Source organism: Streptomyces sp. GESEQ-35 (assembly GCF_017948485.1).
Lineage (GTDB): Bacteria > Actinomycetota > Actinomycetes > Streptomycetales > Streptomycetaceae > Streptomyces.
In genome coordinates, this window is sequence record NZ_JAFFSX010000020.1 from 113,043 (window position 1) to 170,713 (window position 57,671).

Genomic DNA, 57,671 nt, shown 5'->3' on the forward strand with positions numbered 1-57,671 from the left:
CGGGCTTCATCGGACGAGCGGACACGGACTCAGGCTGTCCGGGCGCAGTCGACTGCCACACGCAGGCTCTCGTCGACCGCCCGCGGGATGTCGACGACCGGGAACAGGGTGTGCCGTACGGTCCGTTCGGCGTCGACGACGAGGATCAGGCGTTTGTGCCGCAGCCGGCCCGCGCCGCGGAACGTCGGCAGTCGCAGGGCCGCGGCCAGTTGGTGCGCGGCATCGGAGAGGAGCGGGTACGGTACCTCCTCGACGCGCGCGAACTCCGCCTGCTCGTGGACGAGTTGGGTGCTCACTCCGCGCACGTCCACGCCCGCCCGCCGGAATTCGGGCCAGGCGTCCCGGAAGAGCCGGTTCTCCAGCGTGCAGCCGACGGCACCGGGGATGGACTCGCCCCATTCGACGCCCGTGCCGGGGTAGGTGAACAGCACGGTGGCGGGTGCGTCCGGTGAGACGAGGGGCAGATCGGCGCCCTGTGCGCCGGGCAGTTGGAGGTCGTCGGGGATGCGGGTGCCGACCAGGGCGTGCACGCGGGCGTGCTCGGCACCGTCCTCGGCGGCCGTTGCGGTGAGGCTGCCGTCGCCGAGCACCCAGCGGTCGCCCCAGTCCTGCATGGCGACGAGCAGGGGCAGCAGCGCGGCGCCGGCGTCGGTGAGCAGGTACTCGTAGCGCACCGGACGCCGTTGGTAGAGGCTGCGCCGCAGAACCCCCTGAGCGACAAGCCGCCCGAGCCGCTCGGTGAGCACCTTCCGGGACAGGCCGATCTCGGCGGCCAGCGCGTCGAAGCGGACGTGCCCGCGAGCGACCTCCCGCAGCACCAGAACGTTCCACCAGTCCCCCAGGACCAGGGCGGCCTGGGCGATGCCGCAGGTCTCGTCGGCGTTGTGCATCCTCATGCACCCATAGTAGGTTCCCTTTCGGGACTCACTTTGTTTCTTGATGGAACTTATCGCCCGCCGCCACGCGGGCCCAGCGTGAGGAGATGCGCCGTGACCGCCATCAGCCGGGTCGTCGCACGGGAGATCATCGACAGCCGGGGCAACCCGACAGTCGAGGTCGACGTAGAACTCAAGGACGGATCGCTCGGCCGCGCGGCCGTCCCGTCCGGGGCCTCAACCGGCGCCCGGGAGGCGGTGGAACTGCGCGACGGCGACCCGACCCGGTTCCACGGCAAGGGAGTTCGGCGCGCCGTCGACGCGGTGAACGAAAGCATCGCGGACGCCGTGACCGGGCTCCACGCCGAGAACCAGGCGACCGTCGACCACGCCATGATCGAACTCGACGGCACGGACACCAAGTCGCGGCTCGGCGCCAACGCCCTCCTCGGTGTCTCCCTGGCCACCGCCAAGGCCGCCGCAGCCGCCCACCGGCTGCCGCTGTACCGCTACGTCGGCGGGGTCGACGCCCGCGTGCTGCCGGTGCCGATGATGAACATCGTCAACGGCGGCGCCCACGCCGACAATCCGCTGGACTTCCAGGAGTTCATGATCGCCCCGATCGGCGCGGCGACTTTCGCCGAGGCCGTCCGGATGGGCTCGGAGATCTTCCACACCCTGCGCGGCAACCTGCTCGCCGCCGGCCACAGCGTGAACGTCGGCGACGAGGGCGGCTTCGCCCCCGACCTGCGCACCGCCGACGAGGCCCTCGACTTCGTCGTACGCGCCATCGAACAGACCGGCTACAAGCCCGGCACCGACATCACCCTCGTGATGGACCCGGCCACCTCTGAGTTCTTCCGCGACGGCGTGTACGACTACACGGGCGAGGGAGTCCGCCGCACTCCCGGCGAACACGCCGACTACCTCGCCACGCTCGTCGACCGCTACCCCGTCGCCTCCATCGAGGACCCGATGGCCGAGGACGACCACGACGGCTGGCGCGACCTGACGGCCCGGCTGGGCGAGCGCTGCCAGCTCACCGGAGACGACGTCTTCTGCACCAACGAAACACTGCTCCGGGCAGGGATCCGTGACGGCATCGCCAACTCGATCCTGGTGAAGGTCAACCAGATCGGTACCCTCACCGAGACCCTGGCCACCGTCGCCACGGCACACCGCGCCGGCTACACCGTCGTCATGTCCCACCGCTCCGGCGAGACCGAGGACACCACCATCGCCGACCTCGCCGTTGCCACCGGCTGCGGTCAGATCAAGACCGGTTCGCTCTCCCGCGCCGACCGCACCGCCAAGTACAACCAACTCGTCCGCATCGAGGAGGAACTGGGCGCCCAGGCCCGCTACGCAGGCCGCGAAGCGCTGGGCCTGCGCCGTTGACCTGGTGACGTGGCCCGGACCGGCAATCAGAGCTTCAGGCACCCGGCCTCGGCCAGGACCTTCACCTTGTTCCCGGCCCCTTCACGTCGGGCTCTTCTCAAGGATTTCCGGACCACGCATCGGATGATCCGACGCCACCATCACACCTGCGGCCGAGCCCTCACACGGCCTCGCTCACCTCACACAATGCCGTCAGGGCGTGTGCGTGGGGCGTGACCCCGTCTGCTCCTGAGGTGTGACGGGCCGGAAATTCGATCTTCATACGGTGCTGGTTGTGGGCTGCCCCATGGGCGGGACCGTCACGGCTCGGGAAGGCACGCACCGCGAAGTGGGGTCTCGGTGGCATCTGGCGCGAAGGGCGACAGCGTCCGTACGGTCTGCTCGTACTGCGGGGTCGGCTGCGGGATCGTACTGGACCTGATGCGGGACCCTGCCGACGGCCGACGCCGTGCGACGGAGGCATCAGGCGACAAGGCGCACCCCGCCAACTTCCGCCGCCTGTACACCAAGGGGGCGACCAGCCCGGACATGATGGCCGCGCCCGGACGAACAGCGAAGGCACTGGTGCGCGCCGAGCGAGGCGCCCAGCCCGCCGAGACGGACGTGGACGAGGCGATCACCTCGGTCGCGGCCCGGCTGCGGGCGGTCCTGGACGAGCACGGGCCGGACGCCCTGTCCTTCTACGTCGGCGGGCAGATGTCCCTGGGTTGACCCGTCGATTGGCCGGCAGCGAGCGCACGACATGCTCCATCCCGGAGGCTGGATGGCGCTGCTCGGCCACGTCGTTGTCCGCCGGCCGGGAGAACCGGAGGTGTATGCCGAGACCGCCGATCTCCACGAGCGGTTCTGCCCAGGGAACCCTGATTGAGGGCATCCGCCACTCGAAGAAGACGTGCGCGGAGCCGATGAGGGTTGGGGCCTGGTCGACGATCCCGGAGAATTGTTTGGCCCAACGATCCTGGCTCAGCGAAGTTGGTGGGGTCGGGTCGGCACAGCGCTCCACTTGGCCATTCGGAGACACGGCCGTCTCGGCCGACCCCACGGCCGGGTCAGCCCGGCTTGACCGCCAGCGTCGCAAAATAGTTCGACATGTATTGAGCGGATGCGTTGGATTGGTGCGGCGCTTCCGCGAAGCCGGTGAGGACGAACCCCGCGGCGAGTTGCCCGCCGATCTGGTCGGTGAGGGTGTGGCTGTATTCAAGAGGGGCATCCGCGCCGAACCTCGTGGCACGTTCCTCGGCGGAGTACTGCGTGACATCGCTGTAGGGCAGCTTGTGCACGACGATCAGTTCGCCGCGCTCGTCGAGCGCCTCGTGGTCGAACAAGTACGCATCAGGGTTGAGGAAGCCCACGAGCAGAGTTCCGCCCGGTCGCAGGACACGGAAGCACTCACGCCACACCGGTGCCAAGTCTGGTACGAAGAGGTTAGAGACCGGATGGAATACGACGTCGAATGTTGCGTCGCCGAAGGCGCTGAGGTCGCGCATGTCGCCCAGGACAGTGCGCAGCTCAAGTCCGTCGCGCGCCGCCACCATCTGGTCCTGGCCGAGTTGGCGGGGTGAGTTGTCGAATACGGTGACCCGCGCCCCTGCGGCAGCGAGGATCGGACCCTGCTGGCCACCGCCGGAGGCCAGGCACAACACGTCCTTGCCGGTCAGGTCCGTCGGCAGCCAGGAGCGGTCGACTGGCTCACGCCCGATGAGAACAATCGACCAGTCGCCCATGCGGGCGCGCTCGACATCCTCAGCACTCACCGGCCTCGACCACTCGTTGCCCTCATGGACATACTTGTCCCAGGCTGCCCGATTGTGGGCAACGGGGTCGACAACAATGTCCTGCACGTTCAACTCCCTGCTACAGCCAAGCGGACACCTGCGGTACTGACAGTTCGGTGCCGCTAGCCAACATGATTGCAGGGTGCGGGCTCAACGAAATTAGCGGGCATCGAGGTGTCCACGGCGAGCCACGCCGGCACGCCAACTCGTCGCAGCGCCAGCGGCGCTTGGCCCACACCAGCCGCGGTCGGCGGCCACCGACCGACAGGCCACGCGGCCGGGTCACCCGCCGGCCCTTCGACCGCCGCCTTGCAGTCGGCGCGGTTGACGGGAAACGGTCGGCCGACCATGACGATCAGGCGGGTGTCGGCGTCGATCACGACCTGGTGGTTGGTGGAGTACCGGTAATTCTTCGACTGCTCGGCGACGGTGTGGTCCCGGGTGGGTACGAGCGTGCCGTCCACGATGAGTACGGCGTCCTTGCGGAATCCCTTGTGTGCCTGGAGCGCGAGCCTGGGGTCGAGGCGGTCGATGACGCGGTCAGCTGCGGACTTTGAGACGCCGAACAGTGGAGCGAGCTGCCGCATCGTCAAGTTTGTGCGCCAATAGGCCGTCACGAGCAGGACTCGGTCCTCCAGCGGAAGGCTCCACGGCCGGCCTCTACGGCCCGCGTCCGCGCCTCGCGCCGCAGTGCGCTCACCAACTTGGTGAAGCATCGCAGGCTCAGCCCCGTGAAGGGGCCTGTCCAAGACGGCTCCGACGCCGTGATCACACCAGCCACGGAAAGATCATCTCTGCCGTGAGCAGCGATACGAGACGACCGTCAGGTGTGCAGAATGCGCACGGCGAGCAGCGTCTGCCAGGTCCAGCCGATCGTGAGTGAGAGGCGCTGGATCAGTCCGCCCAGATCCACCCAGCGTTGATGCTGGGTGAACGCGGCACTGGCCAGCGCCATCGTGGTTGCGAAGAGCACACCGCTGGCGATCGAGTAGAGGGCCCATCCCAGCGAGTTGGACATGGCGAAGACGAAACAGGCCACGGCAAGGGCGAGGAATCCGATGATGGAGAACAGGTCATGCAGAGCCCCGACGCGGGTGGGGCGCTGAAGCTGATCGGGGGTGCCGACTGGGTAACCGCTCACCGGATCCGTGCGGCAGGCACCTGCACCCAGCAGACCGACCGCCCATACGCCGATCAGCAGTGCACCCCAGTGGGAAGGCCCAGTACGCCACAGGCCCACGGCGAAGAGCAGCGACAGCAAGCCCGTGAAGAGGAAGTTGACGGTCTGCGCCCACCCGGCGCGGCCAAGGGCGAGCGAACTGACGGGATGGCGGAACGGCTTGTAGTCCACACGGCTGGCGCCTTCCAGTAGGTACGCGACGGTGAACAGCGGGCCGGCGGCCATCCCGCAGGCAAGCAGCGCTTGATTACCCATCACGTCAACCTATGTTGACAAGGTAGGCGCGTCAACCCACATTGACGTGAGGGTGGGTAGGCATCAGTCATTAACCGAAACGTGTAATCGCCAGCCCGGGCAACAGCTCATGCCTCTACTGCGGAAGATTATTTGCGGGACAACCCTTAACCTTCCCGGCAGCATTGGATCAACTCGAATCATGGCTCAACGACTCGCGTGACACGTACATTCGCTCGCGTAACGAAACGCTCGCTGCAGACTGGTCCACGGAGAACGGCTGCAACGGCCGCCGCCCGCACCACACTTCTGCGCATATGCGCTCGATCCCATCAGGAACCGACCAGGGACGACACTTTCCGCCACTCTCGCGGATCCCGAATGAGGGCGGCCCGATCCCTCCACGGCAGTACGCTCGTCATACGGCCGCCCGTGACCCCGGCCCTCTCCGTGCAGTTTCGTTCCGCGCAACAGAGGCCCTGCGCAAGGCGAAAGCCACTACACCGACAGAGGAGATGGGGCGCATGGGCCCGCATCCCGACCTGTTCGACGAGTTGCGTGTGGTCACGGCCGACGGCGAGTTGGACTTGGCTACCGTGTCAGCCTTCGCGCGTGATCTGAAGGGCGCCCGGCATGGCACCGGCCGACTGTTCCTCATAGTCGACCTGCTCGGCGTGACGTTCATGGACGGCAGCGTTCTGGCCCCGCTGTGCACGGCGTGGGAGGACTGTCATGAGCGGCTCGGATGGGTGCGGGTCGTGCACAATGGGCCAGGCGCAAGTCTGGTGTTCCGGGTCGGCGGTCTGCAGGAGCGTTTCCCGCGGTACGCGAGCGCTCAGGATGCCTGGAACGGTCTACCAGCAGACCGCGCGGCGGCGGGCCGGGCCACGTAATGCACGGCGCAAGTCGGGCAGCGTCTCACCCCGAAGTGCCGCGGCCCCCAGGGATGTGAACGTCGGCGATTTTTCCCAGGCTCAAGGTCACGTAATTCTCAGCAGTTCGGCGAGGCAGGCCACTTGTTCTGTGGAGAGGGCAGTTGGCGGTGGCCCGAAGAGTCGATGTCGTGCGGATGCGTGTTGAGGGAGTCGAGATCTGCCAGGTCGCAGACTCGTTCCAGCAACGCCGCGGCCCAGTCCAGCTCCAGGACGTCCGCCGACGGTGGATCCCAGCGGGGGTCTCCATCGGGCGATGTTCCGGCTGACGTGCGGCAGGCGGCGAGATGCTCTGCGTCGACGCGGGCGAGTTGCTGGGTCACGGCCATGACGGCAGTATCCCGACGACATCCAGCCGTTTTCTACTTCGTACGGCGCTTGCCGTTCTTGTCGGCGGGGTTCTTCGGTCGTTACTGGTGATGATCAAGGAGCGTCCCTGTCGCTCGGAGACCGACTCGTAGAGGTCGTCGGCCTGTGTCGCGTTCAGCTGGCGCATCGTGAAGTCGTCGAGGATGAGGACGTCGGGACGTACCAGTTCGCGGATCCGTTCGTCCCAGGTGCGATCCGCATGCCCGCCGGCGAGGCCCGCGAGGATCCGGCTGGTCTTGGCGAAGCGGACGTGAGCGCCCGGCATGCGGCCAGCGCAGGGCGCCCAGGTCGCGGATCTGGGCCGCGGGGAGCTTGGAGGACGCGTTGAAGTCGAACTCCTCGAGCGTGACCCGGACATGACGGGCGGCGACGGACTCGTCACCGATGCCACCAGCAGGAGTAACGTGAAGGCACCAAGGGCACTTCGCACTCCGGCATCCACGCGGGTCTCGTCCTCGGTGAGCAATGGCATCGGGGCCGACCGCCGCGTCGCCCCGAAGACGGGTTCGCATCATGACCGCGACCACCACGTCCACCCGCACCGCCACTCCACCCTCCGCCGCGCGTGTGGCACTGAAGTCCCCGACGGGCCGCGGCTTGCTCGACGGCGCCTGGTGGCCCCGTTCACGCGACCTGGCCACCGAGCTCCCCGCCCTGGCGGACGTGCTCGATCCGCTGTGGGGCCGCATCACCCGGGTCGCCGTCAATCCGATGCTCTGGCCCGTCGTCCCGCGCAAGGTGACCGTCCGCGACCGTGTACTGAAGGTCGGCTGGTTCACCCCTGAACTCGACCCGCACAAGCTGCTGTTGCTGTCCTACGGGACCGGTCGCTGGGACCTCCTGGTGATCCCGCCCGAGACGGATGCCGCGACCGCCGCCCGGTTCATGACCGCCGCCTGCGACCCGGACGGGCCCCCACTGACCGCCACCGGTCTCGTCGCCGCCGAGTCCGCACGCCACCACGACGCCGCCGTGGGGGACCGACCGCAGACCGTGGAGGAGTCGTGGGAGTACGAGGGCCCCGCGACCTCCACCCACGCCGTCCCCACGGTCGCGGGAACGTGACCGCCATGGACGCCGCGTTCACCGCAGCCGCGTTCCTCGTGCTGATCGCCGTCGCCGCGTATGTGATCCACCGCCTCAACACCCAGCACGCCGAAAGGATCGCCTTGCGTACCTACAGCCCCTCCCTGCCCGGCTACCGCGCCCCCGCCGAGCCGGGAAACGCCGGTACGCCGCCTCCCCAGCCGGTCGCCCCGACCGACCGGCACGACCATCGTGACGGGGGCCGCGGGCGGTTCCCGTCGCGCCGCCGCCGTGACCGCACCACGCACAAGCAGGCCCGCTGAGCCGGGCCGCGTCGAAGGGACCGCGATGGGAATCCGGATGGCCGAGGTGTATCTGCGCAGGCTCACCCGGTGGCAGGCCGAACAGCAGCGGGAGGCCGTCGCCGATGTGTACGTCACGGCGTACCGCGGCGCCGCCGGGGCCGAGTACCGGGACCGGAAGGGGTTCCTGCGCCGCTTCGAGCAGCACGTGCACCACGACGGTTTCGACATGGCCGTCGCCGACGCGACCGGCCTCGTCGGCTGTGCCTACGGGTACCGCCTGGAGCGCGACGGGGCGTGGTGGACCGACTTCCCCGTCGAAGTGACGCCTGAGACGGAGGAACTCACCGCGTCCGGGCGAGTGTTCGCGCTCACCGAGCTGATGGTGCTGCCCGCGCATCGCCGCCGCGGTGTCGCGACCCGCCTCGGGGACCTGCTGCTCTCCCGCCTCCCCAAGGACCTGGTGGTGGCCGGTCTGGACCGGGACAGGGACGCAGCCGGGATCAGGGAACTGCTCCGTACCTGGGGCTGGAAGCAACTGCCCGCCGCGGGGCCGGGCACGGAGACGTCGGGCCGCGAGGTCTGGGCGCGCGGGCCTGTCCGGTGAGCGGGCGCCGGGGCGGGCGGGCTCAGAACTCAGCCGTGTCCAGGTCGAAGCGCTCCGCACTGACTACATCGACACTCTTCGACGCCGAGCCGCGGAAAACCCATGGAACCGCAGACTGGCCACCGCCCGAATGGCTGGTCTCCTTGGGAGCCATCTGAGAGCCAGCACTCTCCGCAAGGCCCTTCGAGACCACCCGAGACCATGACAGTCCGACGCTCCGACCAGGGGAAACGCCATGGGCGCCGGCAAGATCGGCAACCGACCTCATTCGGGACGGAGAGGTCGCGAGTTCAGAACTCGCAGAGGACAGCAGGCGGTTGCGAAGGGTCGCTCGCAGGCCGGCCACACCGTCCAAGCGCTTGGCCGCAGGTTCGAGTCCTGCCGGGGGCGCTTCGCTACTTTGCGTGTTTCCGCAGGTCAGGTGTGGCATCCAAGCTACCGATGACCTTTCCGAAGGCGTCACCCATGCAGTGGCGACCCTGAAGTGGTGTCTGGCTCGATTCGGCATCGCCGCAGATCGACGCCTATGCCGCGCCCTCACCGACGCCACAGAGCCGCCGCAGGTTCGAGTCGTAGGGGTGAACTCCAGCAAGCGTTCCATCACGCACAGTGACGAATGCGTGACCTCCTGCGCGTCGGACTCCCGGTCGGCTTCCCGACGGTGCTCAGCGACCCAGAGCACCACGTCCCGGATCACCGCGGCCTGCTGCCGGGTCAACTCCCTGCCCTCGGGCCCATCCACGACACAGATCTCGAATCGGAAAGCCGGCGGACGCCTCCGCCCGACCCGTCGCCCGGACCCCGCGGACTCACCGGCGCTGCGGTCATCATCCACACCCTTCAGGCTGACGGACCCCGCCCCACCCCTGCACAACGGGACCGCGGACGACTCCTTCCCGTCCCAGCGCGACCGAGTCCGGCCGCCGCCACCCCTCATCCCGCCCGACGAAGTGCGATGTCTTCCGTATCCCCGTCACCGACCGCGCTGCCGTCGACGCTGCCTGCCGAACCGCAGCCGCCTGTCTGCGGACTTCGAACGACCCGTTCGACCGTCCCGTCAGGGTTGCTGCTGTGCGGGTCACTCCTCGGTGAGCCGCTGGGCGAGGCGTTCGGTGTTCAGGGCGCGGATCCCGGCGTCAACGGCTCCCCGGTCGGTGAGGTCGGTGCCCCGGGCTGCCAGGGCGGCGGCTGTCTCCTTGGCCGGCCCCCAGGCCGTGTGGTCGTCGAAGGCCACCTCAAAGTCCGGGAGTTGGGTGTCGACGGCGTCGGCGACGGGGCGATCCAGCGGTCTTCGACGCCTCGCTCGGTGAGCGCGAAGCGGATCCAATCCTTGAGCACGCCGGGCAGGAGGGTGCGGTGCGCCTGGTCGAGGACGCCTTGCCGGGCAGCCAGTCCGTCAAGAACTGCGCGACTTGGGCGGGGCTCCAGCACAGGGGGCCGGTAGTGATGTAGTTCTCTCCGTAGTCGAGGGAGAGGTCGGCCAGGGAGCGGACCGTGGCCGTGTTCTCGCCGGGGGCGGTGGCGCGCCCCGTGGTGAACTCGGCGAGCAGGCGGTCGCGTTCCGTCTCGGACAGCTCCTCCTGGTCGGGCAGGTGGTCGCGGCAGCGCGATCAGGCCAGGGCGCGTAGGGCCACGTCCGTGAACCGGTGCCCCAGCCCGCCGCGTTGAGGCAACTCGGCGATGTCCCCTCCACACCGGTCGTGTGTCCCTCGTCGTCCGGCGCGCGATCCGGACGTCGCGCACCGGTCAGGAGTGGCCGACCTCGATGCCGAAGATGCGGACCTCGCCGTAGTTGTCGTCGGCGCACGGCTCGGAGTTGTCGCAGTTGGCCTGGGTGTAGGCGCCTGCCTTGAAGTAGTTGGTGTCGCCGTCGTGGGAGATCGTGGTCTGCAGATCGCCGTTGTGGTACACGTCGATCTCCCCGTCCTCGGCCACGAACCTGGCCTCGAACGCGGTGCCCAGCTCGTAGTCGTCGGTGACGAGGTGGTGGTGGCGCTCGTCACCGTCGGTGATGTAGAGACTGCTGCCTTCGAGGCGGAAGACCGTGACGTCGTCGTCCCCGCCGTGGACCTGCGCGCCGACCAGCCACGGCCGTTCCTCGGGCAGCGCCGTGAACGCCTCCTTGACCACGAGGGTGTGGGTGCCGTCCGTGGTCGACCATTCGGCCTCGTCCTCGCCGCCGTCGGTCATCTCCCGCAGCTCGGTGCGCGGGTAGCTGGATCCCGACGTCGTCACGCCGTTCACGGCGGCCCGGAATGTGACCGCGTCGCAGTCGTCCTCGGCCCGGAACCAGGGATCGGCGGCGAAGGTCGCCAGCTCGGGCTGAGTGATCTCGGTCGGGTCCTCGTCCTCGCCGGTGGGCAGGGTGAGCTTCCAGTTCGTCAGGTCGAGGACCCCGGAAGGGTACGTGCATCCGGCGGCCGCCGGATGGTGCACGGCCGGGGTGTCGGCGTGCGCGGACAGCGTGAACGTGGTGACAGAGACAGCTGCGGTGATGCCGGCCAGCAGCATGGTCCGAGTTCTGGGCATGGAAGATCTCCTCCTCGTCGACGGTGTTCGGTCCGGGCCGACGCGCACCGTACGCGCCCCGCCGGGGACCCCTCCCGAAACCCCGGTACCGCGTGGCCGGCGGAGCCGCTTTTCGGTCAGCTATGCGATCGCTTCCGGCCGGACTGCGGCTGCGCATGGGTGCGACTGATGAAGGCTCTGGGTAGACACCCCGTACGGTCCGCCGTACGCAGTAGGTTCGATCTGGCGCGCGGCTCGGGCCGTGTGTTCCGGAGTCGACCGAGGGGGAAGATCCGTGCGTTCCGGGGAGGAGTTCGCCCATCGCTATGTCCTCAAGGAGGTCATCGGCGCAGGGCGTGGCGGCGATGTGTGGCTGGCCCACGACACGGTGGTCGGCCAGGACGTCGCGCTGAAGCCGGAGCGGACGGACGGCGAGGGCGAGACCGCGGTGCGGCGGCTGTTGGGCGAGCCGCGCGCCATGGCCAAGTTCCGCGACCATCCCCACGTCGTGACCCTGTTCGACGTCGTCACCGTGGAGCCGGCCGACGGTGGGAGCGGGGCGGACACGTACTGGTTCGTCATGGAGTACGTGCCCGGCGGCGGCCTGGACCGGCAGCCGCCGGTCTCCCCCGAACGGGCGGCCCGCATCGGTGCCCAGCTCGCCGACGCGCTGGCCGCCCTGCACGAGGAGGGCATCGTCCACTGCGACGTCAAGCCCGCCAACATCGGCCTCACCCGGCGCGGTGACGCGAAGTTGCTGGACTTCGGAGCCGCCTACCGGGCCGGCGGCAGCGAGACCATCACGGTCAACGGCCCGTACAGCTACACCCCGGACTACGCCGCTCCCGAACTGGCCCGGGGCAACGTCCCCCGGCCGGCCTCGGACGTGTTCTGCCTGGCGGCCACCCTGCACGCCCTGGTCACCGGTGCACCGCCGCGCGGCAGCGAGCCCGAGGAGAAGGAGCACGACGGCCACCAGGAGGACCCGGACTCCTGGGAGAACACCGAGCGTCTGAGGCACTGGCAGGCCGAGCAGGGTGTCGTCGAGATGGACGCCGACGCCGTGGGACCGCTGTACCCCGTGCTCGCCGCCATGCTCCGACGCGACCCTCGGCAACGCCCCGACGCCACCGAGGCCAGGCGGCTGCTGGAGGACGTCGCCGGAGCCGGTCCCAAAGCCCCTGGGGACATGGCCACACCCCCCGGAGACACGGCCACACCCGACACTGTCACCGGGCGCCGACGCCGGCACCGGCCACTGATCGCGGCCGCGCTCGGCGTCGGCGCCGTACTGGCTCTGGGGCTCGTGGTCATCCCCGGCCACGGCGACGGCGACGACGGGAAGGCCACCTCCGTGTCCGGCCAGAGCCGGCAGGAGGAGGCACAGGCCCTGATCGGCGACCCGCACACGGCGGACGTGTGCGCCCTGGCCGACACCGCCGCTCTCGACCAGTTCGCCGACGGGGACGTCCACAAGGACGTGGACTACGGGAACTTCGACCGCTGCGACGTGCTCGTGGGCATCGACGACAAGACCCGGATCGACGTGTCGATCCGCCTCCTTCAGGGCTCGCCGCCCGAGGGGGCCAAGCCCTCTCGCACGATCGGGAGGATCGGCATCCTGGAGGACGAGGCGGAGAGCGATGAGTGCAACCGGCTGCTGACCGCCGACGGCAACACCGAGGACACCCTGGTCCAGATCCGCGTCAACATGGGCGAGGGCTCGGTGACCGGCGGCAACGCGACGCTGTGCACGGTCGCCGAGAAAGCCGCCACGGGCGCGGCCGAGGTCCTCGACGGGGGTCCGGTCCCGCGCCGCGCACAGGCCTACCCGAAAGCCTCGCTGGCCTGGGCGAACGCCTGCAAGCTGCTCGACGCCGAGGCACTGTCCGTCGTTCCCGGCCTCAAGACCGACGTGCCGGACGTCGGCATCTCGAACTGGGGCTGCGAATGGTCCAGCACCGTCGACGGGCTCGATGCGGAGGTGAGCTTCTTCCGGGACCAGCCCAAGTCCGCTCAGGACGGCACGGTCCTCACGCTCAGTGGACACCGCACGGTCGTCGAGTCGAACGACGACGGGGACACCTGTACGGCCTTCGTCGAGGACCACAGGTACAGCGGCCAGGACGCCGTGACAGCCGCCGAGATGGTGCGCCTCGACGTCGGCGGCGAGCGGCCCACGGACGAGCTCTGCGGGATGGCGAAGGACCTCGCGGCCTCCGCTGCCGCCCGACTCCGCGCGCGATGACGGCAGTCAGCAGGCATGCGTCACCGCCTCCTCAGGGCGCGGAGTCCGGCCAGGCCGCGTCGTCCTCCATCAGGTCGAGGTCCGGTGGTACGAGTGTCGTGGACTCCACCAATCCCTTGAGCAGGTTGTGCAGCAGGCGGTTGTCGCCGGGGCGGCCCTCGGACTTGTCGTGCAGCAGCGGGTACCGGAAGCCGGCGCCGTCCAGGCGGCGGCGTACGGCTTCGATCCGGTGCTCGATCCTGCGCTCGGTCCAGCGCCCGTCCGGGCGGAGGTAGGCGAGCTGCCTGGCGGCGGTGGCGTACGTCAGGGGGCGCGCGTCCTCCTCGTACAGCAGATACCGCTGGCCCAGGACGACCAGTAGCAGCCGTTCGTCGTCGTCGAGCGCCCAGATCTTCGGCGACACGGTCCTGGCGGTCCGTCGCGACACCGGTCCGTGGTCGTCGTGGCCCGACACGTACAGCTCGACCAAGTGTTCGCGGTAGCCGGAGCCCTTCACGAACAGCGGGGTGTACCCGATGTCGAGGGGGATCGCCTCGGTGCTGAGGTGCATCATGCGGCCGCGCGGCAGCCGGACGAGCTGCTGCCCGGTGTTGCGCAGCCACCACAGCCCCTGGCGGTACGACAGTTCGCCGTGCTGTCGGCTCACTCCCAGGTCGTCCACGCCGACCCCCAGGTCCACGTCCGGCTCCTCACCGCGCCCGAAGCGGAGGGTCAGGCCCGGCCTGGGCGGGGCACTGAACTCACCGGTGACGCTACGGGCGTGCAGGGTCCCGGGCGCGGCGGGCGCGACACCCCGCGCGAGGCTGGCGGAGAGGGTCATCGCTGGTCTCCTCGGTTCGTGGGCTTGTCGGTGCGCGGGTCTCTCGGCACGCGTACGGAGTCCTGACCAGTGTCCGCACCCGCTGCGGGACCCCTCCCCAATACTGGCCCGTACAAAGAGGAGTGCCCCGGCTCAGGGGTTCAACGGCATCCGCAGGCACACGAGTTGAGGGGTTGACCGATGAACGCGAGCAGGGGCCGGGTCGGCGCCGCCGTGGCGCCGACCCTGATGGCGGTACCCACCGGCTGCGGGGGGAACGGCAGCCAGGACGACGGCTCCGGTGAGGGGGCGGAGTCGTCGTCCACGAGTACGCCGTCGAAGGCGAGCGGCGGGGGCGAGCCGACGGAGACGAAGCAGCCGTCCTCGCCCTCGTCCCCGTCCCCGTCCTCTTCCACGGCCGTCCCCGCCGACGGCGGCGACGTCGACGCCTGCTTCGACGCTCGCTGCGAGATCGCCCTCACGAAGCCCACAGCTATTGAGGTCGACAGCCGGTTCAACGTCGGCGATCTGCGGGTCACAAAGATCATGGCCGATTCGGTGGTGCTCGATTCCCGGGGGTGATCAGTACGCCGGTTTCAGCGCTCCTGCGGGAAGTTTCTTCTCGTCCTCCCGGGACACGGCGCACAGCACATGGCGGAAGCCTGTTTCCCAGTCCTCGTCGGCAGGGGTCCAGGCCCACATCTCGTGTCCCGCGCCGCGGGCCCAGTTGACGCCGTACTTCTCGTCGCACAGCTCTGACGAGTCCACACTGTCCGACGAGCCGTTGCCCGAGGCCCACGCCCAGCCGACGACCTGCGCATGGTGCGGCTCGTTGCAGCTCGCCAGTGTCTTGGTGTACGAGCCGTCCTCGTCCTCCTCGGCGTCGAAGCAGTCCCCCGTGCCCAGCTGGGTGACGTACACCTCGTCGCCGGACTTCCGGTAGGCGCCGATGGGGCCGCCGAGGGTGGCGTTCTTCAGGAAGACCAGGCAGGCGGAGGCGGGCGGCTCGCTCTGCCCCGTCTCGGGTGTGAGGACGTACAGCACCGGGGCGGCCATGGTCTTGCGCAGTTCCGCGGTGCGTCGGGTGCACTCGCTCCGTGCGGCCTCGGCGCCGGATGCCGATGCGGTGCCGTCGGCGGCCACGGTCGCGATGACCTGCCCCTCGGGTTCGTCGTCGTGGCAGTCGACGAGCTTCAGGCTCGGCCGCCCCTTGTACTCCCCGTCCTTCCAGTCGGCGTCGACGCACTGCCCCGGCGTGAGTCCGTCGCGCAACCCCGCCTGCCTGCCGTACGGGTATGCGCTGCGGGTCACGGTCGGGGACGGCGTCGGGGAGGCAGTCGCGGCGATCTTCGCCCTGGCCTCCGGGCTCCTGGGCGTGGCGCCCTCGTCGTGGTAGGTGACCGCACCCAGCGCGAACCCGCCGCCCCCGACCAGCACGGCGGCGAGCGTCAGCAGCGCGACCGTCAGCCGGCCCGGCACCCGGCGAGCACCGCCCGGGGTGCTCCGGGCGGTGCCGGCGCCGCCGGAGTCCGCCGCGGCTTCGGAGCCGACCGGGCCGTCGGACCGATCGGCGCCTGCGGGCTCGCCGGAGCCCTGCGTCCGCTCCGGCTCCGGTCCGTCACTCACCGAACCGTGCCCCGCACCGCCCGCCGAGACCTCCGACCCGGACGAACCATTCCCCGAACCGCCCTCCGCGATGTCCGCCCCGCCCGGGGTGGCAGCCGGCACCCGTGCCCCGCCCAGGCCCGGGAGCGTGGCCGACGAAGCACCGCGGGTGGTGGCTTCCGTTGCCTCGGCGAGCAGTTCACGGGCTTGTTCCGGCTGCATACGCTCCGCGGGATCCTTGGCCAGCAGCCCCATGACCACGCGGCTCAAGGGATCACTCGCCCTTTGCGGCACGTCGGGGTCGGTGGTCAGTGCCGCCATGAGGGAGGCGTCGAGCGTGTCCCGCTCGAAGGGGGCGGTGCCCTCGACGGCGAAGTAGAGGGTGACGCCGAGCGAGAAGAGGTCGGTCGCGGCTGTCGCCTCGCCGCCGGAGAGCCGCTCCGGCGCCACGAAGCCCGGAGTGCCGACCACCATGCCGCTCTGGGTGACCCGGGTCTCTCGGGGCCACAGGGAGATGCCGTAGTCCGTGAGCAGCACCCGGCGGTCGGCGGTGCCCGAACGGTCCGGCGCCAGCAGGATGTTGGAGGGCTTCACGTCCCGGTGGATGATGCCGAGTCGGTGCCCGGCGCACAGCGCGTCGAGAGCGGCCGCCCCGATCCCGGCCACCTCTCCGCTCGGCAGCGAGCCGCGCTCCGCCACCACGGCGCGCAGGTCCCGTGTACCCGGCAGGTACTCCATCACGATCCACGGGCGGTCGTCGTCCTCCACCACGTCGTACACCGTGATCACGTTCAGGTGCTCGCGCAGCTGCGCAGCCTTCAGCGCCTCCTTGCGCCCCCGGGCGGCGGGGTCACCGCCGGCCGCGTCCGGCTCCGGCGGTACGTCGATCTCCTTGACCGCAACCTGGACCCGGAGCGCCTCGTCCTCGGCCAGCCAGACGTCTCCTCCTCCGCCGGACCCCAGCCGCTGCCGCAGCCGGTACCGCCCGGCGACGACCCGTTCATCCCGTGCCACCAACATCTCCTTCCCCGCCGCGTTTCCCGACCGGCCGCCGCCCAGAGCTCCTTGCGGCCGCCGGCCTCATGCTCACTCGCCTCGCCCGGGAGCCGTCCCGGAACGCCCGTCAGCTGAAGGCATGGTCCGCGCGGCCGCTCACCGGACGACCAGCGACTGGAATGCGGACCGCACATCGGACTTGGATTCCGTCACGTACTCGCTTGCCGCGTTCGCGGCGGCGAAGATGGACCCCGGGCAGCTCTTGCCGTTGATCTGAATCGTGCGCTTGGCGACGAGCTTCCCCGTGCGCAACTCGTACACCTCCACCGGGACCGCGATCTTGTGGAAGGTCACGTTCGAGGCGGCGCCGGAGTACCCGCTCTTGTAGTACGAGCAGGTCTCGACGGAGCTTCCGTAGGTCTCCTCGCCCATGCAGACCACCAGGACCGCGTCGGTGGCGTCGCTCGCCTTCCAGGAGCCGGGGAGCTGCTTCGAGAAGTCGGTGTTGTACTCGTCGTAGGCGTAGAACAGCGCGCGATTGGTGCCCTTGCCCATGGGCTTGGCGCCGCTGTACTGCGCCGGGCTGGAGCAGTACCCGGGCTGTGAGCCGGACCCGCCCGAGAGCAGACCGCTGACGTGGTCCAGCTCGATGCTCAGCGTGGCCTTCCTGGCGCCCTTTTGGGCCTGGTCCGCGAGGTCGTCGTGGGGATACCGGTTGAGCAGCCGCTCGTAGTACTTGCGGGCCGCATCCCAGCTGTCCTCCGCCATGAGGCCGTCGGCACAATCATCGAGCGCGGCGGGCTCGGTCCGTTCGACCGCCTCGGCGGTCCGGTCCACAATGCCCTTGCTGGGCTCGCGGTCGCGGAGCCAGTCGGTGACGGTGACGGTGTCGCAGGGATCCTCGGCGGGCAGGCTTCCGAGGAATCCGTTCAGGGTCGTCTCGACCGTCTTCTCGTTGCCGGGCTCCGCGAGCACCGAGGCGAGTCTGTCGAAGCCGTCCTCCAGAGCGTCGGTGTCCCCGGTCAGCGCGCCGCTCAGCTGGTTCCGGGCCGTCTGCAGCCGCTCGCAGGCCCGTACGGTCTCGTCGCCCCGGGCGGCGAGTGGCGCGTCGGCGACACGGTGCCCGAACCACACCTCGTCCTGGGCGCTCCACACCCCTGCGCAGTCGCCGCGTTCGCGGGCATCGGAGACGCTCTGCCCGATCCTGGAGGCGTCGAACCGCAGCAGCCCCACGGTCAGCAGCACCGGCAGCGTGACGCCGAGCGCGACCAGGCGCTGACGGCGCACCGCGACCCGGTGAGCACCCCTGCCGGCCAGGTACCACCCGTGGATGACGACGGCCGCCCACCACACGAGGACGGCGATCTCGTACGACTCCTGCTCGGTCGAGACGACCTGGGAGAGGAGTATGACGGTGACGGCCACGGCGGCGATGGCCAACCTCCACCGCCGCATCAGCAGGTAGCCGACGCCGAGCAGGGAGGCGTTGCCCAGGGCGACGGCCAGTGGGTCGTGCGCCCCGCCCCGGTCGGGCGCGGGCTCCGGCACGACGGGCTCGGCGTATGTCGGGATGCTCATCCTGTTCTCCCCGGTCGCAGAACGGTCTGGATGACGGCATGGTGCGGCTCCGCTTCCGGGACGGGTCCCGGAAGCCCGGCGGTGGACCGGACTGCGTTGAATCCGCCGCCTCCGGGCCTGTCGCCGAGGCCGCCGCACCGCGGCCACCGGCACACCGCCCGACACGCGCACCACACCCGCCGCTTCCGCTCATCTCTGCGCCCGCGCCGACCGCCTCCGGCGGCGCGCGGCGTGCGCGGTGTCCCTTCGGCAGGCCGTCACGAGGGGCCCTCCGGGAGGGGTCCCGGTGCTTCGGGCGGACGATCACCTGCACGACCCGGCGCGGAAGACCTCGGACCGCCGGACCACAGTGCAGGGAGGACACGATGAGCGGCTCACCGTACGACGACCACCGGCCGGAACAGAATCCGGCCGAGCGACCCGTACAGGTCAGCGCGGCCGCCACGCTGCTGATCCTTTCCGCCTTTCTCGTCTGCACCATCGCCGTGTACGACCCGGCGATGACGCAGACCGTGTACCTGCTGCTCTTCGTCACCATCGGTGCGGCCATCCGCTTCTGCAAGGGCGGACACATTGCCCGCATCACGGCGACGGTGGCGGCCGCGCTGCTCTTTCTCTATCTGGGCCCGTTCGCGATCTGGGGGTTGCTGAACATCGGCAGCGTGTTCCAGGAGGACTTCGGACCTCAGGCGATGCTCGCCTTCATCGCCTCCGCCGCCGGTGTCAGCCTTCTCTACGTGTCGCCCAGCCGCGCGTACTTTCGCGCGCACCGACGCCAGGCCGTCCGGTGACGCCCGGGGACGACACCGCGAGTCACCGCGCGGGAGCGTCAGCCCCGGCGATCCGGAGCGCCGCCCGCCTCCCCCGGGACCCCTCCCGAGTCCCTTCCAGCACAGTGGGCGGAGTCATTTCCCCCGGGCGAAGGGCGAGTTGATGGCGGAGGAGAGCGTCGAGGTCGTGATCGCGGCGGACGGCACCGTGGAGGTGCATGTCCAAGGGGTCGAGGGCACGCGGTGTCTGCAGGACACCGACGAGTTGGTCCGGCTGCTCGGCGGGGATGTGCAGCACCAGATGCTCACCGAGGAGGCGTACCAGCAGGCCGAGGCAGAGGAACAGGACCGGCTGTGGCAGGGGTGAGCGGCCTGGACAGGCCGTGGCGGCTGCATGCCGTCGTGCCCCGAAGTGCCGCCAACGGCCCGGGTGTTCGGTACGTCGTCTGGAGCCAGGGGTGCGCTCTGGGCTGCCCGGGGTGCTTCAATCCCGAGACCCACTCGGCGGCGGGCTCCGCTCTCGTGCGCACGGCCGGCGAGGTGGCCGAGGAGGCGCTGGCCGACGTACCGCACATCGAGGGCGTGACCCTGACCGGCGGCGAGCCGCTGGAGCAGCCCGCCGCGGTCGCCGCGTTCTGCGCCGAACTACGGGCCCGCAGCAGGCTGTCGGTGATCGTGCTGACCGGGTTCACCCGCGCCGAGATCGAGACGGACCCGGCACGGTCGGCGGCCGTCGCCGACGCCGATCTGGTGATCGCCGGACGCTACAACGCGCGGCTGCAGTTGGCCCGGGGGCTGCGCGGCTCGTCGAACAAGGAGTACTGGGCGCGCACCGGGCGCTACACGGCGGACGACCTGGCCGCCGTACCGGAGTTGGAGATCACCGTCGCGGACGACGGGACGCTGACATTCACCGGCATGGTCGCGCCGGAAGGGGAGTTCTGACGTGGGCACGGTGAACATCCAGGACGAGATCCGGCTGTATCTGCGCGCCCGGGTGGCGCTAATCGTGCTGGTCACGGTCGAGGAGCAGCGGGCACTGGAAGTGCTCGACCAGGTACGGCGCGACCGTGATCCGTCGTCCGACCTCGTCACCTGGGACGTCGCCGACGGCCTGGAGTCCGCGTCGGGCCGACAGCTGCCCAAGGCGGCCACCCCGCCGGACGCGTTGGCCAAGATCCAGGAGCTGGCGCAGAAGGATCCGCGCCGCCGTGACCTGTACGTGCTCAAGGACTTCCACTCCTTCTGGGAGCGCGACCCGGCGGTACGACGGCGCCTGCGCAACCTCGCCCACAAGCTCGTCTTCACCGGCTCCTCGCTGATCGTGACCACCCCGGTGCGCACCCTCCCCGTGGAGCTGGGCGACGACGCCGTCGTGGTGGAGATGCCGCTGCCCGAGGCCGACGCCCTGCGCCGCGAGCTCGACCACCTCATCGACAGCACCAAGGGCGTGAAGTCCACGCTCACCCCGGCGGGTCGCAGCCGCCTGGCGCAGGCCGCACTGGGCCTGACCGCCGCCCAGGCCCGCCGGGCCTTCGCCAAGGCCATCGTGCGCGACGAGGTGCTCGACGACCGCGACATCGAGGCCGTGCTGGCCGAGAAGAAGGCCGTCATCCGGGAGAACGAGGCCCTGGAGTTCTACGGCGCCGAGGAGAGCCCCGACGACCTGGGCGGCCTGGACGTGCTCAAGGAGTGGCTGCGGCTGCGCGAGCGCGCCTTCGGCGACGCCGCCCGCGAGTTCCGCCTGCCGGCGCCCAAGGGCATCGCGCTCATCGGCATCCCCGGCACCGGCAAGAGTCTCACCGCGAAGATGATCGGCGGACTGTGGCGGCTGCCGCTGCTGCGCCTGGACGTCGGCGCGCTGTTCGGCTCGCTGGTCGGCGAGTCGGAGGAACGGGTACGGCGGGCGCTGCGGCTGGCGGAGACCGTCTCCCCGTGTGTGCTGTGGATCGACGAGGTGGAGAAGGCGCTGGCGTCCGGCGGCCACGACGGAGGCACCTCGCAGCGCGTGTTCGGCACCGTCCTGACCTGGATGCAGGAGAAGACCGCGCCGGTGTTCGTGGTGGCCACCGCCAACGACGTCAGCGCGCTGCCCCCGGAGACGCTGCGCCGCGGCAGGTTCGACGAGGTGTTCTTCCTCGACCTGCCCACCGAGGAGGAACGCCGCGAGATCATCACCGTCCATCTGCGCAAGCGCGGCCGAAAGCCGGAGATGTTCGACGTGTACCAACTGGCCCGGGACTGCGACGGGTTCGTCGGTGCCGAACTGGAACAGGTCGTCGTGGACGCGATGTATGAGGCGTTCGCCGAGGAACGCGACATCACCACCGACGACATCGCCCGCGCCGCGGCCCGCACCGTGCCACTGAGCAAGTCCCAGCGCGAGGTCATCGAGGACCTGCGCACCTGGCTGCGCGAGGGCCGCGCCCAGTCGGCCTCCCTCACCGGAACTGACGGGGGACCGGAGCAGCAGGCACCGGTGCTGGAGGTGTAGCGGGGTGGCACAGATGACGGAGGACGGCGCGGCCCTGCTGCTGCGGCGGGCCGCGCGGCGGCGCACGGACGGATCGCGCGGGATACAGGCCCGGCGGGCGTGGAGGCGACTGGTGCGGGCGTGCGCCGCCGGGGATCCTGTCGCGCACGAGGCCGTGCGGACCGCTGAGTTGCCGGACACAGACGTACTGGAGCTGCTGGCGGCGGGACCGGTCGAACCCGCTGACCGGGCGGCCTACCTGACGTTGATCGGGCAGCGGGCCCAGCGGCAGGCCCTGGACCCGGACGGGGAGCAGCTGGCGCTGGCGTACTGGGCGGCGACGGTGGAGACCCGCGGGCGGCTGCGCGCGGCCATGGCCGCCGAGGGCGACGGGGAGGCGGTCCGCGTCGTCGTCGGCAGCGAGCAGCGGGACAGCGTCGCCGCCATGTCGTACGAGGATCTGGACCACCTCGGACGCCGACTCGTCGAGCACGGACGGTTCGACGAACTGCGGCGTCTCTCCCTGGATCTGCCGGTGGCCAAGGCCGTCATGGCGGCCCGGCTCCTGCCTGAGGCGGAACGCGGGGCGACGGCGCTCGTCGCGCTGGCCGGGCGATCCGCACGGGAGCTGCAGGAGACGGTCGCCCGGATGCCGCGGGAGCGCGTGATCACGTATCCGGGGGGCGAGGATCGCTTTGACCCCCAGGCGTCGTTCTCCCCCGACTCCGTGGAGCTGGCCGTGCGGTCCTGGCGCCTGGGGACGATGGGCCTCAACGACGTGCGGATCGACACCATACGGATCGGGACGGGCGAGGCGTCACCCTGGGTCCGTCAGAGAGTGCCGGGCGACACCACCTTCGACGTGCTGCACCTCGGCGAGGAGTTCCTGGTCCGTCGGGGACGGCAACAGCGCCTTCAAGTCGTCAGGATGACGCCGGGCAGGGCGGACCTGCTGGGCCCGCCGCACCACGTCTCCCGACCCCGCAGGTCGAGCCGCGGGGCGGTCATGGCCGGCCCGACGGGTCTGGCCTTCGCCGATCACGGCGCGCAGACGCTTCGGCACCGACGGGTGGCCACGCTCGCCCGGCGGAACGGCGGCCGGGGGATCGAGTTGCACGACTCCGGATTCGTCCTGACCACTCTGCCCGGCGCCGGGCTCGTCGCGCTGTACTGCGCGGGGGAGATGCTGGTGCTGGACGAGGAGGGGACCGTGCTCCATGAGATCCCGGACCTCGGCCCCGACGACTACCGCGAAGGGTGCCACCCGGCGCTCTCCTTCCTCTCCCCGACCTCGTTGGCCCTGCACCGGTGCCGGCCCGGGGCCATGGGCTCCCCCGACCGGCAGCGCACCGAGATCTGGGAGTTGCCGCCCGGAGGCACGCCCAGGCGCACCGACCTGCACGAGGAGGGGATCCAGAAGCAGTGGCCGCGCGGGCTGTGGCGCGAGGTCGCCCTCGACGACTGCTTCGCCGTACGCACTTTCCATTCCGACCCGTCGGGTGGCATGTTCCCCGAGGTCGGCAAGGACCTCGCTCCATGGCGGTACGAACAGGTTGATCCGGACATCACGGACCTGGACGCGGCCCGGTCGGCGATCACGGTGTCGCCGTGGGGTGACATGGTCGTCACGGCGAGGACGGGACGCTTCGAGCACGGCCTGAGGGTGCACAGCCCCCGTCTGCCCGAGGCACGCGAGCTCCTGGAACGTCCCCTGCTGCACCATGCCCCACGGGACCTGCAGCGCGTACGGGACGTGCTTCCGCTGATCGGCGACCCCGCCGTACGGGACGCGCTCGACGCTCTGGCAGCCTGCCTCGGGGACCGCTTCGGCGGGGACATCGCCCTGGGGCACGGGCCGGTGTCCCAGGGCGGTCCACAGGACATCACCATCAGCGAGCGCGGTACGGCAGGGTGACGGCGATGCGCCCATGGACCGCCGCCCTGATACTGCGGCTGCCCTTCGTCTTCCCGCCGTCCCGACGGGCCGTGGACACAGTGTGGCGCGCCTGGCTCGACGAGCACCGGTCCGTGTGGTGGTCACTGCTGGAGCGCCGGAACCGCGCCGCGGCAGGCCCCGATCCCGAGGTACGCGCGCTCAGCCGACTGGCACTCGGAAACGAGGAAGTGACCCTGGCTGCGGACCTGCTGGCCGGTGCCGCCGGTCGCTTCGACCACCCCATCGGTGAGCGCGCTCGGGCCCGGCTGCTGGCGCTGAGCGACCCCGAGGCCGTGGGCCTGTTCTGTGCAGCGGCACTGGACTCGCCGGAGGCGGCGGCCTTCTGTGCCGCACACCATGTGGCCCCCGCCGATGAGGTGGAACGGGCTGCCTTCTTCGTACGGACCGGTCAACGGGAGCAGTACCGGGCGCTGGACCCCGAGGGCACACTGCTGGCGCTCGGCTATCGGAGCGCGCCGTCCGACGTACGCCGGGAGTTGCTGGCCGCGATGACCGAGATGGGCGACGTCGATGTCCTGCGGGTGCTGGCGGGACAGCGATCCGATCGTGACGACTTCGCCTCGCTCAGCGGGCCGGAACGCTCCCATCTGGTGAAGCAGCTCAGAGATCAGCACGACTGGGAGCGCCTGTGGCCTCTGGTCGTCCTGATGCCGCTGCCCGAGGCCGTCGACACGGCCCGGGACGCGTTCATCTGTGGCTGGCGGCCGTCGGGTGCGTACCACCGGCGGTTGTTCGAGACGCTGCAGGCCGTCAGTCCGGGCGCCGTGGCGGAATGGCTGCGGGTTGATCTCGGAGTGGATGTCGGTTCCGCAGACGGGTTGCCGTCTCGGCGCATTCCGCGCACCGCGATCGCACTCTCCGGCCTCGACGAGCGGATCACTTACGTCCACGACCTGAATTTTTCGCCGGATGGCACACAGCTCGCCTTCGCCGGCCTGACCAGGCGACAGCTCGGCAGCGACCGTGGCTGTGCCGGGATCATCGGCCTTGGCAGCAATACCCTGTCGCGCTGGTATCCGGACCTCCCCCGCCCGTTGGGCCAGGTGGCGCATGTGGGCTCCGACACCCTCGTCGTCGCCGACGCGGGAGAGGTCGGCGACATGAATCTCCTCAAGCGCGTCCACCGCCTCGCCCCGGACGGCATACGCTCATTGGGCTTCGAAGCCCCCTGGATCGGTGCCCTGGAACGTCTCGCCGGCACCCGCGCCTTCCTCGTGTCCGCATGGCACAGCGACGGGGGGCCGCGCTCGACGGTGTCCGTCGGGGGCGCCGACGGCGCTGTCGCCGACAGCGGAATCCTTGACGGTCTGCCCATTGACCTTCCCCTGGCCACCACGACGGACCCCGAGGGCCGTCTGATCGCCGTGCTCGACCGCCGCATCACCGTGGTCGCCGACCGAACGGGAAGTTCCGTGAACGTTCTCGACAACGGTCCGGACAGAGCGAGCCACGGGCCACTGCACGCGGCCATGTCGGATTCCGTCCTCGTCCGCGTCGATTCCACACGCTTCCTGGACATCTGGCACGAACCGCTCGGGTCGACGCAGACACCGGTGTCACGACATGTCTGGCCGTCGACGACGCGTCTGATCCACCTTGCCTGGTCGCCCGCGCTGAACCGTTTCCTGGCCGTCGGACTTCGGGACTTCACACAATCGTCCCTGTGGGTCCTGGCTGTGCCGGAAACCCGTGACAGCCCGCTGCCCGACGACCTCGTATCCGCTCAGGTGGACCTTGCCGGCCGCAGCCCGCACTGTGCGCGGCTGTCGCCGAAGGGTGACGTACTGGCCGTGGCGAACTGGACGAGTCCGGAGCCGACCATCGACCTGTACTGCCTCCCCCTCCTCGCCCTTCGCCAGGTCCTCGGGCAGCCCATGGGCCTGATGAGCCACCAGGACCTGGCCGATGTGGCAGCGGTGCTGGAGCACCCCGCTCTGGACGAAAAGTCCCGGCAGGCGCTGGGCGTGCTGCGGGCCTGCCTGGAATACCGGTTCCGGCACGACATCGGGATCGGTGACCCGGCAAGCGTGTCCGGCGACGCGATCACTCTCGGGCGGGACGGGGCGGTGTGAGGCCGATGCACCTGCGGACCGCTTCCTTTCTGCTGCTCATCACCACGACGGATGCCCCCCACGGCCGACGCGCTCTTCAGACCGTCCTCGGCGCGGCAGACACCGGTGATCCCACGGCCCTGAAGGTCCTCGCACGAGCCGTCGCGCGCCGTGGCCACGAGGTTGTGTGGCGGGTCTGGCTGCAGCCGGGGAAGTCCGGCGGGCCGGCCCGGCCTTGGGGCTCCCCGGCACTGGCCGGACTGACGGCCGATGTCTCGACGGTTCCCGCCTGGGTCGTCGACACCGCGTGGCGCGCCTGGCTGGCGGACCCCGACCCCGCCCTGTGGTCCCTCCTACGGGAGTGGAACCGTCCCGCCACGGCCCGCGCCGGCTCCCGTACGCGGCTGTTCAGCAGACTGGCGCTCGGCGCCCCGAGCCTGTCCCCGTCGCCGCTGGTGCTCGCCGACACCGCCGCCCGCTTCGACCACCCCCTTGGCGAGTCGGCCCGCGAACGGCTGCTCACCGGGGCCGACCCCATGGCCGTCGCTCTCTTCTGCGCGACAGCGGTCGAATCACCCGACGCGCGGGAGTACTGCGTCGCGCACGGACTGGCCCCGATCGACGAGACCGAGCGCGCGGTGTTCTTCGTACGGTCCGGGCAGCAGGAGCAGTACGAGGCGCTGGACCCCGAGGGCACGCTGCTCGCCCTCGGTTACCGTGCCGCCGGGGCGGCGGAGCGGACGGCGTTGCGGACCGCGATGGCCGCCATGGGCGGCGTCGACATGCTGCGGATCCTGGCCGGACAACGTTCCGACCGGCATGACTTCGCCTCGCTCGCACAGTCCGAACGCGACTTCCTGGTCGCACAGTTGACGCGTCGGGGCGACTGGGCGCGGCTGTGGCGGCTGGTTCCACTGATGTCGTTGCCGGAAGCCGTCGACACGGTCGGCCGGTTCGGGACATGGCGGCCCCCCGTCGAGGCGGATCGCGAGTTGTTCGAGGCACTGGGTGCGGCGGACCCATGGGTGGTCGACGACGCCATCAGGGCCGTGTCCGTCCTGCCGTCGCGCATCGAGCCCGTGACGGTCGACATCAGCGCGCACGTCGGGGGCGCTGTCCGTGCCCTCGACTTCTCCGCGGACGGGCGGCAACTCGCCTTCACCGGAACCCGCGACGCAGGCGTGCTGGATCTGCGCACCCGGGCGGTCTCCCTGTTCCACGCCGGCTTCGCCCACCAGCTGTCCGGGGTGGCCCACCTGGCGACCGACGCCATCGTCGTCGTCGAGGACGATCCGCGGGCCGTCGGACCCGCGCAGGCGAAGAAGAGGCTCCACCACGTCGACCGGCGCGGTGCGCGGCAGCTCGGCTCCGCGACCGGGCACATCCGCGGGCCAGAACGCTTCGCGGGTGACCGGAGGTTCCTGGTGACGGCGGAGCAGGACACCACCGGCGCGTCTGCGCGGTTCAATGTCTTCCTGGGCTCGGGGGACGGCCCCCCGGCCGAGACGGGGTTGCTGCGCGGGAAGAACGGCTTCTCTCCGCGGGGCACCGCCGTGGCTCCGGACGGGCGGCGAGTCGCGGTGCTCGGCGCGGCGGACATCGTGGTCGCCGATCTCGCCACCGGTGCCGTCAACGTGCTCGAGGTCAGTCTCCCGGACGGGTCTCTCTGCCGGGCGCAGGCCGCACTGTCGCCGTCCGCGCTGGTCCGCGTCACCATCGCCGGCGACCTGAACGTCTGGCACGATCCGCTCACCTCCACATCCGCGCCGACCACTGCTCATGTCTGGCCCCGCGAAAACCTCCCGACCGGCCTCACCTGGTCATCCGCCCTACACCGATTCGTGACGTTCAGGGACGGTCACCTGGAACTCCTCTCCGTACCACCGACCCCCGGCCCGCGGCTGCCCGACGACCTCGTGCTCCAGCGGATCCAACTGGTCGGCGCCCCGCGCTGGAGGCCCTGCGTACGGCTGTCGCCCAAGGGCGACAGGCTCGCGGTCGGAGGTGATTCGCCGACCGTCCGTCTCTACAAACTCACGCCGCGTTCATCGGCCCTCACCGGCCCCATGGGCTCCCTGAGCCGAGAGGACCTGGCCGAGGTGGCCGGGCTGCTGCGACGTCAGGGCCTCGGACCCACTGCCCGGCAGGCCCTGCCCCTGCTGCAAGCCTGCGCGGAGTACCGGTACCGGCACGACATCGGGATCGGCGACGCATCCCCCGCGGCGAACGTGGCCGACCACGAGATCGCCCTCGGCCGGGACGGGACGGAGTGAGGCCGATGCGGACACGGATCGCGAGGCTGATGCTGCGACAGCCGCTCGGGCGGCACTCCCGGCTGCGTCGCCGGGCGCTGGAGACCGTGCTGCGCGCCGCCGACTCCGGTGCGCCGGCGGCCCTGCGGGCCACGGCGCGCGCCCTCGACTCCCTCGGTCCCGAGACCGTGTGGCGGACCTGGCTGCGGCCGACGGTGTCCGGGGCGTCCCCGCGGCGCTGGACGTCGCCGCTCGTGGCGGAACTGGCGGGCGGTGAGACGGCCGTACCGGACGTGCTCGTCGACGCCGGCTGGCGCGACTGGCTCGACGAACACCAAGTCGAGTTGTGGGCCTTGCTCAGGCGCTGGAACCGCGCCGCACCGAAGTCCGACCATCGTCTGCGTTTCCTCAGCCGCCTGGCGCTCGACGGCGGCGCAGGACCCGGCCGCGGAGAGGCCGCCGCCGCCTGGACGCTCGCCCACACCGCCGCTCGCTTCGACCACCCCATCGGAGAGCAGGCCCGCGCGAGACTGCTGACCTGCGACGACCCGGGTGTCGTCGATCTGTTCTGCGCGGTGGCGGTGACCTCGGGTTCGCCGGACCCGGTCACGTTCTGCACGGCCCACCGTCTCGCCCCTTCCGACACGGTGGAGCGCGCCGTCTTCTTCGTACGCACCGGGCAGCACGAGCAGTACCGGGTGCTGGATCCCGACGGCGTGCTTCTGGCGGCCCACTACCGGGATGCGCCACCCGAGGCGCGCTCGGCGCTGCGCGAGGCCATGACCCGGCTCGGCGGCATCGATGTGCTGCGGGTGCTGGCCGGACAACGCCGCGGGGACCAGGACATCGCTTCCCTCAGCCGCAAGGAACGCGCTTATCTGACAAGGCAGTTCAGCGAGCAGCGGGACTGGGACCGGCTGTGGCCGTTCGCGGTGCTGCTCCCGCTCGCCGATGCCGTCAAGGTGGTCCACGCGTTCGGCGACTGGCGACCGCCCGGTGAGGACGACCGCCGCGTGTTCGAGGCACTGCTCGCCGCGGGACCGGTGACCCGGCAGCTGAAAGCCCTCTCCACCGCGCCGTCGGCCTGGGGCACCCCGCACTCCCGGATCACGCTCGGGGACCTGGCCGAGCGGGCCTCCGGCGTCGTCGATGTCGACTTCGCACCTGACGGCCGTCGACTCGCCTTCGTGGGTCTCGACAGGTACGCCGGGACGGTCGACCTCGGCAGCGGCACGCTGACCCGGCTGCGTCGCTTCGCGGGCCCTTTGACGGGGGTCGCGCATCTGGGATCCGGCGCCGTCGTCGTCGTGGAGTCCTGCCCCGACCGGGGCGGGCGGGGACGTCACTGTCCGCGGCTCGCCTACTGCGACGACGACGGCCGGCGAACGCTTTCCTTCGGGGGTGCCCACATCACCGGCATCCGGCAGCTGCGGCGCATCGCCGGTGACGGGCGCTTCGTCGTGCTGGCCGCACAACGCCGTGACGGAGTCGGGGGATGGGCGCTGTTCGCCGGGGAGGCCGACGGCACCCTCGCCGACACCGGCGTGTTCAGCAGTGGTCGACCCCACCCGGGACTCACGGCCGCGGTGGCCCCCGAAGGCCGGCTCATCGCCGTACTCGACCCTCGGACCGCCCTGATCGCCGACCTGGCCGCCCCCGTGGTCGCTGCCCTCGACAACGGCAGGTCCACGGCCGAAGACCGCATGCCGTACGCCGCCCTGTCACCGTCCCTCCTCGTCCGGGGGAGTCACGAAGGCCGTGTGCAGGTGTGGCGCGATCCGCTCACCGCCAGGGGAGCACCCGTGTCGGGGGGTCTTTGGCGACAGGACGACAGGAGGCTGATCGGCCTGGCCTGGTCGCCCGCGCTGCGGAGGTTTCTGGCGCTCAGCCTGCAGGAGGGGGAGATCGCCGTGCACCTGCCCCGCCTCAGAATCCTCGACGCTCCGGCATCCCACGGCGGGCCGGTCCCCGGCACCCTGGTGCCGAAGCCGATCGCGCTCGGCCGCACCACGCCCCGAACACACCCCTTCATGCGGCTGTCCCCCCGGGGCGATGTTCTCGCCGTGTGCAACGTCCTGCCGGGTCACATCGATCTCTACGCCCTTTCCCCCCTCATGCTCCGCCCGTTCATCGGCAAGCCGATGGGACTGATGAGCCACAGAGACCTGACGGATGTGGTCACGGTGCTGGAGAACCCGGTTCTGGACGAGGAGGCGCGGACGACGCTCACGCTGCTGCGGACGTGCCTGGAACACCGGTTCCGCCACGACGTGGAGATCGGCGCCGCGCACGGCAGGCCGGCCGGCCGTGGCCGAATACGAGATCGAGCTGGGCGGGTGAGGCGTATGGCAAGGACACTCGGCACACAGGACGCCGTCCGGCTGACCGAACTCGCCGCTCGCCGACGGGCCGACGGCTCCCGCGGGCGGCACGCCCGGCGGGCCTGGCGGCGGGTGGTGCAGGCGTGCGCCGAGGCCGATCCCGCCCTGCAGGAAGCGGTACGGGCCGCCGGCCTACCGGACGCCGACGTACTGGACCTGCTGGCCGTGGCTCCTGCCGAGCCCGCCGACCGGGCCGCGTACCTGGCCCTGATCGGGCAGGATGCCCAGCGCCGGGCCATGGACCCGGACGGCTCGTTGCTGGCGCTGGCCTACCGGGCGGCAGCGCCCGGGCTGCGTGAGCGGCTGCGGGCCCTCATCGCCGCCGAGGGCGACACCGAGGTGATCCGGGTGGTCGTCACCGGCGAGCGACGCGATCGGATCGCCGAGTTGTCGTACGACGAACTCGACTACCTCGGCCATCAGTTGGCGGAGCATCAGGACTGGGCGGAGGTGCGCCGCCTCGCCCGCGATCTGCCCCTGGCCAAAGCGGCCACGGCCGCCCGCCTGCTACCGGTGCCGGAGCGCACCGAAGGGATGGCGGAACTGCTCTCGGAAGCGCCGGCACAGTCCCCCCGACAACTGCAGGCCCTGATCGACCGGCTGCCCGCGCGCCCTCTGATCACGCACGACATCCTTGAGGATCGCCCCGTCGCGAGTCAGCAGGGGGCGTCCTTCTCACCGGATTCCTCCGAAGTGGCCCTGAGATACGTGGTCTGGAAGTCGAGAGACTCCAATGAGCTCCATGTGGAGACGCTCCGGATCGGCACCGGCGAGGTCACCAGCCACTTCGGCGGAAAGGCGCTGACGAGAAGGGAGATCGGGAACTCGATTCTGCACCTCGGCGACGAGATTCTCGTCAGGCTGGTCACGAGGAACTACCGTCACCGGATCGTCCGGATCCTCCCCACGTATGGGGCCGTCGGCGAAGCGGCGCTCATCTCGGACCTGCGGAGGGCGAGCCGCGGCGCGGTGGTGCTCAGTCCGGGAGGGCCGGCCTTCGTCGACCCCGCCTCGGACAGCCTGCGGTACCGGCCGAATCCGTGCTTCACCAAGGAGAGCAAGATCGGCGATCTGTCGATCCACGAATTCCACTCCGGTCTCACGACGTTGCCCGCTGCTCACCTCATCGCGTTCTGCAGTTTCGGGGATGCGTACGTGGCGACAGAGGACGGAGAGGTCCTCCACACGATGGCCATCTGCAACAAGGCCGGGAATGACGCCTTCTCCTCCCCGGCGCTCTCCTTCCTCTCGCGGAACTCACTGGCCCTGCACCTGAAGCCGCGCGGGAATTCCTACCAGTACACCGAGATCTGGGAGTTGCCTGCGGACGGCGAACCGCGCCGCACCGAGCAGCATGTGGGAGCGATCCGGAACCGGTGGCCCCTCGAGAAGTGGCGAGTACCGCTTTTGGACGACGCCTTCGCCGCCCGGGTGTACATCTCCGACGGGTCCTGGTCCGGCATCAACCCGCCCTGGCTGCAGGGCCCGGCGTCCGACGAGAGGTGGACGGTGGGCCGGAGCCTCCTCGCCGTGACTCCGGGCCAGGACATGTACGTCGTCGGCCGGGAGAGCGGCAGTCGGGCTTCGAAGTCCACAGCCCCCATCTGCCCGCCGCACGTGCGCTCCTGGAACAGCCGCTGCTGCACAGCGGACCGCAGGACGTGCGGCGCGTACGGGAACTGCGCCCGAGGATCGGCGACCCCGCGGTGCGGGAGGCGCTCGACCTGCTGGCGGCCTGCCTCACGGATCGCTTCGGCGGCGACATCGCCCTCGGCAGCGCGGGCGCCTGCTCCGCGGGCGGCCCGCATGACATCGCCCTCGGCGACGGGACGAGGTGAGGCCAGTGCACCGGCGAACCGCCACGCTGATTCTGCGGCTCCCCCTCGTCTCCCGGCTGTCCCGGCGGGCCGTGGACACCGTGTGGCATGCCTGGCTGGACACGCCCGATCCGAAATTGTGGGCGCTGCTGGCGGCGCGAGGACATGCGGCGAGCGCATCCGAGCCCCGCCTGCGGGCCCTCAGCAGGCTGGCGCTCGGTGACGAGGAGGCGGAACTGGCCCCGAACCTGCTGGCGCGGACCGCCGCCCGCTTCGATCACCCCGTCGGCGAGCGGGCTCGGGCCCGGATACTTGCGCCGGGCGACCCCGAGACCGTCGAACTGTTCTGCGCAGCGGCACCCGAGTCACCGGAGACGGCGGCCTTCTGCGCCGCCCACCAACTGGCCCCCGCGGACGAGGTGCAGCGGGCGGTCTTCTTCGTCCGGACCGGCCAGCCGGAGCAGTACCGGGCGCTCGATCCCGAGGGCGCGTTGTTGGCACTCGGCTATCGGAGCGCGTCCCTCGACGTGCGCAGGGCCCTGCTGGAGAGGATGACCGCGCTGGGCGACATCGATGTGCTGCGGGTGCTGGCCGGCCAGCGTTCCGATCGCGACGACTTCGCCTCGCTCAGCGGGCTGGAGCGCTTCCACCTGGTCGAGCAGCTCAGGGCTCGGCGGGACTGGGACCGCCTGTGGTCACTGGTCCCGCTGATGCCGCTGTACGACGCCGTGCACATCGCTGAACGCCTCCACGACTGGCGACCGTCGGGCCGGGACGACCAGCGGGTGTTCGAGGCGCTGCGCACCCTCAGCCCCGGGGGTGTGACGGCATGGCTGCGGGATGGCCCCGATATCCGTGACGACGCCGGTCCCGGGTCGTCGCCCACGCGCATTCCGCACACCAGGATCAGGCTCTCGGACCTCGACGAGCTCAATGGCCTGGACTTCGCGCCGGACGGCACCCAACTCGCGTATGCCGGATCGACGAGAGACCGGGATCGCGAGCGTGGCCGCGCCGGGATCATCGACATCGGCAGCAGCACGGTGTCGCACCGGTACGACTTGGCGCGCTCGCTGGGCCGGTTGGCGCATCTGGGTGCCGACACCCTTGTCGTCGCCGACGCACAGACCGGTCCGGTGCGGCGCTCCCTGCACCTTCACTGCCTCGCGCCCGACGGCGCGCGCTCGCTGCTCGGCTTCGAAGCAACCGAGATCCTCGCCCTGCAACGTGTCGCCGACACCCGCGACCTCCTCCTGGTCGCACGGCCCGGCGGCCGGTATCCGTCGCGATCGACGGTGTCCGTCGGCGCTTTCGGCGGCTCCCTCGCCGACTGGGCCTTCCTCGACGGTACGCCTGACCTCCATCCCCAGACCGCCACCTCGGATCCCGAGGGCCGTCTGATCGCCGTACTCGGCCGAAACGCCGCCGTGGTCGCGGACCGGGCGGGAACCACCGTGAGCGTTCTGCACATGGGTCGTTTGAGGCTGCGCACCGTGACCATGGGCGCCATGTCGGACGCCGTTCTCGTCCGAGCCGATGAAACCGGCTCCATGGACATATGGCATGAACCGCTCGTCTCCGCTCAGGCTCCACTCTCGATCGACTGGCCGTCGGCGCCCCGGCTCGTCGATCTCGCCTGGTCACCCGCGCTGAACCGGTTCGTGGCGACCGGCAGCCGCTTCGGCCCGGCCGTGTGGTTCCTCGACGTGCCGACAACGCCCGGCACCCCGCTGCCCGAGGACCCCTTCCGTACTACGGTCCGCCTCGTCGGCGACCGCGCTCCGGACCGCGTACGGCTGTCGCCGCGCGGTGACGTACTGGCCGTGGCGTACTCGTCGGACCCGGCTCCCACCATCGACCTGTACTGTCTGCCGCTCCTCGTCCTCCGTTCGGCCCTCTCCAAGCCCATGGGGCTGATGAACCACCAAGCGCTCTCCGATGTCGCCGCGGCGCTGGAGCACCCGGCCCTCGACGGCGAGTCCCGGCAGATGCTGGACGTGCTGCGAACCTGTCTGGAGCACCGTTTCCGGCATGACGTCGTCATCGGAGAGACGCGCGACAAGGCGACGGCAGGGGCGTACGAGATCGAGATCGAGCCAGGGGAGGCGTAATGCACCCTCTGCCGGCTTCTGCAGAAAGGGAGACCACCGGTGACCACCCGTATCGGCATCGACTTCGGCACCGCCAACACCGTCGTGGCGGGCTGGGACCAGGAGGCGGGCCGCGGCGTCCCCGTCCCGCTGCCCGGCGTCGACGTACTGCGCGAGGCGGGCCCCGGCCCAATCCAACGGGTGGTGCCCTCGCTCATCGCCTACGCCCACGACGGCACGGCCCGCCGCCTCGGCGCCCAGGTCACCCCGGACCTGGGCGAGGACCCCGGCTTCACCGTCTTCGCGTCCACCAAGAGCAACGTCGCCGGACACGCCTACGACGCGGCCCGCCCCCTCGGCGACCGCCGGATCACCGGCCGGGAGGCGGCCACCCAGTTCCTCGGCGACATCATGGCGCTGACCGTGCTCGCCATCGAGGACGACGACCTGGAGATCGTCGCCACCGCGCCCGTGGAGTCCTTCGACGGCTACCGCGACTGGCTGGTGCGCGAGGTCCGTGACGGGCTGCCCACCGCCCGGCTGCGGGTCGTGGACGAGGCCACCGCGGCCGCCGTCGGCTACAGCGCCCGGCTCAACCCCGGCGACGCATTCGCCGTGATCGATTTCGGGGCCGGCACCCTCGACGTCTCCGTCGTCCGCGTGCAGGAACCGGACGAGGCGGGCTCCGGCGCCGGGGTGCGCACGATCGCCAAACGGGGCCTGAACCTGGGCGGCAACACCATCGACGCGCTCCTCGCCGAACACGCCATGGACCGCCTCCCCCTGCCGCACGGCGACCAGATCGGCCGCAACCAGGTCTTCCGCCGCCTTCTGACCTCCGCCGAGCGGGCCAAGCGGGAGCTTGCCACCTCCGAACAGTCGGTCATCCGCGCCACCGACGCCCGGACCGACCGCGTCCACCAAGTGACCGTCACCCGCGGCGAGTTCGACGCGCTGCTGCGCGACAAGGGCGTGCTGCGCCGGATCAACCAGGCCCTGCGCTCTTGCCTCGACCTGGCCGGCACCCGCGGCTTCGGCACCCAGGACATCCGGGATGTCTTCCTCGTCGGCGGCAGCTGCCTCATCCCCGCCGTGCAGGACCTGGTGCATCTGCACTTCGACCCCGACGTGGTGCGCATGGACCGGCCTTTGGAGGCGGTGGCGGCCGGCGCGGCCGGAATCGCCGGCGGCAGCGAGCTGTTCGACCACATCCAGCACGACTACGCCATCCGGCACGTCGACCACGACACCGGTGCCTACGAGTTCGAGACCCTGGTGGAGGCCGGCACCCCCTACCCCACCGAGCAACCGGTCAGGACACTCACCGTCAGGGCGGTGCACGACATGCAGCGCAGGCTCGGCCTGGCCGTCTACGAACTCGCCCACGCCACCTACCGCGACGCCAGTGCCGAACTGGAGATCGCCTTCGACACGGGCGGCGGCGCCCGCACCGTGACCGTTACCCCGCAACAACGCCAGCAGCGCTCCATGCTCTGGCTCAACGAGGACAGCTCCACCTTCCTTGAGGCCGACCCTCCCGCCGCCGCCGGAGAAGATCGATTCCGCCTCGACTTCCGCATCGACGCCCACAAACGCCTCACCGTCACCGCCTACGACCTGCGCAGACACACGCTGGTCCTGGACCGGCAACCGGTCGTCCGCCTGGCGTGACCAGCCGGCGCCGCCCCTCCCGTCATGACATCCGAGGAGTCCTCATGTCCCACTTCACCCGTGTCCGCACCGCGTTGCACGACCCCGACCTGCTCGTCCAGGCCCTCGCCACGCTCGGCTTCACCACCGTCGAGACCCACGACACCCCGCAGACCCTCTACGGCTACCAGGGCGACGCCCGCCCCGAACGCGCCGAAGTGATCATCCGCCGCCGCCACATCGGCCGCCTGAGCAACGACATCGGCTTCCGCCGGCGTGACGACGGCACCTTCGAGGCCGTCATCAGCGAGTACGACAGCCACCCCTACGACCACCCATGGCTGACCCGGCTCGCCCGCGCCTACGGCCACACCGCCGCCCTGCGCTACGCCGAGGACAACGGTTACGAAGTGGACTCCGACGTACTCGAAGACGACGGCCGACGCCGCCTCGTCCTGCGCCGCTACACCTGAAGCAGCACTCACGTCATCGCCGACCACGCCCGCATGCACCACATTGGCCTGCGGCATCCCGGCGACAAGGTCGCAGCAGGCGCCCGTGGCCGAGATCGTACGCACGACTCCGTCACCATCAACCCGGTCAGAGCCGTCACCGCCGCCGTCGCCAACCCTGCCAACTCGGCTTCCACTGAGCCCCCTTCGAATCCGATGCCCGCGGAGTGGTCGCTCCAGCAGTAAGCCGATCTTGTCCGCTCGCACAGTCACGCCGGCCGACCCGCTCAGAGTGACGACGCACCTTCACACGGCGACCGGCAGCCGTCCGCGCCGACTGCGCATCATCCGGCGTGTCCGGCCCGAGCGCAGGCAGGCACCGAGGAGAACGGTCAGAGCGGCCGCACCGTAGGCCCATGTCTGAAGGGGAACCCCGGGTAGCAGGCGTCCCGCGAGATAGAGGACGGTGCCGGCCAAGGTGACGGTCAGCCATTCCCAGCGGCCGTCCAACGCGACGAGAGCGACGACGAGCAGCGAGTACCAGGGGTAGCTGGGCGAGACCAGCAGCAGGGTCGTGCCGGTCAGCAGCAGGGCGCCGCGCCAGGGGCGGGCGGGGTCGCCGCGCAGCCACACGTACAGGGCGGCCAGTGCGAGGAGTACGAGCGCGGCCACTCCGGCGGCGGCGTCCGGCAACAGCGACCGCAGCAGGGCGAAGCGCCGTACGTGACCCGGTTGGTAGCCCTCCTCTTGGAGGTAGCCGGGGAGGTAGCCGAGGACGCCGGCACCGGAGGCGGCGACATAAGGCAGGTAGGCGAGCGCGACCGCGGCGACGACGGCCGCGAGCAGTCGCGTGATGCGCTTCGGACTGTGCTGGCCGGACAGGGCGCCGGGCAGCACCAGGACGGGCAGGAGTTTCACGGCGACGGCTGCGCCCAGGAGTGCGCCGCGGCGGGCGCCGGCGGTGGCGGTACCGAGGGCGAGGACGGTGAGCAGCACGCCGAGGGTGTCGATGTGGGCGTTGTTGACCGCTTCGAAGGCGACAGCCGGACACCAGGCCCACAAGGCGGCGCGGGCCGGTGCCCGCCGGGGATCTCCGCGACGGCGCAACACGACCAGAAGGGCCACGGTGGTGCCGAACGCCAGGACCGCGCCGCCGACTTGGAGCGGCTTGTGGCGGCTGTCCGGTGGGGAGACGGTGTGCACGGCGAAGAACCAGCCCTCGGCGACGGGCGGGTAGATGGTCGGGACGGTGGGGCGGTTGATGCGGACGCACAGGCCGCTGTCCGTCCGGGTCACCCCCCAGTCCTCGCAGGCGCCTTCGGTGGGGAAGAGCCAGTCGTCGCGCAGGTGGGCGAGTTCGGGGGCGGCGGGCGGGTCGGCGTAGGGGGAGATGCCTGCGGCTTGGACCCGGCCGTCCCAGGCATAGCGGAACATGTCGTTGCTGGTGTGGGGCGGGGTGGCGAGCGCGGCCAGCGCGATGGCGGCCGACCCGGCCAGTACGAGACCGGTCGCGGCGCGGGCCGAGACCTTTCGGACCGTCCAGGCAGCCGCGGCAAACAGGGTCCAGGTGACGGCGTAACCGGCCAGCAGACGGCGGGGGTTGCTCAGGCTGTCCCCCGCGTGAAGTGTGTCGATGACCGTTGCGGTGAGCGCGGCAAGCAGGGTCGCGGTGACGGCGACGCGGATATGCGTACGACGGCTGCCGCTGTTCGCCGGCCGTGGTGGCCGCTCTTGCAGGGAGTCGGTCGGCCGGGGTTGCGGCGGGTGGGAGGTGGCGGTTTCGGTCATGGGTGTGCGGGCCTTCCGATGGCCGTGGCGTGGGCGTTGCCGTGCCTCGGCTTCGGCTTCGGCTTCGGCTTCGGCTTCGGCTTCGGCTTCGGACGGTGGAGTTCAAGGAAGGGGCGGCCGTCGGCCGTCCACCGGCCGGTCGGAACCCAGCCGGTGGCGTCGGCGGCGTACAGCAGCGCGGTGATACCAATACGGGCCCAGGGGAAGGGTCGGCCGTGCCGTCCCTGACCGTCTTCGACGCGGACGGTCAGGCGTTCGTCCACATCGTGCGGGGCGACCTCGGCCAGCAGGCGCCCGCCAGGAGCGACCAGTTCGCGCAGCCGGGTGAGCAGGGCGAACGGATCGCCGCCGATGCCGACATTGCCGTCCATCAACAGGACGGTGCCCCAGCGGCCCTCCCCCGGCAGACGCTCGAAGACGGACCGCCGTACGGCTGCACCCCCGTACCGCCGGGTCCGGGCGACGGCGGCCGGGCTGACGTCCACGCCCAGCGCCGGTACACCACGTACAGCCAGCGCGGCCACAAGACGGCCCGGCCCGCAGCCGACGTCCAGGACCGGACCGGTGCAGCGGCTCAGCACACTCGTGTCGGCGGTATCGGGAGGTGCGCACCAGCGCTCGACGTCCAGCGGCAGTACCGCCTCGCGAAGGGCGTCCGGGTGATCAGTGGATGACAGACGGCGCAGGAACAGCAGACCACGGCCGGCGCGAAGGGCGTGGGCATAGGGATCGTCGGTCCACGGCTCGCCCGGCTCTACGGGTTCGAACCCATCCGCGGGTGCGGGCCGCCGTCGGCCCATGACCAGATCGGCGGAGCCGTCGGTCGATCCGCTGTCGACGACGTTCGGGCGCCGACCGGCCGGGATCCGGTCCAGCGCCCAGGGCAGGGCCTCGGCCTCGTCGAGGCAGGGCAGCACCACGTCGTCCCGGGCAGGGGTGGAGGGGGAGGTCTCGATCACCCCACTCACCCTACGAACACGAAAGGGACATAAGGGACTTGGCGATCTTACGGATCGCTGACGTCCACGGCCGCACCCGCAGACGACCGGACACCACCGCGAGACTCACCAGCGTGAACGTGTGCTCGTCGTGGACGACGATCCCACCGTCTCCGAGGTCGTCGTCGGCTGTCTGAACCGGGCGTGCTTCGCCGTCGACGTGGCCGCCGGCGGCCCCACCGCCGCGGCCGGGGCCGCCGCACCCGCCGGACCTGGTGGTGCTGGACCTGATGCTGCCCGGCATGGACGGGCTGGAGGTCTGCCGCCGCCTCCGGTGGGTAAGCCCGCTGCCGGTGACCATGCTGACCGCGAGTGGTGACGATGAGGACCGCGCAGACCGCGCGATGGGGGTCCGTCAGGAGTTCGTCCGGCTTCCGGCCGTGGCGCGCGGCTGCCTGACGTCACCGGTCCGGGACGCCACCACCAGCAGGGCGAATCCCACGGCGAAGCCGACCATGGTCAACACGCCCCGCGGCCAGAAGATATGGCTGTCGAAGAACGACCAGCACGCCCCCAGCACCACCACGACACCGGGCAGCACCCGCACACCGTGGCGCCGCAACAGCACCAGGCCCGTGGCGAGGGCGGCGACCGCCAGCGCGTACACCCCTGCCCGGCCCAGTTCGTCCCCGGTCGCGAACAGCCGCCCCACCACCCCGCGCACACCGGTGCCCGCCGCCGTCCCGGCGCCTATGCCGGCCACCGCGTCCAGCCCGGTGTAGTAGGCGGCGTAGCAGAAACAGCCGACCCACGCGAGCACGGTCAGGGCGCCTTCCACATCCCGCCTCGGCCTCCCCCACAACGGGACCAGCAGGCCGAGGACCAGGAGGGGGAAGGCGGGCAGCAGGACGATGTGCAGCCCGGCCCAGTGGTCGGCCGTCGCCGCCGTCAGATGGCGCGGATGTGTCAGACCCGCCACGGCCAGCAGCAGGGGCGGCACGGTCACCAGAGCCGTCGTACGAAGAGTTCGCATCGCGCCACCGTACGAACCCGCCGAGCACGGCACCGCCGCTGCCGCCGACGCGTAAGACACCCGTAAGACACCCGCGAGAGGTGCAACAGGCGTCAGCGGATTCGGACTTACGAAGGCGGCCGCCGTCGCATGCGGCGTGTCTCCCGCACAGCCAGCAGGAGGGCCAAGCGCGGGCCTGCCTGCGGTATGGGATGGCCGCAGGCAGGCCCGGTCAGTGGCTCAGCGCAGCACGGTCACTTGCACTCCTGGCCGGTGTTGATGCAGTCGACCAGGGTGTTCATCACCTGCTCGTCGAAGACATTGACGAAGTCTCCATGGTCGGTGATCGGCTTGTGCATCTGCTCCGGGAAGCCGTCCACCGCGTAGAAGGCGCTCGACTGTCCGTTGTCGTTCAGGCTCGGCGCGTCCACGTCGTACACCAGGCGCTGCACCAGCTGCGGAATGGCCTGAAAGCCGTTCGGGCAGGCACCGGTGTTCGGGTCGGCGAACGCGACGTGATCACGGTGGTTGGCGCTGTCGATGTTCCGGCCGTCCCAGCAGCTCTGGAACTTGGACGTCCGGACGACACTGCTGCCCTCGGGACAGATCGGGTACTTGTCCGTCAGCTGTCGGTCCTCGAAGCCGGTGCAACTCCATGCGGCGTTGGCATTGGCTGTTCCGTTGGTGAACGCCTTGGCGTCACCGGTGATGATCCGCAGGAACTTGGGCATCGCCACGACCTTGCCGGCCGCATTGCCCACGTACTCCAGGGTCACCTGTGACGCCGTGAGGATCTTCCCGGCGTTGCCCTCCGCGCCCCCGCCCGCCTGGTCGGCGTCGAACTCCTGGGTGCCGTCCTGCAGGCGGAGAACCGGCCAGTAGTACGACGACTTGTCGCCCTGGTTCTGGCAGGTGGTCTCGCCGTCCGCGAAGTCCTCGTCACTGGCGAAGGCGTCGTTCGCCTGGTTGCCGACATAGTCGTGCGTGTGGTGCGCTCCATTGTCCACACCCGGGGCGACGATGATGTTGTCGGTGTTGTACAGCTTGTTCGCGTTTACCCCGCAGTCAGTGCTGAACTTGCCGAGCGAGGCGTTCTGTTGCTGCTGGGGGCTGTTGACGTTGGGCTGGACGGTGGTGATGTCCACGAAGTCGGCGGCGACCGGACCGTTGCCGGCCTGACCGCTGTCGGCGGGCTCCTCCTGCCCGTTCCCCGGGTTCTGGCCGTTCTGATCTTCGCCGCCCTCCCCGTTGCCGGCCTGATTCTCGGCGGCGCGGAGCGTACAGGCGGCCAAGGACTCCAGACCTTGCGGCCGGTCTGCTGTACGACCGATGGCGATGGCGATCCGGTCGATGGTCGCGGTCCGCTTTTCCTTCAGCGGGCTCATGATCGCGTTGTTGGCGAAGTTGCTGTCCTGCCGTACGGCCTGGGTCGAGCTCTGCAACCGCTGGTAGGCATCCGCGACTTGCTGGTCCAGCAGCGCGAGTTCCCTGTCGACCTCGGCCCTGGCCTGATCGGGCACCTGCTGCAGCCGGGTACCGACATCGGGACAGTCAATGGTGGCGGCCCCCGCCGCCATGGCTTGGTTCAGCTGATCCTGGGACGAACTCTTGGTGGTGTTGCCACTGCCGCTCTCACCGGCCGAGGCGTACACATTCACCGCTATCAGTCCCCCTGCCCCCAGGGCAGTCGCCGCCACGGCCGCGATGGCCCGGCGGGTCGTTTTCGATCGCTTGCGCGTGCTCCGTCGCATGGGGCTCCTTTGAGATCTCTGGGGCGAGCGCCGGCCAGGTGGCGCTTCCGCTCACCGCCACGGCGCGTTCGATGCCGATGCCGTTCGTGATGCAGGCCCGACCGAAGCGCCGCGCTCAGCGACAGCCCGGCACCACGGGGTTGGCAGACGAAGCCACCAGCCCGCTCCGGCCATGGCCCGCGCCAGGTGGCCCGGGCGAGCCCGACAGGAGAGAGCCTCGACGGGACTCAAGGACACTGGCCGAGTGCCGTACGTGATCACTTAGCCTCCTCGGAATCCTCAAGCGCCGCCGACCTGCTGCGACTTCGTCACCAGGGGTACGGATGGGACAAGCTCGATGAGAGAGCACGCGGTGTCGCGTAAGGCTCTCGTAAGGATTCGCGGGACCGGGCCCCGTCCGGACGCTCGGCCGACCGAGTCACCAACGCCACCCAACCGCACACCCGACCGGTGCCGATCCGCTCGCCCACGGACATGCGAGCGAAGGCACCGGTCACGCGACTGGTGAACGCGCCGCAGCGACAACCGGCCGTCGCACACGGAGCCGGCGGAACCGATCGCGTCGCAGCAGCGGCCGTTCGACGAGGACGTACGAGACGAGGGCCGCCGCGACCGCCGCCGTGACGCCGGCGGGGAGCAGCCAGTCGCCGTCCACGCCGAGGTCGGAGAGCAGCCGGACGACGGGGTGGTGCCACAGGGACATCCCGTAGCTGAGGTTGCGTCCGACCCACGCCAGCGCGGGGACGGACAGCAGACGGGAGGGCCATGACTGTGGGCACATGTCCATCGCGGCGACCACCACGGCCGACAGAAGGCGGCAGCCAGAGATCCGACCGTTTACCACACAGGGTTCCACCCGCCCGGTTCGGTGATCGGGATCTGCCAAGCGATCAGGCCCAGCCGCGCGAGCGCCGGCCAACACAGTCGTCCCGCCCATCGGCGCAACAGCGCCGGCCGCGCGGTCGTCAGCGCGTGGTCGGGCCAGCGCGATGGCCGGCAGCGCCGCGACCCAGCCCACACCGTCCGCGCCGTCGCGTGGCGCAGGAGCACCAGCCGGGTCGGAAGACGACCCGCACGACACCGTGATCATCACAAGGTGCAGGGCATCGCGGAACAAGCCCTCACCCGTTCTTAGAAGGTGACGGACCTGCCGGTCAGCCGCGAAGGCGCAGCGAGCGCACACGACTTCGCGGACCTGCGGAGGATTTTCACCAAGCTCCGCCCGAAGCCGCAGCACGCCAACACACTGCTGCGGACCCGGCTCGCCCTGACGAACGCGGAGATCATCGGACGCCTGGTGACGGGCAGAGTGACGACGCCCTCGAACCAGGAGCTTGGCACGTCGTCAACAAGCACTGTGTGGCCGACACAGACCACGGCAGCAGAATGCCGGGCACACGCGCGAACGCACCGACTGCCGGAGGAGCCGGCGCACAAGGCTTCAACCGGAGGACGAGAGCCATACTGGACCGTGCGGGGGACGATCTCGTGGTGGCTTGGTAGTGGAGGGGCAGCAATCCGGTGAGCAGCAACAGCCAGGGACTGGGGAAGGCCGAGGTGCGGCTCAAGTGGGACCCAAGTCCCTGGAATCAGCCACCCCATCACCTCGACATCATCGCCGCCACCTACTCGGCGGACGCCCCCTACGGGCGGCCGGTGTACGTCGTCCACTTCGACAGCCGCTCACCGGACGGCACCATCAACATGAGCCGGCACAGCCAGACCGGCCAGGGCTTCGGCTATGTCGAAGTGATGACGCTGGAGCTCGATCGCCTCGCGCCCTCCTTCGCACGAGTAGTCGTGGGCGTGGCGATCCACCAGAACAACGGACCCAAAACCTTCGGCGACATATCGAACGCCGGAGTGCTGGTGGTCGAGGGGTACAGGGAACTGCTCAAGGACGACTTCGCACAGTTTGCCGGATCCACCGCCGCCACCGTCGCGGAGTTCACCCGTGATACCTCCGCAGCCTGGGAGTTTCACCAGATGGTTCGAGGGTTCGACAGCGATCCCGTGGTCTTCACCGCGGAGATGGGCAACGCCCCGCAGCGCTGACCGCCAGCAGCGCAGAAACGTACGGCCGTTCACGTCGGCATCGTCCTGGCCACGGAGCACCACCCCGACTGACCGTGGCACCTCCGCCTCCTGGTCACCGCGTGAGTGGGGCGGTGATCTGCAAATGACCGAGGTCCTCTGACGCATCCGCGTACCCCGCCCGCCACGGCCAGAACTCATACCTGCACGACATCGGCCACGTCTCCTGCCACATCACGCTGCCGGAGCACCGCTGTTCCGCCCCCGCCGCACACCCCCACGCAGGAGCTCTGATCGTGCTCATGAGTGACCGCGGTTTCCGTTCACGTGTCTTCGGCCCACCGTGCCCGGGATCCGTCCAACGCGACGCCAGCGGGCCAGTACGGCCCGGCCGTAGTTGTTCGTGCCGGCCACACGGTCCAGCTCCGCGCCACTGGGCACACGCCCCGCGGTCAGCTGCCGCTGGAAGTGCTCCCCATCACCTCCTCCACCGTCACTCCCGCAGACCGAGACGGATCGCCCTGCGGCGGCAGAGCGTGCCTCGCCGACTCTCCATCTCCTACCGACTCTCGACCGCTCTCATCCGCCCCTTGCCGCCCCGAACTTGTCTCGTCTCGGCCCTCTGCTCCTGTCTCTCGCCGGACGTGCTCTGCATTGTCTCGACGGCCGGAACGGTGCGCGAGCAGTTCCACCGACAACAGCAGAGCGACCGGCGGCCAACCCACCACCAACATCGGCTTCCACGCCAGCGCAGGCGCCGCCGCCACATTCGCCGCCAACGACACCGCGATACCGAGCAGGAACGCCAGCCACACCACGGCCCGCGCCCGGCGGCCCCCACCCCGATTCGGGGTCAGCAGTCCGACCGTCGCCAACAGCAACAACCCGTCAACCGAGAGGGGCCACAGCGTCGCGCTCACCGCATCCGCCCCGCCCTGCAAGGCAAACGCCCGCTGATGAACGTACGAGGCGTATCCAGCCACCGACGCCACCACCAACGCGCAGCCCCGCCGCACCCACACCTCAAACCCGACACCGGTACCCCCGGTGTCTAGTGAGGCATCACGAACACTCGGAGCCTCTTCGCGCTCCGCCGCGCCCAAGGCGCTCACCGGGAACCACCCCCACGACGACGGCGCTTCAGCTGTTGCGGCACCGCCACCGTCCCGGAAACAATCAGCTCACGGCCCATCCGGGGCCGTACAGATGCTGTCGGTGCCCCGCCGGGGACGCTTCGCCACACTCTGTGTTTCACCAGGTCACGTGAGCTCATCAGGTTGGCCCCGGCCTGCCCGACGTGCATCAAGTCCCTTTCAAGCACGGCGAATTCGGCATACCAACTGTCCTGGTCGCAGCCCGGAACACTGCCAAGGATCACAGCGGCGAGGTTCGCCGGGAGCCAGCGATCCGGACCGCGAGACACGTGCCGTCGTGTCTGTCGCCGACTTGCTCGTGCCCGCGGCCTCCGGCTCTCCCGCGGGACGAGCACGCCGTCCATGGGCGGAGTTCATCTCCGCTTTGGCCGCACGGCGGTGCCTCCCGCAATCGCTCCGCGGCAAGCCCCCGCCGTAGCACCGCACCGTCGGCTCAGCGCAGCCGGTCCTTGGCCTTGTAATACGCGCCGCCGAAGGGCAGGAACCAGGCGGTGCCGTTGTAGAAGGGGACGGGGACCTTGGGGAAGCCGAGGCCGCGCAGGGGGTTGGCCTCCGGCTTGCCGTCCATCATCTCGGCGACGGCCCGGCCCATGTAGGTGGCCATCTGGACGCCGTGGCCGCAGTAACCCATGGAGTAGTACAGGCCGTTGACATCGCCCGCGTGCGGGAGGCGGTCCCAGGAGAAGCCGACCGTGCCGCCCCAGACGTAGTCGATCCGGACGCCGTCCAGCTGAGGGAAGATCTGCGTCATCTCCCGCGTCAGGATGTCCCCGCTCTTGAGGTCGGATGCCGGGTTGGAGGGAGCGAAGCGGGCCCGGCCGCCGAAGGCCAGACGGTGGTCGGGAGTGAGGCGGATGTAGTGGCCGATGTTCTTGGAGTCGACCACCAGACGGGCGTTGGGGATCAGCTGCCGTGCCCGCTCCTCCCCCAGCGGTTCGGTCACGACGATGAAGCTGCCGACGTTGATCAGCCGCTTGCGGAACCACGGCAACGCCTTGTCGGTGTAGGCGTCGGTGGCGGCCATGACCTGCTTGGCGCGGATGGTGCCGTGCAGGGTTTCGACCAGGAAGCCTCCATCCGGAAGCCGGGTCAGGCCGGTGGCCGCGTTGCGTTCGTGGATGCGTGCGCCCGCGCGCTCGGCGGCCTCGGCGAGGCCGTGGACATACTTGCCGACGTGCAGCCCGGCGCTGAGCGGATCGAGCAGGGCGCCGTGGTAGTGGTCCGAGCCCAGCTCCGACCTCAGCTCGTCGCGGGAGAGCAGGGTGGTCTCGTGGTCGAAGTGCTCGGCCAGCTCGCGCTGCTTGGCCCGCATGGCCTCGAAGTGCTGCGGCTTGTAGGCGACTCCGAGGCGACCGGAGCGGTTGAAGTCGCAGTCGATCTGCTCCTTGTGCGTCAACTCCTCGACGACGTCGACCGCTTCGCGGAAGGCGTCGTACAACTCCCGTGCGCGTTCCTGTCCGTAGCGCTTGCGGGCCTCGCCGACCGGGATGGTGATGCCCTGGGTGCACATGCTGCCGTTGCGTCCCGAGGCACCCGAGCCGACCTTGTCCTTCTCGACGAGGACGACGCGGGCGCCCTTGCGGGCGGTGTGGTAGGCGGTGGACAGGCCGGTGATGCCGCCGCCGACGACCACGACGTCCGCTTCCTCGGGCAGGTCACGGCCGGAGCGGTCGGGCAGGGGCGGGGCGGTGTCCAGCCAGTACGGGATCTGCTTCATGACGGGGCTCCTGTTCAGCAACCGAGCAGTGCCGGCAGGCCCGACAGGTCGGGCAGTTCGTCGTACGGCTGGTGGTCGGCGCTGCCGGGGCGGCCGTAGCGGTTGATCCACACCCGGCGCTTCAGCCCGAGGTCACGGGTCGGGATGATGTCGTACTCCCAGCCCTGGGCGGTGTGGATGACCTGGGACGGATCGACGCCGATGGTCTTGTACGCGTGCTCGAAGGTCTGCCGGTCCGGCTTGTACGCACCCGCCTGCTCGGCGGTGATGACATGGTCGAACTCGACGCCGATGTTGGCGATGTTCTGCGCGATGAACCGGTCCTCGGTGTTCGAGATGATCGCAATCTCGTAGCGGGACTTCAACGCCCGCAGCGCGTCCGGGACTTCGGGGAAGGGGCCGAAGGCGGGGACGGCCTCGACCAGGGCGTCGCCGTCCGACTCGCGGTACTCCAGGCCGTGCAGACGCATCGCCGTCCTGAGGCTGGAGTGGAGGACCTCGTGATAAGGGCGGTAGGACTCCAGGACCGCCTGGAAGCGCATGACGCGGAAGTCGTCGAGGAACTCGTCGACGTCCAGGCCGTCCAGGTCCAGCCTGTCGGCGAGGACCTTCAGGGTGGTGGGGGTGAGCTGGAAGTCGACCAGAGTGCCGTAGGCGTCGAAGGTGACGATCTCTCGCATGGGGATCAGCCTCGTTTCAGGGGGTTCAGACGATCTTCTCGCCGGGGGCGACGACGGCGTCGAGGGCGGTCAGGTCGGTGGCGTCGGGGATCCAGTCGGCCGCCGCAGCGTTCGCGGTGACTTGGTCGGGGGTCATGGCGCCGCAGATCACGGAACCCACGGCGGGCAGAGCCGCGAGTCCGCCGACGGCCACCTGGAGCAGGCCCAGGCCGCGTTCCGCGCCGTACGCGGTCAGCGCCTCGACCCGGTCGAGGGCGGCGTCAGTGAGCCAGCCCTGCCGCCACGACAGCCGGCTGCCGGACGGAGGCGCTTCGCCGCGCCGGTACTTGCCGCTGAGCAGGCCGTTGGCCAGCGGGTAGTACGGCAGCAGGTCGACGCCATGGCGCAGACAGGCGGGGATCAGGTCCTGCTCCACGCCGCGATCGAGCAGGTGGTAGCGGGCCTGGGTGGACACGAAGGAGTCGGTGAGCCGGCCGGCCGGGAGGTTGGAGCAGCCGAGGTGCCGGATCTTGCCCTCGTCGACCAGCTCGCGCAGGGCGGCGACGGTCTCGTCCAGCGGGGTGACGCCGTCCGGCTCGTGGTACTGGTACAGGTCGATGCGGTCGGTGCCGAGCCGGCGCAGCGAGGCTTCGACCGCGTACCGGATGTAGGGGCGTGCGCCGCGCCGGCCGTACCGGGTCGCGTCCGGTCCCATCTCCATGCCGAACTTGGTGGCCAGGACGACCTGGTCACGGCGGCCCTTCAGCGCGGCGCCCAACAGCCGTTCGCCGTCGCCGCGTTCGCCGCCCCGGTCGCCGAACCCGCCGTACATGTCAGCCGTGTCGAAGAGGGTGATCCCGGCGTCCAGCGCGGCGTGGACGACGGCTCTCGTGCCGTCCTCGTCGAGGCGGGAGCCGATGTTGTTGCCGCCGAGGCCGACCACCGAGACGGTCGGCCCGCGCTCGCCGAGCGTGCGGTACCTCATGGCCTGTCCCCGAACCCGATGCAGACGTTCTTGGTCTGTGTGTAGCTCGCCAGCGCCTCCAGTCCCTTCTCCCGGCCCCAGCCGCTGTGCTTGTAGCCGCCGAAGGGGAGTTCGATACCGGTGCCGACGCCGGTGGCGTTGACGTAGACCTGGCCCGCGCGGATGCCCTCGGCCATGCGCAGGGCCTTGTCGATGTCGCGGGTCCAGACGTAGGAGGCCAAGCCGTACGGGGTGTCGTTGGCGATCGCGAGGGCTTCCTCGGCGTCGTCGAAGCCGATGACGGTGACGACCGGGCCGAAGATTTCCTCGCGGGCGCAACGGGCCTGGTTCGTCAGGCCGGTGAGGACGGTCGGCTCGATGTAGTAGCCGTCGGCGAGTTCGGGGTCGGCGGGGGCGCCGCCCCCCACGCGCACCTCGGCGCCCTCCTGCCGGGCCAGGTCCAAGTAGCCCTGGACGCGGTCGCGTTGGCGGGCGGCGACCAGCGGGCCGAGGTCGGGGTCGTCGAGGCCGGGGCCCAGCCTCAGCGAGGCGGCGTGCGCCACCAGCCTCTCGAGGAATTCCTCGGCGCCGCGCTGCAGCAGGATCCGGGTGCCGGCCGAGCAGGTCTGACCGGCGTTGCCGAAGGCGGATCCGGCGACGGCGCCCAGGGCCAGGTCGAAGTCGGCGTCGGCGAAGACCACGACCGGTGACTTGCCGCCCAGCTCCACGACCGCGGGGACCACGTTGGCCGCGGCGGCCTGGGCGACCTTGATGCCCGTCGGGACCGAGCCGGTGAAGGTGACCTGGTCGATGCCCGGGTGCCCGGCGAGGGCGGCTCCGGTCTCGCCGTCGCCGGGGACGACGTTGAGCACGCCGGGCGGCAGTCCGCACTCCAGGGCGATGCGGCCGATCTCCAGCGGGGTGAGCGGCGCTTCCGGGGAGGGCTTGAGTACGACCGTGCAGCCCGCCGCCAGTGCCGGGGCGGAGCCACGTGCGGTGTTCTGGAGCGGGTAGTTGAACGGGATGATCTGGCCGGAGACGCCGATCGGCTCCCGGACGGTGTAGTCGATCAGCCCCGGGCCCAGCGGGATCGTGCTGCCGCCGAGCTTGTCGGTGACGCCCGCGTAGAACTCGAAGTAGCGGGCGGCGGCCTCCACGTCGGCCCTCGCCTGACTCAGCGGCTTGCCGACGTCCCGGCTCTCCAGCCGGGCCAGGCGTTCGCCGTCGGCGCGGATCGCCTGGGCGATGCGGTTCAGCAGCCGACCCCGGTCCGCACTGCGCATCCGTGCCCAGTCGGGAGCCGTGAAGGCCGCGCGGGCCGCGGCCACCGCCCGGTCCACATCTGCCGCGCCGGCCAGGGCCAGCTCGGTGATCGCCGTCCCGTTCGACGGGTCGAGGACGGTGAAGGTGCGGCCGTCGACGGCGGGAATCCGCTTGCCGTCGATCAACAGCTCGGTCGGCATCCCGGTCGGCAGCTCCGTCAGGAAGTCGGTCACGGCTGGATCTCCCCCTGTGCCTCGCCGAAGATGACGACCTCGTCGCCGGGGTGGACGGTACGGATCCTGCGCACCCACAGCACGATGCCGTCCTGCGGAGCCCGGACCTCTTCCAGCGTGTTGCCGTAGTGGTCGGTGATGTGGCCGATCAGGTCGCCCTCCTTGCAGTTCTCCCCCGGTTCGGCGTGCCCGACGAAGAAGCCTCCGGCGCCGGAGCGCGCGAAGGTGCCGGTGACCGCCGTGTACGTGTCGCGCAGCTCCGGCTCGCCGTCCGTCATGCCGAGTTGGCGCATGATGTTGCGCACCGAGCCGAGGTGCAGCTCGACCGTGGCTTCCCGGTAGGTGCCGCCGCCCGCCTCGATGGTGATCGCGGGCTTGCCCGCCGCGAGGGTGGGATGGCGTACCGTGCCGCCCCACTTGCCGCCCTTCCAGACCAGCTGGTGCCCGGCCGCCAGGCCGATGCCGGTGGCCAGGTCCTCGTAACCGCCCTGCACGATGACCAGCGGGGCGATCTCGCCGAAGGTGCCTCCGGTGTGCAGGTCCACGAGGGCGTCGATGGCGGGGACGACCTGCTCGACGAAGGTGGCGGCCAGGCGCAGGGAGTACGAGCCGTCCGCGTCGCCCGGGAAGATGCGGTTGAGGTTCAGGTGGTCGAGGCCGCTGGAGCGGGCGGCGGCCTCGAAGGCGGGGGTGTTCATGCAGGGGATGCCGACCAGGGTGCCGCGCAGCGTGGCCGGGTCGGTCTCGGCCAGGACGCGGCGGACGGCCTCCTGGCCGTCGTACTCGTCGCCGTGGACGCCCGCGTCGACGCAGAGCACCGGGCCGGGCTCGACGCCGTTGACGACGATCAGCGGTATGCCGAGCTGCACGCCGTACGTGCTGGTACCGACCGGGATGAGGCCCTGGGCGCGCTCGCCGGGGGCGACGGTCAGCGGACCGATGGAGTACATGCGGGGGTTCCCTTCGTGGATCACAGGCGGGCGGACGCCTCGGCGAGGGTGTCCGCGATGATGTCGGCGATACGGTCGAGGAGTGCGCGGTCGCTGATCAGCGGGGGCGCGATCTGGACCAGCGGGGCCGCACGGTTGTAGACGCGGGCGAGCAGGCCGGCCTCGCGCAGTCGACGCGGGATCAGGTCGGCGACGAGGGCGGCGCGGGCGGTGTCGCTGAAGCCGCCGTTCTCCTGGTCACCGACGAGTTCGCAGGCGTAGAAGAAGCCCGCGCCACGGACGTCACCGACGACCGGCAGGTCCGCGAGCGCCGCCATGCGTGTCGCAAGGTGGCCCTGGAGGGTGCGGACGTTGTCCAGGACCCGGTCCCGCTCCATGATCTCCAGGCTGCGCAGGGCGATGGCCGCGCTCAGCGGGTGCCCGGCGAAGGTGTAGCCGTGGTTGAGGACCGCGCCTGGCCGGTTGATGACGTCGACGACGGGGCCGCTGACCAGCGTCGCGCCCATGGGGGCGTATCCGGCGGTGATGCCCTTGGCCACGGTGACGATGTCGGGGCGGGCACCGTAGCGGTCGCCGCCGAACCACTCCCCCAGCCGACCGAACGCGGTGATCACCTCGTCGGCGACCAGCAGGAAGCCGTACCGGTCGGCCAGCGCGCGCAGCCCCGGCCAGTACCCCTCCGGCGGGGTGATGCACCCGCCGCGGTTCTGCACCGGTTCGGCGATCAGCATGGCGACCGTCTCCGGGCCCTCGGCCAGGATCGCGGCCTCCAGCTCGGCGAGCAGGCGGGCCGTGAACACCTCGTCGTCGGCGTACTCGGGGGCGAGGCCGAAGCGGTTGGTGTCGGACACGAACCGGGTGTCGATCGCCGGGGGCCCGTACGGCTCCTTCAGACCGGGGTCGTCGGTGAACGACAGGGTGCCGATGGTCAGCCCGTGGTAGGCGCCGCGCCGGGCGATCGCCTTGGTGCGGCCCGGTTCGCCGCGCAGCCAGTGGTATCTGCGGGCGATCTTCCAGGCCGCCTCCACGGCTTCGGCGCCGCCGCCGGAGAAGAAGGTGTGCTCGATGTCGACGGGGGCGATCCGGGACAGCCGCTCGGCGAGTTCGATGGCTGCCGGGTGCGCGGAGGCGGACCACAGCGGGCTGAAGCACAGGTCGCGCAGCTGCCGTTCGGCCGCCTCGGCGAACTCGGCGGCGTAGGAGTAGCCGAGTTGGCAGCAGTACAGGCCGGACAGTCCGTCTATGTAGCGTCTGCCGTCGGTGTCTTCGAGGTACGGCCCGTCGCCGCGCTCCACGACGAACAGGTCCTCGCCGCCGGGGCCGAGCGAGCCGTTGGGGGTCATGTTCAGGAGCAGATGCCTGGTCGCGGTGGCGGCGACTCCGGCTGCCGGGGTGCGGGTGCTGGTGGTCATGGGGTTTCGCCTCCGGCGCTTCCGGTGGCGAGGCCGACTGCGGGCTCGGTCGGCAGCAGGCCGTCCTGTCTGCCGGAGCCGCCGAGCATGCGCACCACGCTGACCAGTGCGAGGGCCACCACGGCCACGGCGATGATCAGTGCGCTGACGGCGGTCACCGACGGATCGACGTCGTACTGGAGGACGTTGAACATCTCGACCGGCAGGGTCACGGTGCCCACGGAGGACAGGAACTGCGAGACGAAGAACTCGTCGAAGCTGGTGATGAAGGAGAAGACCGCTGCGGCGACGACTCCGGGCATGGCCAGCGGGAAGGTGATGCGCCGGGCGACGGTGAGGCGGCCCGCGCCCATGCTGGCGGCGGCGTCCTCCAGCCGTTCGTCGATGCCCTTCAATGTGGCCATCAGGATCATCACGGCGATCGGCGAGGCGAGCACGGTGTGGCCGAGGGCGATGGCGATCGGGCTGCCGAGCATCGCGGCGGGTTCGAAGAGGAGGAACAGGCCCAGGGCGATGACGATCTGGGGGATGACCAGGGGTGCCAGCACCAGGCCGTAGACCGCCGAGCGCAGCGGGAGTTCGCTGCGGACCAGGGCCGTCGCCGCGGTCATGCCCAGGATCAGGGAGAACACCGTGGTCAGCGCGGCGACCAGGGCGCTCAGGGAGAGCGCGGCCGGCCATTTGCTGCCGTCCGCGAACAGCTGCTGGTACCAGCCGAGCGTCCAGGAGTCCGGCGGGAAGGAGCCGAAGGCGTCCTTGCCGAAGGAGGTGACGACGATGACGGTGATCGGCAGGGCCAGGAACAACAGGATGAGCGTGGACAGAACCGTGAGGGTGATCCGGCCGGCCAGGGTGGAACGGAGCTCGATCATGAGGCCGCACCCCGATTCCGGTAGGCCTCGCGCGCCGACTTCAGCAGCCTCAACAGCAGCAGTCCGGCGAAGGTGAGCAGCAGCAGGATGATGCCGAGGGCGGAGGCGCCGTTCCACTGGTTCTGCTTCATCACCTGCTCGTCGATGAGCGAGGCGACCATGGTCTGCTTCTCGCCGCCCATGAGTGCGGGGGTGAGGTAGTAGCCGAGGCAGAGGATGAAGCACAGGACGCCCGCGTTGACCAACCCGGGTGCCACCAGCGGCAGATAGACCCGCCGGAAGATCGTCACCCGCCCCGCGCCCATGCTGGCCGCCGCGGCGAGCAGCCGCCGGTCGATGCCGCGCATCACGGCGTACAGCAGAAGCACGGTGTACGGCAGCATGACCGCCGTGGTGCCGATGACGACGCCGAGTTCGTTGTACAGCAACTGGTAGGGCGCGCCCGGGAAGTGAATGCTCGTCAGGGCGTTGTTCACCACGCCGTGTTCGCCGAGCAGGATGATCCAGCCGTAGGTGCGCACCAGGGCACTGACGAAGTGCGGGACGACGACCACCAGCATCACCAGGCCGGCCCACAAGGGCTTGAGGCGGGACACCGCGGCGGCCAGCAGGAAGCCGACGACGAGACTGAGCAGTGAGGTTTCGGCGGAGATGCGCAGGGTCGTGAGCAGGATCTCCAGGTTGGCGCCGCGGAATGCATCGGCGTACCAGTGGAGTGTCCAGCCGCCCGTCTCGCCCTTGAGGCTGAGGAGGAGGGTGCTGAAGATCGGGTAGACGAAGAGGATCAGCAGGTAGACGACGACGGGGGTGGCGTTGAGCAGCCCGAAGCGGGTGCGGCGGTCCGACAGCACGCGGCGCGGGCGGCGGCCGGGTGGGGCGGTGGGCGCTGGTTTCGGCGCGAGGGCGGTTGCGGTCATGGTCACGCCCCCTCGTCCGGTTCCGGGAAGACGGTCACGTCACCTGCGGCGGCGGTCAGGCCCACGCGTTCGCCGACGGCCGGGGCGCGGCCGGCCGGGAGTTCCAGCCGGACGGGTTCGCCGTCGCCGCGGACGGTGGCCCGCACGAGCGTGCCGACGTAGGTGACCGTCTCCACCGTCGACGTACAGAACCCGTCACCGGGCGGACACAGCGCGAGCCTGCCGGGCTGGACCGCGGCGCGGACGCGGGCATTCTTCGGGAGGGGTTGCGGGCGCGCCTTCAACAGGCCTCCGCTGTCGAGCCGTACGAGAACGTGGTCCGCCGTCTGCTCGGTCACCTGACCCGGCAGGAAGTTGGCCGCACCGAGGAAGTCGGCGACGAACGGGGTGCGCGGGCGCTCGAAGAGTTCTCGCGGGGTGTCGAACTGGTCGATGCGGCCGTCCCTCATCACCGCGATGCGGTCGGAGAGGACCAGCGCCTCTTCCTGATCATGCGTCACATAGATGACGGTCAGGCCCAGTTCGCGCTGGATGCGCTTGATCTCGGTCTGGAGCTGGTCGCGCAGCTTCTTGTCGAGGGCACCGAGCGGTTCGTCCATGAGGATCACCGGCGGCCGGTACACCAGGGCCCGGCACAGCGCGACCCGCTGCTGCTGGCCGCCGGACAGCTCGCGCGGACGCCGGCGTGCCATGCCCGACAGACCGGCCATCTCCAGGGTCTCGCCGACCCGGCGCCCCAGCTCCGCCTTCGGCACCCCGCGCAGTTGCAGCGGGAAGGCCACGTTCTCCCAGACCGACATGTGCGGGAAGAGCAGGTACTGCTGGAAGACGAACCCCAGTCCCCGCTTCTGCGGAGCCAGTCGGGTCACGTCACGCCCGCCTACGACGACGCTGCCGGAGTCGGGCTCGCAGAACCCGGCGATGATCATCAGGGTGGTCGTCTTGCCGGAGCCGGAGGCCCCGAGGAAGGTGACGAACTCGCCCGCCGCGATCTCCATGGAGACCTCGTCGACCGCGGTGACCTGACCGTACGTCTTGCGAACTCCCTTGACGGACAGGGGTTTTCCGGTGCCCGGCGGTGAGACCACCGCCGGCTCGGGCTTCACGTCGAGATCAGGCATGTGTCCACTCCTGCCAGCGCTTGGCGACGGCATCCTGGTTGTCGTGCCACCACTCGATGTCCAGGTCGAAGCCGGATTCCAGATGCTCGGGTGAACTCGCCAGGTTCGAGGCCGACGCGCTGGAGAGCTTCTTGTAGGCGGCGGGCACGGACGGGGCCATCGGATAGATCTCGGCGAAGGCGGCCTGCACTTCGGGCCGCAGCGAGAAGTCGATGAGCTGGTAGGCGGCATCGATGTTCGCGGCGCCCTTGGGGATGCCCCAGGCGTTGCTCTGCCTGCGGGCGCCGTTCCACTGGTAGGCGAGCGGGGAGCCCTGCTTGATCAGAGCGTCGAGGCGGCCGTGCCACACACTGGAGGCGACCACCTCCTCGCGGCCCAGCAGGACTCCCGGCAGGGCGCCGGTGTCCCAGAACTTCTTGACCGAGCCCTTGATCTCGTCGAGCACCCGGAAGGCCCGGTCCACGTCGAGCGGATAGAGCTGGTCGAGCGCCACACCGTCGGCGAGGAGGGCGAACTCCAGCTCGGGCAGGTCCGCGTCCACGCTCTGGAGGGCGCGGGCACCCGCAAACGCCTTGGTGTCCCAGAAGTCCGCCCACGAGGAGGGCTTCTTTCCCCCGAACGCGTCGGTGCGGTACGCCATGACGCTGGCCCAGTAGTTCTTGCCGACGGCGTTGGAGCGGATCAGGGACTTGGCGATCCCGGCGTTCTTGTAGTTCTTCAGCCGGTCGAAGTCCAGGTCCTCGGTCGCGCCCTCCTTGTCGAAGCGCAGGTAGTCGGGCATCGAGTCGTCGATCACGTCGAACTGCGGCCGACCCTGTTTGATCTGGGCGAGCATCTGCGCGTACTGGATGTTCACCACCTCGACCTGGATGCCGGTCTCCTTGGTGAACGGGTCGTAGATGGCCTTCTGGTTGGCGTCGCCGTAGGTGCCGCCGCTGTTGCGGACGACAAGCGTCTTCGAGTTCTTGTCGTCGCCGCTGCCGACGTTCCGGCTGGTGCCGGTGCCGCACGCGGTGAGCGAGGTGGCGGCGACGCCTGCCGCGACTGCGCCGACGCCACGCAGGAACACTCTGCGGTCTATCCGGACATCTCTCACCGGGGGGCCTCCTGGGGATGCGGTTCTTGAAGCGAGGGACTGTGGGAATGCATGCCAGTGGGGGGCGTTCGTGCCGTGCGGGGAAGGATCGGCGGGGGGGGCGGGTGTCAGCCGTCCGCGTTCTGGGGTGCGGGTGCGGCGATGGCCGCCAGTTCGGCGCCGGGGGCGACGGTGAGTCCGGTCATGCCGTAGAGGATCCGTCCGGTGGCGTCCGCCGTGACCTTGTGCTCGGTGCCGTCGAGAGGGTCGAGCACCCGGCCGATGCTCTGGCCTTCGGTCACGTCGTCGCCGGGGGCGAAGTCCGGGAACCACAGGCCGGAGGCGGGGGATTCCACGAATGCGGCCCACACCCACTCGCGCCGCGGTGCGGTGGCCTGTCCGGTGGGCTCGGTGTCCTCGGGGTCGGTGATCCCGAGGTGGTGCAGCAGCCGGTGCAGACCGTCGAGCAGCCTCCGCACCGTCGTGGCCTCGCGGTCGCCGCCCTGGCCGGTCTCGATGAGGATGGCCGGGATACCCCGGCGGGCCGCTGCGGCGTGGCTGTTGCCGCCGCTCGCGTCGGTGCCGAGCACGACCCGTTCGTACCCGACGGCGTGGGCCATGTCCCGTGTCTTCGCATCCAGTTCGGGGTCGGCCGTGAGGCGGTATCCGACGAAGTCCAGCAGGAACCCGTCGATCCCGCCGCTGTGCAGGTCGGCGTACGCGTCGGCGCCGGCGAGCAGGTTCTCGAACAGCCAGGCGGCCATCCGCTGGGTGGGACCGCCGGCCGGGTCGCCGGGGAAGATCCGGTTGATGTTCACCCCGTCGAGTGGGGAGATGCCGAGACGTCCCTGGTAGACGGCCGGGGGGTTGGACACGGGGCAGATCACGACCTGGCCGCTCACCTGCTCGGGCCGCAGCAGGTTCGCAAGCTGCGAGGCGGCTGCGACGCCGATGAACTCGCCGCCGTGCACTCCCCCCGTGAGCACGACCCTGGGTCCCGGACGCGCGCCGTTCACCAGGATCACGGGAACGTCCACCGTGACGGGGCCGAGGTCCACGGCCACGGTGCCGCGGGTCTTGGCGCCGGGCTCGGCGCGCAGCGCGCCGACGGTCAGGTCCTGTGAGGTCGTCGTGTCGTGGGTCATCGGGGGTCATGCCTCCGTGCGGTCGAGAGTGGAGATGAAGTCGACGGGCCGGTCCGTGGCGTCGTCCAGCGCGAGGTCCGCCGCGATGTCGCCCATGGCGGGCGAGAGTTTGAACCCGTGTCCGGAGAATCCGGCGAGCAGTACCACGTTGTCGGTGCCGGGCAGCGGGCCGACCAGGGGGCGGCTGCTTTCGGTGTAGCCCTCCATGTAGACGGAGAGCCGGATCGGGTCGGGGTGCAGGTCCGGCATGTGGCGGCCGAGCAGTTCGGTGAAGATGTCCAGCTCCCCCGGCTCCACGGTCCGTTCGAGCCGGTTCGCGTCGCCGACGGGGCGGTGCAGGG

Annotated in this window: 47 protein-coding genes and 3 pseudogenes (1 of these 50 only partly in view); 20 read left to right on the top strand and 30 right to left on the bottom strand. The window is 70.4% G+C overall.

Annotated elements, in window-relative coordinates:
- Positions 1 to 29 precede the first annotated feature (29 nt).
- Positions 30 to 896, bottom strand: coding sequence for a winged helix-turn-helix transcriptional regulator (locus KCH87_RS31975; RefSeq protein WP_210590343.1), 867 nt, complete (start codon positions 894 to 896; stop codon positions 30 to 32).
- A gap of 93 nt (positions 897 to 989) precedes the next feature.
- On the opposite strand from KCH87_RS31975, the gene eno reads away from it, so the two are divergent.
- Both eno and KCH87_RS31985 read left to right on the top strand, forming a co-directional pair.
- A complete protein-coding gene (eno, locus tag KCH87_RS31980; RefSeq protein WP_210590346.1) occupies positions 990 to 2,273 on the top strand; it encodes a phosphopyruvate hydratase in 1,284 nt (427 codons plus the stop codon).
- A gap of 339 nt (positions 2,274 to 2,612) precedes the next feature.
- Positions 2,613 to 2,978 (top strand): annotated as a pseudogene (locus KCH87_RS31985) (hypothetical protein); the annotation flags it as partial.
- Positions 2,979 to 3,322: 344 nt separating this feature from the next.
- Here the strand turns inward: KCH87_RS31985 and KCH87_RS31990 are convergent.
- The 4 genes and pseudogenes from KCH87_RS31990 to KCH87_RS32005 all read right to left on the bottom strand — a co-directional run bounded on the left by KCH87_RS31990 (position 3,323) and on the right by KCH87_RS32005 (position 5,483).
- On the bottom strand, positions 3,323 to 4,114 hold the full coding sequence (locus tag KCH87_RS31990; protein WP_210590557.1) for a class I SAM-dependent methyltransferase: 792 nt from the start codon (positions 4,112 to 4,114) through the stop codon (positions 3,323 to 3,325).
- A gap of 13 nt (positions 4,115 to 4,127) precedes the next feature.
- Positions 4,128 to 4,334, bottom strand: coding sequence for a hypothetical protein (locus tag KCH87_RS50815; protein ID WP_210590351.1), 207 nt, complete (start codon positions 4,332 to 4,334; stop codon positions 4,128 to 4,130).
- 1 nt (position 4,335) lies between these two features.
- Positions 4,336 to 4,829, bottom strand: a pseudogene (locus KCH87_RS32000) (transposase family protein); the annotation flags it as partial.
- Between the two features lie 42 nt (positions 4,830 to 4,871).
- Positions 4,872 to 5,483: a DUF998 domain-containing protein gene (locus KCH87_RS32005; protein ID WP_210590354.1), complete on the bottom strand. Its 612-nt coding sequence runs from the start codon at positions 5,481 to 5,483 to the stop codon at positions 4,872 to 4,874.
- Positions 5,484 to 5,986: 503 nt separating this feature from the next.
- Between KCH87_RS32005 and KCH87_RS32010 the strand changes: the two genes are divergently transcribed.
- Positions 5,987 to 6,355 (top strand): STAS domain-containing protein, encoded by a 369-nt coding sequence (locus KCH87_RS32010; RefSeq protein ID WP_210590358.1) that lies wholly within the window; start codon positions 5,987 to 5,989, stop codon positions 6,353 to 6,355.
- Between the two features lie 98 nt (positions 6,356 to 6,453).
- Here KCH87_RS32010 and KCH87_RS32015 read toward each other — a convergent pair whose 3' ends face one another.
- Positions 6,454 to 6,723: a hypothetical protein gene (locus KCH87_RS32015; RefSeq protein WP_210590360.1), complete on the bottom strand. Its 270-nt coding sequence runs from the start codon at positions 6,721 to 6,723 to the stop codon at positions 6,454 to 6,456.
- Positions 6,714 to 7,028 carry an ATP-binding protein gene (locus KCH87_RS32020; protein ID WP_282613025.1) on the bottom strand — a complete coding sequence of 105 codons (315 nt, stop codon included), beginning with the start codon at positions 7,026 to 7,028 and terminating at the stop codon, positions 6,714 to 6,716. Before KCH87_RS32020 ends, KCH87_RS32015 begins: the two co-directional genes overlap by 10 nt.
- Positions 7,029 to 7,276: 248 nt before the next feature.
- Here KCH87_RS32020 and KCH87_RS32025 point away from each other — a divergent pair, with 248 nt between their 5' ends.
- From KCH87_RS32025 to KCH87_RS32035, 3 genes are read left to right on the top strand one after another with little or no spacing between them, the layout of a single operon-like run.
- Positions 7,277 to 7,828 (top strand): DUF5994 family protein, encoded by a 552-nt coding sequence (locus KCH87_RS32025; RefSeq protein ID WP_210590362.1) that lies wholly within the window; start codon positions 7,277 to 7,279, stop codon positions 7,826 to 7,828.
- A 5-nt stretch (positions 7,829 to 7,833) separates the two neighbouring features.
- Positions 7,834 to 8,112, top strand: coding sequence for a hypothetical protein (locus KCH87_RS32030; RefSeq protein ID WP_210590559.1), 279 nt, complete (start codon positions 7,834 to 7,836; stop codon positions 8,110 to 8,112).
- A 25-nt stretch (positions 8,113 to 8,137) separates the two neighbouring features.
- Positions 8,138 to 8,698, top strand: a complete 561-nt coding sequence (locus KCH87_RS32035; RefSeq protein ID WP_210590365.1) for a GNAT family N-acetyltransferase — start codon at positions 8,138 to 8,140, stop codon at positions 8,696 to 8,698.
- Positions 8,699 to 9,776: 1,078 nt separating this feature from the next.
- Here the strand turns inward: KCH87_RS32035 and KCH87_RS32040 are convergent.
- Both KCH87_RS32040 and KCH87_RS32045 read right to left on the bottom strand, forming a co-directional pair.
- A complete protein-coding gene (locus tag KCH87_RS32040; RefSeq protein ID WP_210590368.1) occupies positions 9,777 to 9,932 on the bottom strand; it encodes a hypothetical protein in 156 nt (51 codons plus the stop codon).
- Between the two features lie 512 nt (positions 9,933 to 10,444).
- Positions 10,445 to 11,227: a polysaccharide lyase family 7 protein gene (locus tag KCH87_RS32045; RefSeq protein WP_210590371.1), complete on the bottom strand. Its 783-nt coding sequence runs from the start codon at positions 11,225 to 11,227 to the stop codon at positions 10,445 to 10,447.
- Positions 11,228 to 11,501: 274 nt separating this feature from the next.
- On the opposite strand from KCH87_RS32045, the gene KCH87_RS32050 reads away from it, so the two are divergent.
- Complete coding sequence (locus tag KCH87_RS32050) at positions 11,502 to 13,454, top strand: serine/threonine-protein kinase (RefSeq protein WP_210590374.1); 1,953 nt, start codon at positions 11,502 to 11,504, stop codon at positions 13,452 to 13,454.
- 31 nt (positions 13,455 to 13,485) lie between these two features.
- On the opposite strand, the gene KCH87_RS32055 is transcribed toward KCH87_RS32050, so the two are convergent.
- A complete protein-coding gene (locus KCH87_RS32055; RefSeq protein WP_210590377.1) occupies positions 13,486 to 14,274 on the bottom strand; it encodes an FHA domain-containing protein in 789 nt (262 codons plus the stop codon).
- A 180-nt stretch (positions 14,275 to 14,454) separates the two neighbouring features.
- Between KCH87_RS32055 and KCH87_RS32060 the strand changes: the two genes are divergently transcribed.
- A complete protein-coding gene (locus KCH87_RS32060; protein ID WP_210590380.1) occupies positions 14,455 to 14,835 on the top strand; it encodes a hypothetical protein in 381 nt (126 codons plus the stop codon).
- Here KCH87_RS32060 and KCH87_RS32065 read toward each other — a convergent pair whose 3' ends face one another.
- Both KCH87_RS32065 and KCH87_RS32070 read right to left on the bottom strand, forming a co-directional pair.
- Positions 14,836 to 16,872, bottom strand: coding sequence for a serine/threonine-protein kinase (locus tag KCH87_RS32065; protein WP_210590383.1), 2,037 nt, complete (start codon positions 16,870 to 16,872; stop codon positions 14,836 to 14,838). It lies immediately after the preceding gene.
- 138 nt (positions 16,873 to 17,010) lie between these two features.
- Positions 17,011 to 18,432, bottom strand: a complete 1,422-nt coding sequence (locus KCH87_RS32070; protein WP_210590386.1) for a hypothetical protein — start codon at positions 18,430 to 18,432, stop codon at positions 17,011 to 17,013.
- Between the two features lie 365 nt (positions 18,433 to 18,797).
- Here KCH87_RS32070 and KCH87_RS32075 point away from each other — a divergent pair, with 365 nt between their 5' ends.
- The 10 genes from KCH87_RS32075 (at position 18,798) to KCH87_RS32120 (ending at position 36,346) form a co-directional block, all read left to right on the top strand.
- Positions 18,798 to 19,223, top strand: coding sequence for a hypothetical protein (locus KCH87_RS32075; RefSeq protein ID WP_210590389.1), 426 nt, complete (start codon positions 18,798 to 18,800; stop codon positions 19,221 to 19,223).
- Positions 19,224 to 19,365: 142 nt separating this feature from the next.
- Positions 19,366 to 19,569, top strand: a complete 204-nt coding sequence (locus KCH87_RS32080) for a DUF2997 domain-containing protein (RefSeq protein ID WP_210590392.1) — start codon at positions 19,366 to 19,368, stop codon at positions 19,567 to 19,569.
- Entirely contained in the window at positions 19,557 to 20,147 is a 591-nt protein-coding gene (locus KCH87_RS32085; protein ID WP_210590395.1) for a 4Fe-4S cluster-binding domain-containing protein, read from the top strand. The genes KCH87_RS32080 and KCH87_RS32085 overlap by 13 nt, the downstream gene beginning before the upstream one ends.
- Before the next feature lies 1 nt (position 20,148).
- The gene (locus KCH87_RS50190; protein ID WP_210590397.1) at positions 20,149 to 21,696 is read left to right on the top strand and encodes an AAA family ATPase; all 1,548 of its coding nucleotides are present in this window, start codon (positions 20,149 to 20,151) and stop codon (positions 21,694 to 21,696) included.
- 4 nt (positions 21,697 to 21,700) lie between these two features.
- Positions 21,701 to 23,590, top strand: a complete 1,890-nt coding sequence (locus KCH87_RS32095; RefSeq protein ID WP_210590400.1) for a hypothetical protein — start codon at positions 21,701 to 21,703, stop codon at positions 23,588 to 23,590.
- Positions 23,591 to 23,595: 5 nt separating this feature from the next.
- Positions 23,596 to 25,704 (top strand): hypothetical protein, encoded by a 2,109-nt coding sequence (locus KCH87_RS32100; RefSeq protein WP_210590403.1) that lies wholly within the window; start codon positions 23,596 to 23,598, stop codon positions 25,702 to 25,704.
- Between the two features lie 5 nt (positions 25,705 to 25,709).
- On the top strand, positions 25,710 to 27,956 hold the full coding sequence (locus KCH87_RS32105) for a hypothetical protein (protein WP_210590406.1): 2,247 nt from the start codon (positions 25,710 to 25,712) through the stop codon (positions 27,954 to 27,956).
- Between the two features lie 5 nt (positions 27,957 to 27,961).
- Positions 27,962 to 32,356 carry a hypothetical protein gene (locus KCH87_RS32110; protein WP_210590409.1) on the top strand — a complete coding sequence of 1,465 codons (4,395 nt, stop codon included), beginning with the start codon at positions 27,962 to 27,964 and terminating at the stop codon, positions 32,354 to 32,356.
- A gap of 1,927 nt (positions 32,357 to 34,283) precedes the next feature.
- A complete protein-coding gene (locus tag KCH87_RS32115) occupies positions 34,284 to 35,894 on the top strand; it encodes an Hsp70 family protein (protein WP_210590410.1) in 1,611 nt (536 codons plus the stop codon).
- A 44-nt stretch (positions 35,895 to 35,938) separates the two neighbouring features.
- Positions 35,939 to 36,346 carry a DUF1257 domain-containing protein gene (locus KCH87_RS32120; RefSeq protein ID WP_210590413.1) on the top strand — a complete coding sequence of 136 codons (408 nt, stop codon included), beginning with the start codon at positions 35,939 to 35,941 and terminating at the stop codon, positions 36,344 to 36,346.
- Between the two features lie 285 nt (positions 36,347 to 36,631).
- On the opposite strand, the gene KCH87_RS32125 is transcribed toward KCH87_RS32120, so the two are convergent.
- Together KCH87_RS32125 and KCH87_RS32130 are read right to left on the bottom strand one after the other, a co-directional pair.
- The gene (locus tag KCH87_RS32125) at positions 36,632 to 38,113 is read right to left on the bottom strand and encodes a glycosyltransferase 87 family protein (protein ID WP_210590415.1); all 1,482 of its coding nucleotides are present in this window, start codon (positions 38,111 to 38,113) and stop codon (positions 36,632 to 36,634) included.
- Positions 38,110 to 39,072 carry a methyltransferase domain-containing protein gene (locus KCH87_RS32130; protein WP_374199062.1) on the bottom strand — a complete coding sequence of 321 codons (963 nt, stop codon included), beginning with the start codon at positions 39,070 to 39,072 and terminating at the stop codon, positions 38,110 to 38,112. Before KCH87_RS32130 ends, KCH87_RS32125 begins: the two co-directional genes overlap by 4 nt.
- 121 nt (positions 39,073 to 39,193) lie before the next feature.
- Here KCH87_RS32130 and KCH87_RS32135 point away from each other — a divergent pair.
- Positions 39,194 to 39,443 (top strand): annotated as a pseudogene (locus KCH87_RS32135) (response regulator); the annotation flags it as partial.
- Positions 39,444 to 39,466: 23 nt separating this feature from the next.
- Here KCH87_RS32135 and KCH87_RS32140 read toward each other — a convergent pair.
- From KCH87_RS32140 to KCH87_RS32150, 3 genes are all read right to left on the bottom strand, one after another.
- Positions 39,467 to 40,084, bottom strand: a complete 618-nt coding sequence (locus KCH87_RS32140) for a hypothetical protein (protein ID WP_210590417.1) — start codon at positions 40,082 to 40,084, stop codon at positions 39,467 to 39,469.
- Positions 40,085 to 40,317: 233 nt separating this feature from the next.
- A complete protein-coding gene (locus KCH87_RS32145; RefSeq protein WP_210590419.1) occupies positions 40,318 to 41,814 on the bottom strand; it encodes a DUF1996 domain-containing protein in 1,497 nt (498 codons plus the stop codon).
- 493 nt (positions 41,815 to 42,307) lie between these two features.
- Positions 42,308 to 42,595, bottom strand: coding sequence for a hypothetical protein (locus tag KCH87_RS32150; RefSeq protein ID WP_210590420.1), 288 nt, complete (start codon positions 42,593 to 42,595; stop codon positions 42,308 to 42,310).
- A 740-nt stretch (positions 42,596 to 43,335) separates the two neighbouring features.
- On the opposite strand from KCH87_RS32150, the gene KCH87_RS32155 reads away from it, so the two are divergent.
- Positions 43,336 to 43,869 carry a TerD family protein gene (locus tag KCH87_RS32155; protein ID WP_210590422.1) on the top strand — a complete coding sequence of 178 codons (534 nt, stop codon included), beginning with the start codon at positions 43,336 to 43,338 and terminating at the stop codon, positions 43,867 to 43,869.
- Between the two features lie 431 nt (positions 43,870 to 44,300).
- Here the strand turns inward: KCH87_RS32155 and KCH87_RS49445 are convergent, their stop codons facing one another.
- The 13 genes from KCH87_RS49445 to solA form a co-directional block, all read right to left on the bottom strand.
- Positions 44,301 to 44,960: a DUF2637 domain-containing protein gene (locus KCH87_RS49445; RefSeq protein WP_308298968.1), complete on the bottom strand. Its 660-nt coding sequence runs from the start codon at positions 44,958 to 44,960 to the stop codon at positions 44,301 to 44,303.
- A 475-nt stretch (positions 44,961 to 45,435) separates the two neighbouring features.
- Positions 45,436 to 46,719 (bottom strand): FAD-binding oxidoreductase, encoded by a 1,284-nt coding sequence (locus KCH87_RS32165; protein ID WP_210590424.1) that lies wholly within the window; start codon positions 46,717 to 46,719, stop codon positions 45,436 to 45,438.
- A 14-nt stretch (positions 46,720 to 46,733) separates the two neighbouring features.
- Positions 46,734 to 47,399 carry a haloacid dehalogenase type II gene (locus KCH87_RS32170; RefSeq protein ID WP_210590426.1) on the bottom strand — a complete coding sequence of 222 codons (666 nt, stop codon included), beginning with the start codon at positions 47,397 to 47,399 and terminating at the stop codon, positions 46,734 to 46,736.
- Between the two features lie 25 nt (positions 47,400 to 47,424).
- A complete protein-coding gene (locus tag KCH87_RS32175) occupies positions 47,425 to 48,363 on the bottom strand; it encodes an aldo/keto reductase (protein WP_210590429.1) in 939 nt (312 codons plus the stop codon).
- Positions 48,360 to 49,838, bottom strand: coding sequence for an aldehyde dehydrogenase family protein (locus KCH87_RS32180; protein WP_308298969.1), 1,479 nt, complete (start codon positions 49,836 to 49,838; stop codon positions 48,360 to 48,362). The genes KCH87_RS32175 and KCH87_RS32180 overlap by 4 nt, the downstream gene beginning before the upstream one ends.
- Positions 49,835 to 50,788, bottom strand: a complete 954-nt coding sequence (locus KCH87_RS32185; RefSeq protein ID WP_210590432.1) for a succinylglutamate desuccinylase/aspartoacylase family protein — start codon at positions 50,786 to 50,788, stop codon at positions 49,835 to 49,837. Before KCH87_RS32185 ends, KCH87_RS32180 begins: the two co-directional genes overlap by 4 nt.
- Positions 50,789 to 50,808: 20 nt before the next feature.
- Positions 50,809 to 52,200 (bottom strand): aminotransferase class III-fold pyridoxal phosphate-dependent enzyme, encoded by a 1,392-nt coding sequence (locus KCH87_RS32190; RefSeq protein WP_210590435.1) that lies wholly within the window; start codon positions 52,198 to 52,200, stop codon positions 50,809 to 50,811.
- A complete protein-coding gene (locus tag KCH87_RS32195; protein ID WP_210590438.1) occupies positions 52,197 to 53,072 on the bottom strand; it encodes an ABC transporter permease in 876 nt (291 codons plus the stop codon). Before KCH87_RS32195 ends, KCH87_RS32190 begins: the two co-directional genes overlap by 4 nt.
- Complete coding sequence (locus KCH87_RS32200; protein ID WP_210590441.1) at positions 53,069 to 53,989, bottom strand: ABC transporter permease; 921 nt, start codon at positions 53,987 to 53,989, stop codon at positions 53,069 to 53,071. The genes KCH87_RS32195 and KCH87_RS32200 overlap by 4 nt, the downstream gene beginning before the upstream one ends.
- A gap of 2 nt (positions 53,990 to 53,991) precedes the next feature.
- Positions 53,992 to 55,110 (bottom strand): ABC transporter ATP-binding protein, encoded by a 1,119-nt coding sequence (locus KCH87_RS32205; protein WP_210590445.1) that lies wholly within the window; start codon positions 55,108 to 55,110, stop codon positions 53,992 to 53,994.
- Positions 55,103 to 56,206, bottom strand: coding sequence for an ABC transporter substrate-binding protein (locus tag KCH87_RS32210; RefSeq protein ID WP_210590448.1), 1,104 nt, complete (start codon positions 56,204 to 56,206; stop codon positions 55,103 to 55,105). The genes KCH87_RS32205 and KCH87_RS32210 overlap by 8 nt, the downstream gene beginning before the upstream one ends.
- Before the next feature lie 107 nt (positions 56,207 to 56,313).
- Complete coding sequence (locus KCH87_RS32215) at positions 56,314 to 57,330, bottom strand: succinylglutamate desuccinylase/aspartoacylase family protein (RefSeq protein ID WP_210590452.1); 1,017 nt, start codon at positions 57,328 to 57,330, stop codon at positions 56,314 to 56,316.
- 6 nt (positions 57,331 to 57,336) lie between these two features.
- On the bottom strand, positions 57,337 to 57,671 hold the end of the coding sequence (gene solA / locus KCH87_RS32220) for an N-methyl-L-tryptophan oxidase (RefSeq protein ID WP_210590454.1). The gene runs 799 nt beyond the window's last position; only the last 335 of its 1,134 coding nucleotides appear in the window; its start codon lies off the right edge, out of view; the stop codon is at positions 57,337 to 57,339.

What these genes read in the sequence shown, in the direction of transcription:
- KCH87_RS32170 (WP_210590426.1), bottom strand. Translation starts at nt 47,399, where the DNA reads ATGCGAGAGATCGTCACCTTCGACGCCTACGGCACTCTGGTCGACTTC.
- KCH87_RS32140 (WP_210590417.1), bottom strand. Translation starts at nt 40,084, where the DNA reads ATGCGAACTCTTCGTACGACGGCTCTGGTGACCGTGCCGCCCCTGCTG.
- KCH87_RS32195 (WP_210590438.1), bottom strand. Translation starts at nt 53,072, where the DNA reads ATGATCGAGCTCCGTTCCACCCTGGCCGGCCGGATCACCCTCACGGTT.
- KCH87_RS32025 (WP_210590362.1), top strand. Translation starts at nt 7,277, where the DNA reads ATGACCGCGACCACCACGTCCACCCGCACCGCCACTCCACCCTCCGCC.
- KCH87_RS32190 (WP_210590435.1), bottom strand. Translation starts at nt 52,200, where the DNA reads ATGACCACCAGCACCCGCACCCCGGCAGCCGGAGTCGCCGCCACCGCG.
- KCH87_RS32070 (WP_210590386.1), bottom strand. Translation starts at nt 18,432, where the DNA reads ATGAGCATCCCGACATACGCCGAGCCCGTCGTGCCGGAGCCCGCGCCC.
- KCH87_RS32015 (WP_210590360.1), bottom strand. Translation starts at nt 6,723, where the DNA reads ATGGCCGTGACCCAGCAACTCGCCCGCGTCGACGCAGAGCATCTCGCC.
- KCH87_RS32030 (WP_210590559.1), top strand. Translation starts at nt 7,834, where the DNA reads ATGGACGCCGCGTTCACCGCAGCCGCGTTCCTCGTGCTGATCGCCGTC.
- KCH87_RS32205 (WP_210590445.1), bottom strand. Translation starts at nt 55,110, where the DNA reads ATGCCTGATCTCGACGTGAAGCCCGAGCCGGCGGTGGTCTCACCGCCG.
- KCH87_RS32125 (WP_210590415.1), bottom strand. Translation starts at nt 38,113, where the DNA reads ATGACCGAAACCGCCACCTCCCACCCGCCGCAACCCCGGCCGACCGAC.
- KCH87_RS32120 (WP_210590413.1), top strand. Translation starts at nt 35,939, where the DNA reads ATGTCCCACTTCACCCGTGTCCGCACCGCGTTGCACGACCCCGACCTG.
- KCH87_RS32045 (WP_210590371.1), bottom strand. Translation starts at nt 11,227, where the DNA reads ATGCCCAGAACTCGGACCATGCTGCTGGCCGGCATCACCGCAGCTGTC.
- KCH87_RS32020 (WP_282613025.1), bottom strand. Translation starts at nt 7,028, where the DNA reads ATGCCGGGCGCTCACGTCCGCTTCGCCAAGACCAGCCGGATCCTCGCG.
- KCH87_RS32060 (WP_210590380.1), top strand. Translation starts at nt 14,455, where the DNA reads ATGAACGCGAGCAGGGGCCGGGTCGGCGCCGCCGTGGCGCCGACCCTG.
- KCH87_RS32080 (WP_210590392.1), top strand. Translation starts at nt 19,366, where the DNA reads ATGGCGGAGGAGAGCGTCGAGGTCGTGATCGCGGCGGACGGCACCGTG.
- KCH87_RS32200 (WP_210590441.1), bottom strand. Translation starts at nt 53,989, where the DNA reads ATGACCGCAACCGCCCTCGCGCCGAAACCAGCGCCCACCGCCCCACCC.
- KCH87_RS32150 (WP_210590420.1), bottom strand. Translation starts at nt 42,595, where the DNA reads ATGTGCCCACAGTCATGGCCCTCCCGTCTGCTGTCCGTCCCCGCGCTG.
- KCH87_RS32185 (WP_210590432.1), bottom strand. Translation starts at nt 50,788, where the DNA reads ATGTACTCCATCGGTCCGCTGACCGTCGCCCCCGGCGAGCGCGCCCAG.
- KCH87_RS32055 (WP_210590377.1), bottom strand. Translation starts at nt 14,274, where the DNA reads ATGACCCTCTCCGCCAGCCTCGCGCGGGGTGTCGCGCCCGCCGCGCCC.
- KCH87_RS32075 (WP_210590389.1), top strand. Translation starts at nt 18,798, where the DNA reads ATGAGCGGCTCACCGTACGACGACCACCGGCCGGAACAGAATCCGGCC.
- KCH87_RS32105 (WP_210590406.1), top strand. Translation starts at nt 25,710, where the DNA reads ATGCACCTGCGGACCGCTTCCTTTCTGCTGCTCATCACCACGACGGAT.
- KCH87_RS32165 (WP_210590424.1), bottom strand. Translation starts at nt 46,719, where the DNA reads ATGAAGCAGATCCCGTACTGGCTGGACACCGCCCCGCCCCTGCCCGAC.
- KCH87_RS32145 (WP_210590419.1), bottom strand. Translation starts at nt 41,814, where the DNA reads ATGCGACGGAGCACGCGCAAGCGATCGAAAACGACCCGCCGGGCCATC.
- KCH87_RS32005 (WP_210590354.1), bottom strand. Translation starts at nt 5,483, where the DNA reads ATGGGTAATCAAGCGCTGCTTGCCTGCGGGATGGCCGCCGGCCCGCTG.
- KCH87_RS32100 (WP_210590403.1), top strand. Translation starts at nt 23,596, where the DNA reads ATGCGCCCATGGACCGCCGCCCTGATACTGCGGCTGCCCTTCGTCTTC.
- KCH87_RS32035 (WP_210590365.1), top strand. Translation starts at nt 8,138, where the DNA reads ATGGGAATCCGGATGGCCGAGGTGTATCTGCGCAGGCTCACCCGGTGG.
- KCH87_RS32010 (WP_210590358.1), top strand. Translation starts at nt 5,987, where the DNA reads ATGGGCCCGCATCCCGACCTGTTCGACGAGTTGCGTGTGGTCACGGCC.
- KCH87_RS32215 (WP_210590452.1), bottom strand. Translation starts at nt 57,330, where the DNA reads ATGACCCACGACACGACGACCTCACAGGACCTGACCGTCGGCGCGCTG.
- KCH87_RS31975 (WP_210590343.1), bottom strand. Translation starts at nt 896, where the DNA reads ATGAGGATGCACAACGCCGACGAGACCTGCGGCATCGCCCAGGCCGCC.
- KCH87_RS32175 (WP_210590429.1), bottom strand. Translation starts at nt 48,363, where the DNA reads ATGAGGTACCGCACGCTCGGCGAGCGCGGGCCGACCGTCTCGGTGGTC.
- KCH87_RS32110 (WP_210590409.1), top strand. Translation starts at nt 27,962, where the DNA reads ATGCGGACACGGATCGCGAGGCTGATGCTGCGACAGCCGCTCGGGCGG.